This is a genomic window from Cupriavidus sp. SHE, assembly GCF_000812445.1.
Taxonomy (GTDB): Bacteria; Pseudomonadota; Gammaproteobacteria; order Burkholderiales; family Burkholderiaceae; genus Cupriavidus; species Cupriavidus metallidurans.
On record NZ_JWMB01000061.1, the window covers coordinates 1 to 56,189 of the forward strand.

Consider the following 56,189-nt stretch of genomic DNA (forward strand, 5'->3'; position numbering starts at 1 on the left):
GCCAAGAATGCAGGCTGTCAACAGCAATCTACGAAATCAAAATTGAAATGTAGATGCTGACCTACAACACCGAATCAACAGCCTTTTCCGAATACCCAGAAAAGGCCGCTTCCGAAGAAGCGGCCTTGTCATTCCTGGCGTGGTTCACGCCTGCTTGGCGTGATCGTGGCCGTAGCGGTTCAGGTAGCGGTACTTGCCGAAGTGGTAATGCGAGCGGTACCAGCGTCCTTCGATCTTGAGCCCATTGAACAGCACGCCCTTGATCTCGCCACCTGTCTGCTCCACCAGGCGGCGTGCGGCGGTAAGTTCGGCGGTCGTGGTCTTGTCAGCGCGAGCCACCATGAACACCGCGCCGGCCTTCGGGGCCAGGATGCCGGCATCGGATGCCGCCAGAACCGGAGGCGTGTCGATCAGCACGAGGTCATAGCGTGAACGCAGCTCCGCGAGCAGCGTGTCCATGCCGGGGCTCTGCAGCAGGTCCGCCGCAAGCGGCGGCTCCGCGCCGGTCGCGATGAAGTCCACACCGGGCGCCACGTCGTGCTGGATGACCTGGTCGAGCCGCGTGCCAGTCAGTGCCTCGGTCAGGCCGGGTTTGCGCGACACATTGAAGCGCTCGTTGAGCAGACCACGGCGCAGGTCGCTGTCGACCAGAATCACCTTGCGCCCGGCGGCGGCCGCGACCACAGCGAAGTTGACGCTGACAAACGACTTGCCGGCCTCGGGCGACGGGCCCGTGAAGACCACGACGTTGTTGCGCTGCGCGGAGAGCAGCGCGAACTGCAATGCCGTGCGGAACGCACGCAGGCTTTCGATGGCCGGATCGTCCGGCTGGTCGAGTGCCAGCACATCGCCGCCGCTCTCCTTGTTGCGTGCCAGGCGGGCCTGGTTCGGACTCATGGGAATCGTGGCGTAGACGGTCATGCCGCATTGCGTCTCGATCTCTTCGGCGTCGGTGATGCCGCCATCGAAGACGCGGCGCACCCCAACCGCGAGCAGTCCCATGACGACAGCCATCGCCACCGATACGCCCGTGACCAGCATCCGGTTTGGACGCACCGGCTTGATCGGCACGTCGGCGGCGTCGATCAGGCGTGCCGTGCCGACCTTGCTGGCCTTCAGCAGCCGCAGTTGCTGCACGTCATTGAGCAAGGACTGGTAAAGCTCCGTGTTGACCTTCACATCGCGCATCAGGCGCACCACATCCTGTTCCACGTCCGGCAGCTTCTGGATCTTGCCGGAGACGCCGTTGAGCTGCGCGGTCAGGCCTGCGATCTGGCTATCCAGGATTTCGATCGTGGGGTGATTCGCGGTGAAGCGCACGATCAGTTCCTGGCGCTTCTGACGCAGTTCCTGCAGCTTGCCCTGGATCTGCACCGACTGCGCCAGGATCAGCTTCGATTCCTCGCTGAGGTCGATCGTGCCGCGCTGGTTGCGCATCGCGTTGTAGCGTGCCTCGGAGGTTTCCATCTGCTGCTTGAGCTGCGGCAACTGGCTTTCGAGGAAGTTCACCGACTTCTCGGCTTCCGCGGCCTTGCGGCGCAGGTTCTGGTCCACGTACTCGGTGGCGATCTCGTTCAGGATGGCGGCGGCCGTGACGGCCGATGTGTCCTCCAGCGCCACGCCGATCACGCCGCTCTGCTTGCCGCGCTCGCCGATCATCAACTGGTCCTGCAGGTTGGCGATGGCGGTGGCGCGTGGCACGCGGCGCACGCGGAACTGGGTGCCGGCGCGCGCGTCCAGCTGGCTGATGTCGATCGAGACGGTGCCGCTGTCCGTGGCTACCGTCAGCGGCTGGCCGACCGTGCCTTCGGCGGATTTCTCGCTGCTGGCGAACTCGAGCCGGTACTTGCCGTCGCCCAACGCTGTCACCACCATGCGGCGGTCTTCCATCTGCTCCGGCACGTCGAGCCGGTCGACCACGATCGACTCGCTGCCCCAGGCGAACCCGCCAAAGCCGAATAGCCCCGGCTTCGACAGCTCCTTGTTGTAGCTGGCGATCGATGCGCCGATAAGCGGGAAATAGCGTGGCTTGGCGTCGATGTCGAGACGCAGCGTTTCCACTGCCTTGCCCACTACCGCACGTGAGCGCAGCAGTTCCATCTCGGCCGTGGCTGCCGGTTTCACGTCGAGCCCCGGCGAAATGCTGGCGATCAGCTTGCTCGCGTTATTGGTCGGGTTGGATTCCTCCACCTGGACCATGATGTCGGCGCGGTAGATCGGGCGGGCCATCAGCGCGTACAACAGGCCGACGCCGAGGATCGTCCCCGCGACGACGAGGAAGGTCCAGCGATAGCGAATCAGCACATCGACATAGGACGTCATGTCGACGGCGTTGTCGCTTTCCTCCCATGGCTCTGGCGAGGGCTCTCGGAAATGCCTTACGTTACTCATCATGCCCCTCCGTGGCGGTGTGCCGGTTCTGCCGCATGAATTCTTGCCGACCAGGATTCAACCCCCATCTTGATCAGCCCAAGCGCGATGACGAACATGCTCATCGATCCGCTGAACGGATCTGGCACGTCGGTCTGTTCCTGTTCGCACAGGCGATAGGTCTTGCCGCGCGCCTGGGGGTACATGTCCTCCAGCGCGTCGCGTTGCTCTTCATCCATGACCAGCACGAGGTCCGCGCCGGCGACGAGCGCCGCGCTCACGGCGCGCGCGCGGTGGTCGGTCAGATCGCTGCCCTCCACCGCCAGCAGGCGCACCGCGCGCGGATCGGCCGCGGCGCCTACCGGTGGTGCCAGGCCCGCTGACAGCACGCGGCACTGCGGCAGCGCGCGGCCAAGCAGTGCCGCCGCCATCGGGCTGCGGCAACGGTTCCCGATACACACCACGAGGATCGACCGGATGAATGCTGCTTCCTTTTCCTCTCTCATGACTTCCATGTCTTATGGCTTGACAATGGTGGCCGTGCCGACGACCGGCTGGATCAGCAGCGTCATCACACGGCTCCAGCGCACGAGGTCACGCGCATCCACGTAGACCACGTCCTTGGGTTCGAGCTCGAAGCTCTCGGCGATGGCCAGCGCCACCGGCGACGTGCCGTCGAGGTGGTACACCTTCGGCTTGCCGTCGGTGGCCCGGCGAATCACAAAGATCTGTTCGGCGTTGGCCGACGACGGATTCACACCACCGGCATCGCCCAGTGCTTCGTTCAGCGTCATGCGGCCGTTGCGCATCAGTAGCGACGACGGCTTGACCACCTCGCCTGTCACGAAAATCTTGCTGTCCTCGCGTTGCTCCACGCGAACGATGTCGCCCGATTGCAGCAGAATCCGTGCGGGGTCCGTACCCTTGGTCAGCAGTGCCGGAATGTTGACGTACCAGCTGCGTTCACCACGTGTGACACGGACGCGGCTGTTGTCGCCGGTCAGGTTAAGCACGCCGCCGGCGCGGTTCAGCGCCTCGACCAATGTCATTGGCGCATCGTCGATCGCCAGCATCCCCGGGGTCTTGACCTCCCCATCCACGTAGACGCGCTGGCTGCGGAATCCGAGCACGCGCACGGTCATCTGCGGGTCACGCACCACGCGCGACAGGATGCGCGCCATCTCGTCGCGCACTTCGTTGGCGGTCTTGCCTGCCACCCGCATCACCCCGGCGTAAGGAAACTGGATATCACCCGCGGGGCTCACCACGTAGCCAGGCATATTGGAGCCACCGCTCGACGTCGGAATCTCGAAGGCCGCGCCGATGCTGTACGTCTGCGTTGGGAACACCAGTTCGGGGTGGTCCCAGACCACGACCGAGATGATGTCGCCCGGGCCGATACGGTAAGGCGTTGGCGTGCCGTACAGTTCCTCCACGCCGGCATTGGTCGGCTTGGAGTGCGCCTGCTGTTCGTGCACGAGGTCGAGCGTGATGGGTGTGACATCGGGCATCGCGTTCGGGCTCACCGCATTGACCGGCGCACTGGAGCTGAACTGCATCCCCGGAGACACCGCGCACGCGCTCAGCAGCAGCGCCGCGCAGGCCATGGCAAGCGTGGCTCCCAGCGTATGAAACGATCCGGCATCCTGCCTGCAGGCGGCGTGGTCAGGGCATCTCTTCACGGCATCCTCTCCGCAGTCGTTGAAACGAGCGCGGACATCGCAGTCCCGCGCATTTACGTGCATCGTAGGAGCCTGCAATGTGCGCTATCGGTGCGTTTCACCACATTGACGTCCGAAGGACTGGCCTAATGGCCTTTGTCGCGCCGATGTGTTGCGCGGCGCACGGAAGGCCCCTTGACGTGCCGCGTATCGTTCGCACCACTGGCCGCGCATCCGGCCCGTCGGCGCATTCTTGCCGCACCAAAAACAAGGAGGGGGAAGCATGAAGGGCGTGATCATCAACGCCGACGATTTCGGCTATGACGACGATACGTTTCAGGCCACTGTTGCCTGCTTCGACGCTGGGCTGCTGACCAGCGCTACGATCCTGGCGGGCAGCCCGGCGACAGCACGCGCCTGCCAGTACGCGCGAGACAATCACAGCCGGTTCTCGTTCGGGCTGCACTTCAATATCGTGGAAGGGCGGCGCCCGCATGGCGCGTCTTCCACGCTGTGCCGCAAGGACGGCTCGCTGTTCCCGCCGAAGATCCAGCGCGCCCGCGCGATGGCGGGCCTGATCGACGCCGCCGATATCCGGCGCGAGTTCCGGCTCCAGCTCGACGAACTGCGCGATCACGGCGTGAACGTGTCGCACGTCGATGGGCATGGCCATCTGCACAAGTACCCCGCCGTCATGCGGGTGCTGCGCGACGAAATGCTGCGCGCCGGCATCGAGCGTGTCCGGCCGCCGCAGAACTGCTACTTCCTGAAGAACCACATGCGCGGCGCGATGAACGTGATGCTGCTGCGCCACTTCAACGGCCTGCGCAGCCCGGACTTCTACGTGGGCGCGGATACGCGTCAGCAGGGATGGGCGCTGCGGTTGCCGGCCATGCTGCCAGAAGGCGTGACCGAGATGTCGGTGCACCCGGGATTCGCCGAGCCATGGCGCCGGGAAGAAGGTGAGCCGCTGATGCATCCGACGCCCCTTGCCACGGCGTTCAGGCAGGCCGGGGTCGTGTTGATGCGCTATCACGACATTTGACCGATATCTGACCCGCCCTTGCCGCTGCCCCGGTCAGTCGGGGCAGTGGCTGATATCCGCCACCGCGCGCGCCAGAACGGCCTCGGCGCGTCCGCGTTGAGCCTGGAAGTCGGCGAGCAGCGCGGCACGCTGCCCTTCGGCCTGCGTGTGGGCCTGCGTGTCAGCGAGCATCATGTTCCGCAGGTAAGCGATGGCGGCTTCGGCAAAGTCCGCGTCGGCCGGCACCAGCACGCCATTGCGCTCGTCGATCATGGACCCGATACAGCCACGGTCATGCGCAACGACGGGCACACCATGGCTGTGCGCTTCAAGCACGATCAGCGGGGCCGCTTCGTTGTGATAGGTCGTCGGGAACATCAGCACGTCGATATCCTGGAAGAACGCCTCCTTCTCCGTGCCATGAATCGGACCGAGGTAGCGCGTGCAGGGCGTGCGGGCCAGTTCCGTATCGAACCTCGCGCGGATATCGCGTGCCACTGGCCCCGCGATCCGGGCGCAAACCGGGATGCCGATCTCCTGCGCCAGACGCACTACCTCCAGAAATGTGAAGATTCCCTTGGCGGCGGTGATGTTCGACAGGAAACCGACGTTGATCACTTCCGAATGCCGGCGGGCCGGCGCCTCTGCCGATGTCGATGTCGATGCAGGCAGGTCGATGAGGCTCAGGTTGGACAGTACCTGGACACGGTCCGGGGTCAGCCGGTAGAGGCGGGCCAGCTCCGCGCGCATCCGGTCGCACAGCGTCAGATGCCTGCCGCGCGGCGCGCAACGCAGGATCAGACGCGTGTACCACGTGGGCCGGTTGATGTACGCGAAGCTGTGATGATGGAAGTAGATGTCCATGCCGGACCAGTGCGCCAGTGCCACGAAAGGGGCGTCGAGCAGTTGGCCAAGACCGCCAGAGAGCCCCATGTACAGCGTATGCGGCCGGTTGCCGGGCTTGCGGTCCGTCACGAGCCGGACCATGCGCCAGAGTTGCCGTGCGCGATTGCCCAGCGCGTGTAAGCCGCCGAACCGGCCGGACGCCCGTGGCGCGACGTCCAGCACCACGACGGGCGCGTGCTGACGAATCTGGTCCACCATGCGCTGGTTCGACGCCGAGAAGCCGTGATGCGGCGGCGGAAGCGGCCCGAGGAACAGCACCGGCCGCGCAACTGCTGCCGGTGCGCCAGCTTGCGCGAGAGACTGCGCCGGCGATGGCGGGATGTCATCGTCGACTGGCTGCCGGGCGATGGGACCGAGGGTATTGGGTATCGTCATGTTCGGGCCCTCTTCAGTATCTTCTGGCAGCCTTTGATGATGGATCGGCCGGCGCGGGCAGGTGTGTACTTTCGCACCACCTCAACGCAGTTCCGCATGGTGGCCTGGACGTCGGCGAAGCTGCTGGTCGCCTTCAACAGCACGCGCGCCAGATCGTCGACGTCGCGCGTGACGAACGTATGGCCCGTGCGGCCTTCCTTGATCAGTTCGGGGATGCAACCGCAGCAATCGCTGACCACTGCCGGGCAGCCATAGTTGAGCGCTTCGTTCACGACCAGGCCCCAGGCTTCCGTGTGGCTCGGCAGTACCAGGCACGTCGAGCGCGAGTACTGCTGCGCCAGTTGATCGATATCCATGGCGCCCAGGAACTGCACGGCATCGCCAAGGCCCAGTGACCGCGCCAGTTCCGGCAACTGGTCGGCCTCGACGACAGGTCCTGCCAGTACCAGCGTGGCGGCCGGCAGTTGCCTGCGCACTTCCACGAACGCCCGGAGTAGGTCCTCGATGCCCTTGGCGCGGCATACCAGGCCCGCGAACAGGAAACGTGGCGCCTCCGCTGTCGGTGCGTTGGCGATCCGCATTCGGGTGGCTTCGGCCGCGTTGTACGAGTGCGGCAGCGCGGCGGCCTGGCAATGGCAGATGACTTTCGTGGGGTCGGCACCCATTGCGATCGCGTACTCGGCGGAGCGTCGGCCGTAGACGAACACGCCATCGCACCGGCTGAAGAAGAACCGCTTCAGCCGCCGCTTCATCGGATGGTCGACTTGGTCCTGGATGGTGGAATCGCAGAACACGGCACGACGCTTGCCACTCAACATGCACGCTACCAGCATTGCCCAGAACTCCACGCGATGGTAGCCAGGCATCAGGATCAGACGGTTCTTCGAACGCCAGACCTCGCGCATGAGCCGCAGCGACATCTTCCACGTCGGTATCGCCTCGTACGGTTCATCGAAAAGAATCTCGTACGGGTACCGGTGATAACTGGTGTCGACGCTGCTGTAGGCCGTGCGCCCGTATCCCGTGGACGAGATATGGAAGAAGCGCACCTTATGCCCGGCTTTGTGTGCGTGAGAGAAAGCTTCGCTGAATACGGCTCCCTTGTACCTAGGCCATAGGATGTTGTGATAGATGTCGATCATTGGCAGCCATGAGTTCCCTGTTTGGTTTCCGCATTCCCGTTATCTAGTTGACTTGAGCGGAATCTCGTTCTGATGGCGCGGCCGCCTGCGAATGCGGACGCGTCTGGTTCCGCGGGGCAGTGTCCAGGCGTGGCCGCAACGGCCGGCAAGGACTGCCCACACAGAGCATGCCGGCAGGCATGTCGGTGAATACCGCGCTGCGGGCGCCGATCACGGCGCCTTTGCCGATGCTGACGCCCGGCGCGATAAAGGTGTGGCTGGCCACCCACGCCTCGTCCGCGATGCGGATAGGGCGTCCCTGGATGGCGAAGTCGCTGCTGCGGTAGTCATGGTCGCCGCCGCACAGGTAGCTGAACTGGGATACCACCGCGTGATTGCCGATCTCGATTTCGGCCAGGCTGTATAGCTCGGCGCCGTCACCGATCCACGCGTAGTCGCCGATGCTGACTTTCCACGGATAGGTGATGCGGACGCTGGGCCGGATGACGACGTGATGGCCCACGCGCGCGCCAAAGCGGCGCAACAGCCAGCAGCGGAACCCGTTGGCGAAATGCGGAGAGTGATGAAAGAACAGGCTCTGGACGCACCACCACAGTTGCACGACAACGGCGGAGCGGCCACGGAAGCCGGGTGGCATGCGGAAAGTCGACAGGTCCTGAAACATACAGCAGGCTCCTAATGCCGGGCTGGAACCAGCCCGAGCCTTGTTCCCGGTCAGGCCGGTGACGATAGTTTCATCATGGCCGCGCGCTGGCGTGCGTACCGTACGCCAGACCACAAAGCGGTCACATGACGTGTGCCCGGCCTTATTTCCCGGCGATGTCGGCGGCGGCCTGATCGGCCACGCCACGTGGGGCACGCAATCGCAGCAACGTTCGCTCGAATTCCGCCAGCACGGCATCCCGGTCGAGATGCGCGGCTGCCCAGGCCTTTCCGGCCGAACCAAGAGCCTGACGGCGCGGCGGATCGTCGGCCAGCGCCGCGATGGCATCGGCCATTGCCACGCTGTTGCCGGGTTCGACCAGCGAGCCGAACTGAATGACCAGCTTGCCCAACTCGGTGTCCGGTGCAGCAGTGGCCACCACGGGTTTGCCGCTGGCGAGCATGTTCGTGAGCTTGGACGGCAGCACGAGGTCGGCGGCGTCGGCCCGCTGGGGCATCAGGTGGATGTCGGCACAATCGAGCAACGCCGGGAAGTCTTCGGCCGATTGCAGCGGGAGGAAATGCACGCGTGCCAGGCCTTCGCATTGCGCGCGCAATGCCGGCACGCCGGCGCCTGCGCCGCAGATGATGAAATGAAGGTCATCGCGCGAGCACAGGTGCCGCGCCGCGTCGGCCAGGATCTCGATGCCCTGCTTGGTGCCGATGGTGCCGGAATATAGCGCCACGACGGCGTTCGCCGGTATCCCAAGGCGTGCGCGGAAATCCGCCTCGCCACGGCGTGCCAGTGCCGCCAGGTCTACCCAGTTCGGCAGCATGGACACGCGCGTGGCGTCCACGCCTTTCTGGCGTGCCAGTGCCACCATCGTGTGCGAGATCGATGACACATGGTCATAGCGCCGCATGATGAAGCGCTCGAACGTACTCGCCATGCGTTGCGGCAGGCCGCCCTTGAGCAGCCCCAGCTTGAAGGCGGCATCGACCTCGTAGTCCTGGATATGCAGCCATGCCTTCGCGCCGGTGAGCCGGGCGAATAACAGCGTCGCGGGGCTGCAGAACAATGGCGGCTCGACCGTGAACACCACGTCGGGGCGCCATGCCACCTGGCGTGCCAGCCATCCAAGGCTGGTGACGGCGAACGACGCGAGATGCAGCAGTCGCTTCACGCCGGACGGATGCTCTGGCACCCACAGTGGCGCGCGCATGACGTCGACGGCGTGGCGCATCTCGCGCCGGTAGCGCAGGCCCCGGTATGCCCGGTCGATCTTCCAGGCAGGGTAGTAGGGCGGCGCCGTGATCACGCGCACCTGATGCCCGCGCGCGGCAAGCCATTCGGCCTGTTCTCCGGTGTACTTGCCGATACCAGTCAGTTCCGGCGCGTAGTTGAGGCAATAAAGCAGGATTTTCATCGGTCTACTTCAGTACTGCCGCCCCGGGCTGGTCAGGGCGGAGGTATCCATTCGGGACCTACCGTCGGTCAGTGCGACAAGGCGGGTCATTCACGTGCGAAGTGTAGGGAGAGTCGCCGGAAGGGAACGTTCGCCTCCGCACGCACGCGCCAGCGCCTGGCACGGTTGTGCGCGAGCGAACAGAAGCGGATGGGTCAGGGGACTACGCTCCAATGCCGGGCGGTCCTGCATCGTGCGTGTCCGCGCGTCCCTATTTGCCAAGCCGATGCCATGAACGGCATCGGCGAACATCAATCTGAAGCCTGGCCATCTGGAGGTATGTGTGACGACCATCAAGGGGGAGTTGCTGGAGGGTGAAACCGAAACCGGGATGGCGGCGGCCGCGCAAGGCGGGCAGTACGGCGCGGCCGCGGAGCGGGCCAGCGAGGCCAAGCGGGCGTTGCGCCTGGCCGTGGCAAGCTCGATGGTGTCGAAGGTTTGCAGCATCGGCTTGCAGGCCGTCAGCATTCCGCTCTTCGCCCGGGTGCTGGACACCGACGATTTCAGCGCGATGATGGTCTACTTCGGCGTGACGGCATGGCTGTCGCTGGTGGCGATCGGTATCTGGCCGACCGTCACTTCCATCGCTGCCGACGATCGGCGGCGCGGGCAACTGGCAGGTGTGCTGACGGTGTCGTGGGTGGGGCTGTCGGCGATCTTCGCGTCGCTGATCGTGCTGGTGCTGATCCTGCGGCCGGTACTCGAACAAAGTGGCATCAACCTGTTCTCCGCCAGACACTACAGTCTCTTCACCGCGGCGCTGGTCTGCTATGCGATGCTGACCGTTCTGTCCGTGGGCGAGGCGGTGAACCAGGGGCAGCATCGTCAGCATGTGAACAACCTGATTACCGCGGCGGGCAGCATTCTGAACGTCGTGTTCATCCTGCTGGTGACCTATTTCCGCCCGCCCGGCCAGGAACATGTCGATGTGACGTTGCTGTTCGTGGCCAGCCAGGCCGGTTTCATCCTGATCCGCGTGGTGAACATGATCGGCGTGGTGGTACGCGCCGGATGGCCTCATGCTTTTCCTGGCAAGGCGTTCGCGCGCGAGCTGGCACGCAATTCCTGGTCGCTCCTGCAGGCGCAACTGGCTGTGGTTTTCCTGCAGCAGGGCGCGGTGCTGCTGTGCTACGAAACCGACATGCCGCGCGATGCCGCGCTGCTCGCCTTGCTCTTTCGCGCCAACCTGCTGCTGCATAGCTTCGTCTACATGATCAACCAGCCGCTCTGGCCGATCATTCATCGCAACATGCTGGCGGGCGACTGGCAGTGGGTGATCAGGATTTATCGCAAGCTGGCCACGTGCTACGTGGCCTACGGGCTGCTAGCCATTGTCGGCGCGGCATGCGTTGGTGGCGCGGCGGTGTCGCTGTGGACGGCCGGTGAATACCCGATCTCCAACAAGCTCGCTACGCTGTGCGCCGTCTACTTCGCCTTGCTGGTAACGTCGGCGGCGAGCACGCCGGTGCTGATGGGCGCGAAGGCGTTCGTCAGCCTGGGCAACATCGGCATGGCCGAGTTTCTGGCTGCTGGCGTGCTCTGCACCATCCTTTACTTCGCCGATGCGGTCAGCTTCCCGCATGTGGTGGAGGCGCTGATCGCGGCCAATGCCATGACCGCTCTCTGGATGATGCCGACGCAGGCCATCGTGCGACTGAGCCGGGGCTCGCTGGATGCGCAGCACTGAGACGTTGGCTGACGCTCCGGCGGTGCCGGAACGTGGCATGGGCCATGCGAGGGGAGGGACACGCCTCCGTTCGCTTTGATCTCGCCGACGTAGATACTGGCGGGTCCAGCGAACGCAAGCGGAAGTGCAAGCGCAAGCGCAAACGTGGACGTGGACGAAGCGAATCGACTAGATGGCCGGACGGATTGGCGCGGGGCCTAGCGGGCGAACATTGCGGGAGCGCCGGGTATGGAGCCTGCGCTTGCCGGAAACGAACCAGCCGATGGTGAGAAAGGCCATCAAGGCGCCGCTGCCGTAGGCCACGGCGATCATCAGCGCGCCGCGCAGCGCGAAGATCAGGAAGATCGAGAAATAGATACCGGCGGGCAGCGCCATGATGCCGCCGCTACGGCAGAGCTTGTCCAGCAGCCGCACGATAAACGCCAGGGCAATTGCGTAGGCGATCACGCCAAATGCGAAGAAGTCGATGTAGGCCTCCGCGATCAGCGGCGCCGACAGGTTGTCGAAATCGAGCTTGTAGTACGCCATCAGGAACTGGCCGATCTCGATGCCCGTGGCGAGCGGCTTGGTTTCCCAAAGCGTGTGTGGCACGAAGAAAAGCAGACTGCCCGCCAGCTGGTGGCCATAGCTCAGGCCGTCGCGGTTCACCATCTCGATGACCGTGGCGATGTTGGCCCATGCGTCGTAGTGCAGATCAAGGAAGTGCGAGAAATACAGCCACGGATCGAGGATCTCCGACGGCTGCCATGCCGACAGGTCGGTGTGCGTGAAGATCGACAGCAACGGAAAGAAGACGCCGGTCAGAAGCACGAGCGTCGATACCAGGCGGCGAGGCGTGCGGGAGAACCACGGCATCAGCATCAGCAACAGGCTCAGGTAGATCGGCCCGATGGCGTTGCGCTTCTCGATCAGCGGATTCTGGGTGATCAGCACACAGGCCAGCACGAACAGCGTGACCAGCAGCCAGAACGGCTGGCGCAGCAGCTTGCGCCCCTTCACGTTGACCAGCATCAGTAGCATCGGCACGGGCATGAAGCAGAGGTATTTCTGCACCAGAAGGTACTGCGGCGTGGCTTCGATCACTTCAGACTGCGCGCGCAGGTCGATGGTCTGCCAGGACAGCATTGCGGCCACTGCCGCCACGCCCAGCAGCACGAACGTGCGCGGCGCATTCAGGCGCAACGTGCGCACGAACGTGGGCGGACGTGGCCGACGCGTGCGCGACCGATGCTGGTCGCGCCGTTGCATGTAGTACCGCGTGGCAACGTAGGTCATCACGAACAGCGTGCAGAGCAGGTTGGTGCTCACCGCCAGGCTTTCCTCGAGCGTGGCCGTGTTGACCATATGCCATTCGTAATAGGCGCGCTGCACGGAGGGGGCTACGACGAGAAACAGCGTCTCGAAGAGCAGCACGCTAGAGTTCGCCAGCGATGGGACGCGTTCCCGCACGTGCAGCAACCAGTGGATGATGACCATCGCGGTCAGCATCAGGGTCGACAGCAGCAACATCGGCGAGTCCATATGCGATATCGCATGGCAGTAGCCGACGATCAGCAACAGCGTGCCCGCCAGCAGGGTGTCCCATACGAAGTTGCGCTGCAAACGCATGTTGGTCTCCCGGGAGTCGCTTGGCTCGTTCGAACCGCTAGGTTGGCGTGGCCAGCGCTTCCGGCTCGACGCTGAGCCGTCCGCTCGAAAGCGCCTCCTGGTAGGTCGATCGCAGGCCGGATTCCAGCGACACCTGCGGCTGCCAGCCGGTTGCGTTGATAAGGCCGCAGTCGAGCATCTTGCGTGGCGTCCCGTCCGGGCGCGTCGGGTCGAAAGCGATGTGGCCGCGATAGCCGACCACGCGCGCGATCAGCAGCGCCAGCTGTCGAATCGAGACTTCCTCTCCGCTCCCGACGTTCAGGAACCCTGCACCCTCCGTATGCGCCCGGTACGATACCTGGGGCAGGTCCATCACATGCAGGCAGGCGCGGGCGAGGTCGTCGGCGTGAAGGAATTCGCGCATCGGCGCACCGGAGCCCCACACGGCGACCTCCGGCGCATCCGCCAGCCTGGCCTCGTGGATGCGTCGGATCAATGCCGGGATGACGTGGCTGTTCTCGGGATGGTAGTTGTCGCCCGGACCATAGAGGTTCGTGGGCATCACGCTCCGGTAGTCGACGCCATACTGGCGGTTGTAGCTGTCGCACATCATCATGCCGGCGATCTTGGCGATCGCGTATGGCGCGTTGGTGGGCTCCAGCGCGCCGGTCAGCAACGCCGATTCCTGGATGGGCTGCGGCGCGAATTTCGGATAGATGCAACTCGAACCCAGGAACAGCAACTGCTCGACACCGCCGCGCCAGGCTTCGTGAATCACGTTGGCCGCGATCGTCAGGTTCTGCTGGATGAACTCGGCGGGATAGACGTTATTGGCATGGATGCCGCCCACGCGCGCGGCCGCCAGGTAGACCTGGGAGATCCGTTCGGTGGCGAAGAAATGGCGCACGTCTTGCTGTTCGGTCAGATCCAGTTCACGGTGGGTGCGCAGGACCAGTTCCACGTCGCCACGCGCGGCCAGCGCGCGCACGATCGCGGAACCGACCATGCCGCGATGGCCGGCCACGAACACTCTCGGGCGGGCGTCACTCATGGTAGTCATAGGTCCTGAAGCCGGCCATCTTGACCAGCGCGTCACGCCGCGCGGCCACGAAGTCCGCTTCGATCATTTCGTGCACCAGTTCGTCGAACGTGATGCGTGGGGACCAGCCCAGTTGCTCGCGTGCCTGCGTTGGGTCGCCCAGCAGCGTCTCGACTTCGGTCGGGCGGAAGTAGCGCGGGTCCACGCGCACGATCACGTCGCCGACCTTGCAGCGTGAGGACAACTCGCGGCGTGAGCTGTCGATGTGGGAAATGATGCCGACCTCGTCGACGCCGCTGCCCTCGAAGGTGACCGTCAGCCCGAGCTTCTGTGCGGAGAGCGTGACGAACTCGCGCACGCTGTGTTGCTCGCCCGTGGCGATGACGAAATCACGCGGCGTTTCCTGCTGCAGCATCAGCCACTGCATCTCGACGTAGTCGCGTGCATGGCCCCAGTCGCGCAGCGCGGACAAATTGCCAAGATAGAGCACTTCCTGCAGGCCCAGCGCGATGCGCGCGATGGCGCGCGTGATCTTGCGGGTGACGAACGTCTCGCCACGCACGGGGCTTTCGTGATTGAACAGGATGCCGTTGCACGCGTACATGCCATAGGCTTCGCGGTAGTTCACGGTGATCCAGTAGGCGTAGAGCTTGGCCACGGCATACGGGCTGCGCGGATAGAACGGCGTGGTTTCCTTCTGCGGAATCTCCTGCACCAGCCCATACAGTTCGGACGTGGATGCCTGGTAGAAGCGCGTGCTTTGCTCCATGCCGAGAATCCGCATCGCCTCGAGCAGGCGCAGCGTGCCGACGGCGTCGGTGTTGGCGGTGTACTCGGGCTCCTCGAAGGACACCTGCACATGGCTCTGCGCCGCGAGGTTGTAAACCTCGTCTGGGCGGGCCTGCTGCACGACGCGCACGAGGCTTGCCGTATCGGTCATGTCGCCGTGATGGAGGATCAGCCTGCGGTCCGGCGCTTGCGGGTCCTCGTACAGATGATCGATACGCTCGGTATTGAACAGCGAACTGCGCCGCTTGATGCCGTGGACTTCGTATCCCTTGTCGAGCAGGTATTCGCACAGGTACGAACCGTCCTGGCCGGTGATGCCGGTAATCAGTGCCCGGCGCCGGCCATTGGCGCCGCGTGGCGTCGATGCATCGCCGGGCTTGTCGGCCGCGTCGAAGAGGTTATCCAGTTCGTTTACGCCCATGACAGTCACATTTTGGTTAGCAATACGCGGACTGTAGGGGGGGTGTCCTGAACCTACTGTCTGCTACCCCACACAGTGGCGGCACCCGGGCGTGACGTGCCCAATGTGCCGAGCCAAATGAAAAAGGCGCCTTCCGAGGAAGGCGCCCGCATGGCAGGGGTCCGGGAGATCCGGAGACTCAGACAGGCAAGCTGCTGTCGTACTGTGCGTCGGGACCGCGAGCGATCACGCGCCGCACACCGCCGTCGCGAGCCGAGTGTTCGTCGCCATGGACCCACTCGAGCGTTGCGCCGCGCTGCAATGCCGCATACACGGCTTCTCCCTTGTTGCGAACCTTGAGGCGCTGATAGAGCGTGCAGGCGTGGCTCTTCACGGTGGCCACCGAGATATTGAGCATCCGGCTGACGGTCTTGATCGGATACCCGCGTGCCAGCAGCACCAGCACTTCGTACTGGCGCGGCGTGATCTGCAGCATCTCTGCTTCGTCGTAGCCTGGCTCCTCCTCGACCATCGGCGACAACGGGGCAGCCGACGAACTGATCGGCTGGCCCGGGCGCAGACTCGTGAGGTCGCGCACGGCAACGGTGGTGCGCAGGACGCTGGCGCAAGCGCCGGGCGAAAGCGGCTCCTGCATGGCCGGTGGCAACGGCAATGGCGCAGCCGATGCCAGCGATTGCGTGGCATGCATGGCCGAGCGCGATGCCGATGGCGTCGCGCAGACCTCGCTTGCGAGCATCAGGCCCTGCACGCTAGAGATGGTCAGCCGGATGGCGGCCTCGATCACGGGCAGCGATGTGGACTTCGGCAGGCATCCGCAGATGCCGCGCGCGGCCTCCGCGTTGGGCACGTGCAGCGGCAAGGCGTCGGCCAGCACCAGGATGCGTTGCGGCGCCAGACGCTCGCGCGCCTGTTCGAGCTGCGCCCATCCGGAGGCTTGGTCGCCGGGCATGCCAAAGACCAGCAGTTCGGCATTTCGATGAGGTACTTCAGTTCGGGCAACGTCAGCTGGCGACAACGCAAGTACGTGACCGAATTCCTGAATGGTCTCGAGCATCTGCAACAGCCCGAGCCGGAGCAATGGATGCTCCTCGATAAGCAAGGCGTTCATTCTTCTTCACTCCCCGTTCATGGGCGAGCTGCGGGATGCTTTGCTTGCGGGAATCATTGCTGCGTCAGGACAGACAGCCGCCCCAATGGCGGTGCCGCGAAACTGCGCCAACCCCGTGCTTCCGTGTCAGTCTTTGTCCATTTGTCAGGATGGACTTGTCCGCGCGACCGGAAGTATGACCCGAACCCAAACCCGAAAGAAAATCTCGCTCCAAAATCGAACTTAAATTCATCTTATGGGCTGGTTGATCTGATTGCAAGCGGCTGGATTAGAGGCGGTGTCGGGATGGAATGAAGTCCGCCTCATAATCCGTCTCCAGATTCATTCATTTGGTGGCGTGCCTGCCCGCTAAGCCTTGCTGGACGTGCTGTCACAAGGGTTTCACGCTTGATACAGTGATTCCCGAGAATGTTTCACCGATGCAACCGATTTGAATGAAAGAGGTCTGACAATTATCAATTATTCACCCGGTTGGGGGGTGTGGCATTAACGAATATCGTGCTGGCTGACACACTGATGAAACCCATGAAAAAGGGCATTTATGCCATATATCCGGACATCGGGTTGACGCGGAATGGGAGTCGCACTAGTTCAAATGGATGAGGGATGTACCCCACTTCAGTAGGAGATAAAAGATTGCCTGTCGGCCGTCCGTCTCCCGGGTTCCCACCACCCTCGGCGAGACTGATCGGCTGGTAAACCTGGCGTTGTCGGGGTCACATGCCCATGCCCCAACCAACGCCAGGCTGCCGTTTTACCGATCGCGCCCACCTGGCGGAGCCATTCGTCCGTGCGGCTTATCGGCCCCAGTAGCCCGGGCGCTTGTACCACCCGTGCGGGCCACGCTCCCAGCGCTCGGGCACGTAGCGGTAGCCCGGGCGTGCCGATTGCCAGTAGCCGCCGCGCCAGGCGTAGTTGTCTCGAGCGTGGTCATAGTGGCCTGGTACCCAGACGTGGCCGGGCCGTGGCGCGGGGCGAACCTCGTGGCGCGGCGGCGGCGGTGGGCTTCGGTAGTAGTTGTCGTGCGCCTGGGCGCCCGGCGAAATCAGTCCGAAGACGCTGCCGGCGGCAAGCACGGCGGCGGCGAGCAGTAGCTGGCGTTTCATGATGTCTCCTTGGCTAGCGTTGAGTCGGAAACCGGTGTCGGCTGCATCCGGGCCCAGCGGGCTCAGTAGCGGCCGCCATAGCGGTCATAGTGGTCGTAGTGGTAATGCGGTCCGCGCGGTGGCACCACGATGCACGCGGAAAGCAGGGCACTGGTGGTGACAAGCAGCAAGGCCAGGGTGAGTGCGCGTTTCATTCGGGGCTCCATATCCGGTTCGCGTTGAACACGGCTTCACTCTAGCGACGGCCTCTTCTCTTGCGCGGTTGCACTTGTAAGACGGTCTCTCACGCCGCAACGCCCCGACCGCTTGTTTTCTGACCTGACAGATAACCCGCCAGCCCTTGACCGGCAAGGGTTTGGAGGAATGTGACGCGAACGCGCCGACATGCCCGCGCGATGGCGCGCCAAATAATGTGGCGTTACATCGGAAATGAATCTTGCAAAGATTTTCCGATGCGAGGGGCTCGGCTGCGGTATCGGAGGACCCCTGTCATCGCAGGAGACGTTCCCCACGTTGGACGCAGAAGCGGGTACGCTTTCGCTGGTTGAGCCGGAATCGGCGGGTGCCCGGACATGGTGCGCAATGCGTGTCCGTGGTGGCGGCCTGTGTCCGGATTGCCCCACGATGCGTCAAAAGCAGGGCGCGGATGCCGCTGGCCCGGTGGCATGAAGTTTGCGCCAATGAGTTCGCCGTAATCCCGAGGGAGGACGTCATGCCGGTCATGCTCATCGTGCTGGTCTTGCAGGCGCTTGAAGGTCTGAGCCCGCTTACCGTGCCGCAATTCGCCCGTGCCCACGGCGGCGTCGATGGCGCGGATGCCGTGGCGGTCATCGATCGCACCCAGGTGCCATAGCCATAGCCGTAGCCATAGGCGAGCAAGGGCAGGGGCGAGCACAGGCGCGCCGGTGTTCACGTCCTCTCCGCATTCATCCATGACGAACGGAGAGACCATGAATCGTACTGACGTGACCGACCTGATTATCGAAGCCAAGGTGCTGCGTGGCATTCGATGGGCCGATGTAGCCGAACGTGTCGGCAAGAGCAAGGAATGGACGACCGCAGCCTGCCTGGGCCAGATGGCCTTCGATGAAGCCGGTGCGCGCGCCGTAATGGAGATCTTCGGGCTGCCCGCCGAGGCCGAACCGTGGCTGCGTGCCGTGCCCTACAAGGGTTCGCTACCCACGCAGGTGCCCACGGACCCGCTGATATATCGCTTCTACGAACTGATCAGCGTCTATGGCACAACCTTCAAGGCATTGATTCACGAGGAATTCGGCGACGGGATCATGAGTGCCATCGACTTCCGCATGGACCTGCAGCGCGAACCCGATCCCAACGGCGATCGCGTTCGCATCGAGATGTCCGGCAAGTTCCTGCCGTACAAGACCTACTGACGGCGAAGGAAGGGGCTGCAGGCGCCAGATGCGCCTTCGCGGCGGCCGGTTGCATCCGGCCCGCCGCCATTTCCATATTCCCAAACTCAGCCGAAGAACTCCTGGTAATAGCGCGTGCACGTGCCGGTTTGCCGGAACGTGTACGGCAACTCGGCCATGGCGGCCGCGTCGAGCGAGCCGAAGGGGATGTCGAGGTCGGCCTCCGGTTGCTTGGCCTCGTCGTTGGTGCGGGAGATCTGTTGCGGATTCACGGTAACGCTCACTCATTCAGGGCGGGCCGCCTGGGCACCGCGTGTCAAGGAACCGGACGGGATTGCCGTCACGCAATGCATCCTACCCAAGCCTGGCGGAGGAATCAGCGGCATCCGCCCGAAAAGACTGTTCCAGTTCCACCATCAATCGCGGATATGCACCGCACATCAAGCGCTTTCATCACAACAACGGCCCTGCATATGTTGTGGGTTTGTCGTGTCGCAAAGACAGCGTGAACAAAGCGCCGCCGGGCTGTTCGGCCAGGACTATAGTGGCTGTGGAGCCGCGCCCGGCGCGGTTTCCATCCCATCTTTCCTGCCAGCCTGGGGGAGCCCGTCATGAGTCTTCCGCCATGTTTTGCCAACCGCCGCGAGGCGGGCCAGTACCTCGGTCGTCATCTGGCCGCGCTTGGCTATTTCCGGTCACATGATGGCGATCCGGCACTTGTGCTGGCCTTGCCACGCGGTGGTGTTCCCGTTGCCTACGAAGTCGCACGCGCGCTCGACGCGACACTAGACGTGCTGCTCGTGCGCAAGATCGGCGCGCCCGGCTATCCGGAACTGGCGCTTGGTGCCGTGGTCGAGGGCGATGCCGGTGGCAGCGGGCCGCATACGGTCGTCAACGACGACCCGTGGGCACGCCGCGCGCTGGAGTCTGGCGCGTTCGATGCGGAACGCGGCCGTCAGCTTGGCGAGATCTGCCGTCGACAGCAGCGGTATCGCCAGGGGCACCCCGTTACCGCGATGGCGGGCCGGCGCGTGATCGTTGTCGATGATGGCGTGGCTACCGGCGCGACGATGCGTGCGGCGCTCGATGCCGTGCGCATGGCGGGTGCCGCGGAGGTCGTGGCGGCGGTGCCGGTGGGATCCGTGGATGGCCTCGACACGCTCCGCGCCGTGGCGGATCGCGTGGTCTGCCTGAATATCCCCGAAAACTTTGGCGCGGTCGGCGCGTTCTATCTCGATTTCACGCAGACCTCGGATGACGAGGCGCTGTCGCTGTTGCGCGAGGCCGCTGCCGTCGCACCGCCCTTGGCCACGCATGGTGCCTGGTCGCGCAATGGTGGTGTGTCAGGAGGTGGTGAGTCAGGACACCTCAGCAACGGGCCGGCTGCCCACTGACACCAGGTCTCAGACTTTATTGAGGCGGGCTTTGAGGTGCGGCACCAGCCCGCCCGCGTGCAACAGTGCGCGCAGGAAATCGGGCACCGGCTCGCAGGATACGCGCCGGCCATCGCAGAGCCTGATCTCGGCCGCATCGAGGAAGAACGTGGCTCGCGCCCCGTCGGCCAATGCGGCCGTATCCGCGCACACCAGCACCGGCAGGCCAATGTTGATCGCGTTGCGATAAAACAGCCCGGCGAACGACGACGCCAGCACGGCCGACACACCAAGATGCTTCAATGCCTGGGCTGCCTGCTCACGCGAAGACCCCATGCCGAAGTTGCTGCCCGCCACGATGACGTCGCCGGGTTTGACCGCACCCGGAAACTCCGGCCGCAGGTTTTCCAGGCAGTGGCTTGCCAGCACATCGAGCCCGTCCTTCATGAATCGGCCCGGCGCCATCGCGTCGGTATCGACGTTTTCGCCGAAGCGCCAGATGCGGCCAGAGGGCGGGGGTTGGAAATCTGGAGCCGGGGTCATGCCAGTAGCGTGCGTGGGTCAGTGATGCAGCCGGTGGCGGCGCTGGCAGCCACGGTCATAGGCGATGCCAGCCATACGGCGCTACCTGCATCGCCCATGCGGCCGGGGAAGTTGCGCGCGGTCGAGGCGATGGCGCGGCTGCCAGCCGGAAAGCGTGTGGCGCCGTAGCCGGCGCACGCATTGCACGCGTTCGGCAGCAGTTCCGCGCCGGCATCCATCAGCACGCCGAGCGTCCCTTCGGTGGCCGCTTGTTGCTGGTCGCGCAGCGAGGCCGGCGCGACCTTCAACGACACGCCCGGTGCCACCTTGCGCCCGCGCAGCACGCGCGCGGCCATGCGCAGGTCTTCAAGCTTGGCGCCGGTGCAGGCGCCCAGATAGGCGATCTCGATCGGCGCGCCGGCGGCCTGGTCGACCGGGCCGCTGTTGGCCGGCGAATGCGGCGCGGCTACCTGCGGTACCAGCGTGCCGGCATCGAAGCGATGTGTGGCCAGTACCGGTGCGTCGGCATCGCTGCGCCACTGGCGCGGTTCGATCGCGGCGAGCGTGGCGGCATCGACGCCGGCATCGGCAAGCCATGCCATCGTCGTGGCATCCGGCGCGATCAGCGCCGTTTGCGCGCCGAGTTCGGTGCTCATGTTCGTGAGCGTCATACGCTCCTGCATCGACAGCGTCTTTACCGTGCTCCCGGTGTACTCGATCACTTCGTAGCGGCCACCCGCCATACCCAGCGTGGCGCACAGGAACAGCATGATGTCCTTGGCGCAAACGCCGTCCGACAGCGTCCCCTGCCACTCGACCCGGATCGTGTTCGGCACACGCAGCCAGATCTCCCCCGTGGCCAGCACGCCGGCCATTTCCGTGGCGCCGATGCCGAACATGTACGCGCCAAAAGCGCCGCCCGTGGGGCTGTGGCTGTCGCCGCCGACGATGAAGCGTCCGGGCAGGATATGGCCGCGCTCGGGCAGCACCACGTGGCAGATGCCTTCGTTGTCGATGAAGTTCTGAATGCCCGCTTCACGCACCCAGTCGCGCGTGAAGCGCAGGATCGATTCGGCTTCGGGGTCGGCCGCAGGCACGTAGTGGTCGGTGACCACCACGAAGCGGGACGGATCCCAGACCTTTGCGCCGAGTTCGCGCAGCAGCGGCGCCACACGGCGCGGTCCGCTCGAGTCGTGCGACATGGCCAGGTCGACCTTGCACATCACCACTGATCCCGGCGTGACATGCGACACACCTGCCGCACGAGCGACCAGTTTCTGGGCGAGTGTGGCGGGCAGTTGGCTGGGGTCGACCGCGGTCTTGCCGTGCGGCAGGGTCATTCGGGCTTGGCTCCTGAATACTTCACCACCGTGGCCCAGCGCTTGACGTCCTGCTTCACGAAATTCGCGAACGCCTCGGGTGGCATGGCACTGGGCTGCGCGCCATCGGTTTCCAGGCGCTTGCGCACTGCGGGCTGCTCGAGCCCGTGGCGTGCGGCCTGATACAGCGCCTGTGTGATCTCCGGCGGCAGATTGGCCGGGCCGAACAGGCCGAACCACGCGCTGGACTCGAAACCCTTCACCGTGGCGCCAATCGGCTGCGCGCCCGGAAACTGCGGCAGCGGCGTCGGGCTGGTCACGCCGAGCACCTTGAGCTTGCCGGCCTTGACGTGCTGCGCCACGTTGATCGTGCTGGCGAACATCAGGTCAACCTGGCCCGCGAGCAGATCCGTGATGGCGGGCGTGGTGCCCTTGTACGGGATGTTGACGATATACGTGCCCGTCATCATCTTGAACATGTCACCGGCCAGATGCACCGACGATCCCACCGCGCCGATGCCGAAGTTCAGCTTGCCCGGCTCGGACTTGGCCAGACGGATCAGTTCGGGGATGTTGTTGGCGGGCAGGTTGGGCCGTGCCACCAGCACGCTGGGCACGGTGGCCACGAGCGTGATCGGCGTGAAGTCCTGGATCGGATCGAACGGTAGCTTCTTGTACAGCGTCGCGTTGATCGTATGGCTGGTGAAGCTCATCAGCAGCGTGGTGCCGTCGGCCGGGCTCTTGGCCACCATGTCGGCAGCGATATTGCCGCCTGCGCCGGGGCGGTTCTCGACCACCACGGGCTGGTCCAGCGTCTGCGACATTTCTTGGGCGATCGTGCGTGCCAGCGTGTCGGTGGTGCCGCCCGCGGGCGCGCCTACCAGGATGCGGATCGGCTTGCCGCCAGCGATCGTAGCTTGCGCGGCCTGTGCGGAAGGCGCGATGCACCACGCGGCCAGCGCGAGCAGCGCGGCGCAGGATGCGCGCCGCCGGCTGCTTGCGGATTGCAGGGCAGACTTACAGGCAGGCTGATGCTCGCCCGGGCGAACGACTGGCATGACGAAAGCTCCTCGGTTGTGATGTGGAGTGCGCAGTATCGCCCGATTCCGATTCGTCGCGTGGCCGGTACGAGGAGTGGGTTCCGGCCTCGCCCGCAGGTCAGTCGCGCAGACCCGTGCGGGTTTCGTTCTCCACCCACACGTTGGCGCTGTCCCCGCCGCCCATTGGCGACAGTTCCATGCGGTATTCGTAGCGGTCGGGTCGATACTGGCCCATCAGCAGTTGCACCGGACGCCCGTTCTTGTCGAGCACCACGCGGCGCACGGCCAGCAGCGCGCCGCCAACGGGCACGTCGAGCAGCGGGGCCACGACCACGTCGGCCAGGCGGGCCGTCAGCACTTGCGACGCGCGGCCCAGCTCCACACCGGCGGCTTCCAGCAGGCGCAGCATCGGCGTGTTTTCCAGATCCTTGCGGGTCAGCGAGCGGCCCAGGTCGATCGGCAGGTAGACCGTGATGTGGGACAGAGGGCGGTTGCGGTAGTGACGCACGCGCACGATCTTGACCACGGGATCGCCCACCTGGATCTGCAGCGCTTCAGCGACTTCAGGGGTGGCGTGCACCTCGTCGATCGAGATGACCTTGACCGCAGTCTTCTCGCCCATGTCGATGATGGCGCCGAGCAGGCTCGTGGCGCGCTCTTCGGTGACCTGCGGCCTGACCGGATGCGGGTTCACGAAGGTCCCGAGTCCGCGATGGCGGCGGACCAGACCTTCCTGAACCAGACGGTCGAACACGCGCCGCATCGTCACGCGCGAAGCATGAAATTGCTTGGCAAGGTCGATTTCGCCTGGCAGCGGGCCCTGGCCGAAGCGGCCTTCCACGATCTGCTGGCGGAGCACCACGTAAATCTGGTGATACAGGGGAACGACGGCTTCACTCATGGTTTCCCTTGCGTAAGCGCTGACAAGTCCTAGACGCGTGTAATGTACTTTAAATCAGACATGGCGGCCAGCATCAAACGCACTCGCGGCGTGCGAAGCACAATCCGCGACCATATGTGTTGCGAGACGGCATCGAACGTCCGCCAGCCGCAAGAAAAGACGGGGGGCAGCGGCGATTCCTGCGCACCGGGGCGTAGTCATATGTCCGTGCGGCCCGGTTTCACGCGCTTGCAGCATGACGAAGCCGACACTGACTGGTCAGGCTTGCCAGCACCTTTGGGGGGGATGGTTGGGGGGCGGTGGCATCGCTGTTTCACCGCCGTTACGCGGGTTGCCGTCTTCAGCGTGTCGCTCGTGCGGTCATAACACATTGAATTTCTGGCATTTTTTTCGGACGTACCGGGCCGGTTCGCCTGACGGCCAAAATCGGTGTCACACCGCTGTGACATGTCTACTCCCATGCACAGGTTCCGGGTGAATGTGCGGCGCACAACAAACGAAAAAAGTTCCCGGAGAAACCCGCGCCAGCCTTTGTAATTCAACGGGATGCGCCACGCGCCATGCGTGCTGGCACTGAATATGCGCAGGGGAAGGCTGGTCCAGCAACCGTGCGGGACCTGAACCTCCAGCCGGCGTTCTGGCTGTATGAGCGGTGGCCGGAGGCTGAGCCGCAATGTGAAATTCTCCTGGGAGCAACGTATGAACAAGACATTACTTGCGTCGGCGATTGCGCTGGCTTTTGGCATAGGTGGCCAGGCGCTGGCAAACCCGACGAACAACAACGAAAAGACCGGCACCACCAATACCCAGAATGCGACGGCAACATCCACGCAGAGCGGTGCTGGTGCATCTGCGAATGAAAATTCGACGGCTCTCCAGGCTAATGGAAACTCTTCCTCGTCGACCACCAACAAGACGAAGAACACTACCAACACTACAACCAACACCAACTCCAAGAATCACACCGATCAGGACATGAGCGGCTATGGCAATGCCGCAGCGGCCAATGGCAGTACGGCTACCGCCAACTTCACCAACTCGTTCAACTCCAGCAAGGCCCTGGCCATCAGCAAGCTTGAAGGCTATGTGACCGGCAACTACATCCACAACATCGGTAACGTTGCCACCAACAATGGCACCGCCAACGGTGGAGCGGGTGGCAAGGGTGGCGCGGGCTATGGCGGCGACGGCAAGGGCGGCTCGGGTGGTTCGGGTGGCGCTAGCGGCGCTGGCGGCGGCGGCGGCAGCGGCGGCTCGGCAACCAACGGCAGCGCCAAGGCGGGTTATGCCGTCAATGGCAGCGCAACGGCTGGCGATGGCGCGGCAGGCGGCAAGGCCGTTGGCTGGGCTGGCGATGGCGGCAACGCCAAGAGCAACGGTGGCGGCGCGCTCACGGCGAGCCTTGGCGTAGGCGGCTTCGGCGGCTCGGGCAAGGGCAGTGGCGGCAACTCGGGCGCTGGCGCCCTGGGTGGCTTCGGTGGCGACGGCGGAAACGCCAAGGGTAGTGGCGGTGATGCGCTTGGCGCGAGCGGTGGACTTGGCGGCAGCAGCGGCGCAGGCGCCGCGCTCGGCAAGGTCCATGGCAATGCTGGTAACAGCACGGCGACAGCTGGTGCTGGTGGCGCTGGTACTGGCGGTACTGCCTCGGGTACTGGTGGCGGAGCTAGCGGCACGGGTGGTGCTGGCGGTGCGGGCGGTGCAGCGACTGCTGGCTCCGCAGGCGGCGCAGGCACTGGCACCGGTGGTGCTGGCGGCGCCAACACCTCGACTGCCGGCGCGGCAACTGGTGGCGCCGCGACTTCGACCGGCGGCGCCGGTGGTGCGCAGAACAGTGTTGCCGGCAACGGTGGCGCTGGCGGTGCGGCCACTAACGGCAGCGCAAGCAGCATGGCGTCGAATGGCAGCGCAACGGCAGGCAATGGCGCGGTTGGCGCTTCGTCTGGCGCTGGCGGTGCTGGTGGCGTGGGCATGGGCGGCACGGGTGGTACCGGCAACGGTGCGGTTGGCGGCGCTGGCGGCAACGGCGGCACCAACTATGTCGATGCAGGCACCTTCAACATGTCGAACATGATGTCCAGCGTCGGCCAGTCCGCAGCCGGCATCATGATGGCCAACCAGAACAGCGGCATGTCGTCGCTGGTGCAACAAAGCGTCAACGTCCAGGCGAACCTGGCAGTCGGCAAGTAAGTCCTTCGAGCGTCTGTACCGTTCCGCACGGAACGGTACAGCACCCGCAGGGTTGAATCGGATGGGGCAGTGCGTGCCGACGGCATCGTTTGTCGGCCGCTCTGCCGCATCAGACGCCTGTAGGTCCGAAATCGCTTCCGACGCTGGCGGCCCGGATGGGGGGCCGTGCCTCGGGGCATGAGGAGACGCACCATGCGATTGCATCGCCGAGCTGTCCTGGCAATGTCGACAGCCATCCTGGCCTGGCCGTTTGCGCAGGCTATTGCGGGGCCACCCGTCGCCGAGGCATCCGCCACGGCCGTCGCGGCGGCAAGCAGTGATACTGGCGCAGCCACTGTTGTGGCGGGCGCGGCGGCAAGCGTGACGGCGGTAACGCCGGATGCTGCCCCCAAGTTAAATATTTTCGGCACGACAGCCAATGCGGTCGCGAGCAGCAAGCTCGACGACGTGCGCGGTGGCGCTGAACTGGTCGTCAACGACATGCGCCTGAACGGCACCGTGGGCGGCAACGCCGCCATCAACACGCTGTCGGGCAGCAACTATGTCTCGGACGGTTCGTTCGCCAATGCCGCGGGTTTGCCGACCGTGATCCAGAATTCGGGCAACAACGTACTGATCCAGAACGCGACCATCCTCAACGTCCAGTTCAAATGATCATGCGCAGCCTGCTGTTGGCAGCCGCCACGCTGGCGGTGGTGCTGGGTGGCATCGCCGAAGCCCGCGCCGATACCATTCGCATTCCGGGCGATCAGGGCAACTCTTACACGGTGCCCGTGACCAGCCTGCGCGAAGCGCGCTTCCGCACGACCATCCGACAGCAATACGACTTCAGCTGCGGCTCGGCCGCCGTGGCCACGCTACTGACCTTTCAGTACGGATTCCCCGTCAATGAAGAGACGGTCTTCGCCAACATGTATGTCAATGGCGACCAAGCCAAGATTCGCTCGGAAGGATTCTCCCTGCTCGACATGAAGCGGTTCCTCGAGTCGCGCGGGTTCCTGGCCGACGGCTACGAGTTGCCGCTATCAAAGCTCGAGGAAGCGCAGATTCCGGCGATCGTGCTGATCGTCGAGAACGGTTATCACCACTTCGTCGTGATCAAGGGGATCAAGGGCGACCGCGTGCTGATCGGTGACCCCGCGCGCGGCACCCGCTCCATCGAGCGCGATCACTTCGAAAAGATCTGGGACAGCCAGTTGCTGTTCGTTATCCACAATCGCACGGACCGCGCGCGATTCAACCTGGCAGCCGACTGGCGCGTGGCGCCGTCGGGCCCTTACTGGATGGGAGTTCCGCGAGACAGTCTGTTCTTCACCGTCATGCCAAAGCATGGCCCCGCCGATTTCTGAGCTGAGGAACATCATGGTCCAGACAACCATTTCATCCGCATCAAGATGCACGGCCAGGTCGACAACCGCGGCCGTGCTGCTTGGCGCGGGGCTGGCCTGCGCGGGCAATGCCCACGCCGGTGTCGAGACCCTGGCACCCGAGTCAGCCGATACCGCGGGCGTCGCGACTCCGGTCGCCATCGACCTGCCTGCAATGCCGACGCCGACACAGCTGTCGGCGCTATCCGAAGATCCAAATACTGTGGCGGCGCGTGCCGCAGACCCCATCGTTGCGGACATCGTCGCGGAGAACGTGTCTGGGAGAGCTGTCGAGTCGATCGCCGAAGCGCCTGCGCGGGGAGTAGAACCGGTGGACAAGGCGTCCGTTGCGCGGCATCACCCCACCGGGGACACACTCGTGGCTGCCATGACAATGGCCACGCGGGAACCCGGTGTGCAGGTGGCCGAGGCACGCGACGGCATGGCCAAGTGGAAGCCGGTCGCGCAGGCGCGGCTTGAAGAATCGCGTGGCGGTTTCGATGTCGCCGGGTTGCAGGTTGGCTTCGGCATTGATCGCGCCGTCTTCGTCAATGGCGCGCTGGCCGTGGCCACGAGCATCACGATTCCCAACATCAGCAGCATCACCTCGGCCCAGGCCGCGCAACTCGCGCAGGCCCTGGCGCCGGTGACTGTTGCCATAACCGGCGCCAACAGCATTGCGAGCGCGGCGATTGCTGCCGCGCAGGCTGCAACGGGCCAGGCCGGTCAGGCGGGACAATCCGCGACCACGGCAGCGAATGGCGCGGCAGCCAGTGCGCAAGGTGCTGCCGGTGTCGCGGCGTCCACTTCTACTGCAGCCGCAAGCGGCGGGATCGCCCAGGCAACGGGCGCCGCCGGCGTAGCGCAACAACAGGCCGCGACCGCCGTCGCGGCGGCGGGCACGGTCGTCACCAACGGCCTGCTCACGGTGATACAGAACGGCGCGGCCAACACCGCGAACGTAGGTTCGGTAGCGAACATGCCGGCCACGGTTATCCAGAATACCCTCAACAACCAGAATATCCAGAGCCTGATGACGATCAACGCCAGCGTGAACACACTGGCGGCATTCCGCGCGCAAATGGCAAACACCGCGCTGAACAGCGTCATTCCAACAATGGCCGGCATGAAATAACAGCAACAAGGCAGTCGCAGCAAACTTTGGTCGTGGAAAGGAAGACATCGACGAACTGGTAGCGGGCCTTAGCGTTTTTGCCCGCCGTCCTCGGGGGAGGTAGACGTCATGAAGAAGCGCTCGCTGCAGGGCATTGGTCTTGCCAGTTGCTCTACGATGTGCCTGCTTGGCGGCATGGCTCACGCGCAGACCCCGCCTGACGATGGGCCGCCGGCGGCCGCCAAGCTCGAAACGCTGCAGAAGGAACTGACCGAACAGGCGAAGCAGCTGGAGGCGATGAAGCGGGCGCTGGCCGAACAGGAGGCCACGATCCGCGAACTGCGCAGCACGGTGGATAGCGAATCGCTGGCGCGCAAACGTGGTGGCCAGGCCGGGGTAGGCACCGGCGTGACGCCGAGCAACATGGCGACCAATGCCGCCGCGGCCGCCGCGGGCGCCAGCGCCACACAGATCAACAGCACGGCCCAGCAAGGCGTGCAGGCCCAGCAGGCGCCTTCCGACGCGCCGCCGCAGGCCGTGGCGCCACAGAACATGCAGCAGGGCCAGGCCGCGCAGGGCGACCAGCAAGGCGAGTCCGCCGCGGGTCCCGAACAACCGGTGGGCAGGCCGCCGGAGCGCGATACGCGTCCACCAGAGATCGCGCCAATTTTCGACCAGCCTGGCGTACTCACGCCGCAGGGCAAGATCGTGATCGAACCGAGCTTCCAGTACGGCTACTCGTCGAGTGACCGCGCGGTACTGGTCGGCTACACGGTGATTCCCGCACTGCTGATCGGCCTGATCGACGTGCGCGAGATCAAGACGTCGACGTACATCACGTCCATGGCCTTCCGCTACGGCATTACCAAGCGTCTCGAGATCGAAGCCAAGGTGCCGTACGTGCATTCGAGCAGCGATACCGTCAGCCGCGAGATCTTCACCGGCACCGCCGTCGACAACGCCTTCAACTCAAGCGGCAGCGGCCTGGGCGACGTCGAGGCGACGTTGCGCTACCAGCTCAACTACGGCAACGAGAAGATGCCGTACTTCATCGGCTGGTTGCGCTACAAGTCCAACACCGGCAAGGATCCGTTCGAGGTGGTGACCGATTGCGTGACCCGCTGTGTCAGCAACACCACCGGCACCGGGTTGCCGCTGGGCATGCCGACCGGCACCGGCTTCCAGGCAATTCAGCCGGGCGTCACGTGGCTGTTGCCGACCGATCCGGCGGTGTTCTTTGGCACCTTCAGCTACCTGCACAACTTCGCGCGTGACAACATCTATCGCACCGTGCTGAACGGCCAGCAGGAATTCCTCGGCAAGATCGCACCGGGAGACATCTTCGAGTTCAACTTCGGCATGGGCCTGTCGCTCAACGAGCACGCGTCGTTCAGTATCGGCTACGACCAAAGCATCATCTGGCCGACCAAGCAGAACGGGCAGACCGTCCCAGGCTCCGTGCGCATCACGCAGGGCACGCTGCTCGTGGGCTACTCCTATCGCTTCAACAACCGGTACACGCTGAACCTCTCGGTGGGTGCGGGCCTGACGCGAGACACACCAGATCTGACGGTGACGGTGCGTCTACCGATCACATTCTGATGGCGTTCGCACAGGCGAAGTGACGCGCGAAATTCTCCGTTTGGCACCCCACTTCCCGTCATCCATTCGGTACCTTGCGCAGGCTTCGTGGAGAGAGTAGAACAGCTACTAACCCGTCCCGAAGACGGATCATCAGAGTACGGGGCGGCCTGACAGAGGAGACTAGTCATGCGCAAACGGATCTTCTGGTTGTTGCCCGACCTGGCGAGCGCGCGCCGTACCATGGACGACCTGCTGCTGGCTCGCATCGAGAATAGCCACATCCATTTCGTGGGACGCGATGGCGCCGACATGACGGGTCTGCACGAGGCAAACCTGTTCCAGACTTCGGACATCGTTCACGCTGCGGAAATGGGTCTGATGGTTGGCGGTGGTGTCGGTATCGTGGCCGGTGTGGTGGTAGCGATGTTCCCGATCGTCAGCGACTCTCCGCAATGGGGCCTGGTCGGCGTGCTCGCCGTGCTGGGCGCCGTGTTTGGCGCGTGGGCCGCGAGCATGATCGGCAGCTCGGCGCCGAACAGTCGACTACGGTCGTTCGAGAAGGACATCGAGGCAGGCAAGCTGCTGCTGATGGTGGATGTGCCGCGCGGCCGTGTCGAAGAAGTCGAGGCGCTGCTGCAGAAGGCACACCCCGAAGCGTCCTTCGCCGGCCTGGATCCTGCAGTACCGGCCTTCCCCTGATCGAAGCGGGGCCAGGCCTTTCCCTTCGCGCGCCCGTCGTGGCGCGCCCCGGCGTGTGTCCCATCACGCGCCATGCTGCGGCCACACCTGAAACCGGTACCGGAGTCTTCAGGTTTCCGGTGTGATGCCGCAGCAACACTTCACCACTCTTTCTGCGCCAAATTCCGCCTTATCCGCCGCTTTGTTTGCTCATTGCCACCCATTGGGTTACCGTCCCCATGCCGCCGCAGTTGCGCGGCGCGCTTAAAAATCAAACACACCAGCGCTACTGGAGGGGTCAACAATGAACGCAAGGCAGTTCGCGTGCGGCATATTCGCCGCCACGCTCGGGTTTGTCGCGCCCATCGCGGCACACGCGGAACCCGGCATCACCAAGAACACCATCCGCATCGGCCAGTCGGCCGGCGTCACCGGCCCGGTGGCGGGCTCGGTCAAGGAGCAGATCGCCGGTGCCCAGGTCTATCTCAATGCGGTCAATGCCAGCGGCGGCGTCGCGGGCCGGCGCATCGAACTGCTGACCTATGACGACGGCTTCGACGCCAAACGCACGCCCGGCAATGTGCGCAAGCTGATTGCCGACGACAAGGTCTTCGCGCTGTTCATGGTGCGTGGCACGCCCCAGAACGAGAGCATCCTGCCGATCATCGGCGCGGAGAAGGTGCCGCTGGTGGCGCCGCTGACCGGGGCCATCACGCTGCACCGACCGGTCAATCGCTACGTGTTCAACGTGCGTGCGAAGTACCAGGATGAAGTGGCCCGCGCGATCAATCATCTGGCCACATCCGGCATGAACCGGATCGCGATCTTCTATGCCAACGACGGCTTCGGGCAGGACGTCTTCGAGGGGTTCAACACGGCCTTGCAGGCACGTGGCGTGCAGCCTGCTGGCGCGGCGTCGTTCAATCGCCCGATGGGGGATATCAGCCAGGGTGTGGCCAGCGTCAACAAGGCTGATCCGCAGGCCGTGATGGTGATCGGTTCGGGCTCGGAGGCTGCAAGAATCATCCACGAGATGAAGAAGGCCGGTAGCCAGGCGCAGTTCGTCACGCTGTCCAACAACGCCGCCGACTCGTTCATCAAGGAGTTGGGCGACGATGCCCGGGGCCTGATCATCACGCAGGTGGTGCCGGGCATGAACTCGAGCCAGATGAGCGTTGCCAGCGAATATCGCGGCCTGGCCAAGGCGCAGAAGGTGGAGCCGAGCAATGCGGGCATGGAGGGCTTCATGTCGGCAAAGGTGCTGGTCGAGGGGTTGCGCCGCGCGGGACCGGAGCCCACACGCGAGAAGCTCGTGGCGGCGCTTGAAGGCCTGCGCGACTACGATCTCGGCGGCATCCTGATCAGCTACAGCCCGACGCGCCACACCGGTTCCTCGTTCGTGGAAATGTCGATCGTTTCGTCGACCGGCAAGCTGATCCGCTGAAGACCGGAGGGCTGCGGTATATTTCCCCGCATGGAAAATGCATCCTCAGCCCATCCCTTTTCGCTCGCCGGCCGCGTGGCACTGGTCACGGGCGGCGCGCAGGGCCTTGGCCAGGCGATTGCCGCCGGCCTGGCCGCCGCTGGCGCGCACGTCCTGATCTGCGCGCGCAACGCCGCGCGCGTGGAGGAAGCCGTCGCGCAACTGCGGGCCAACGGCCTAGGCGCCGAGGCGCTCGTTCTCGACATCACCGATGAAGCCGCCGTGGCCGCGGCGTTCGACGACATCGTCGCCCGTCACGGGCGGCTCGACATCCTCGTCAACAATGCCGGCGCGCGCAATCGCAATTCGATGGCCCACCTCGATGCGGCCGACTTGCGCCAGATGCTGGAAACCAACCTCGTCGCGCCCTATGCGTTGTGCCGTCATGCGGCGCAATGGATGCAGCGTGGCGGGTATGGACGGATCGTCAATGTCACGTCGATCGCCGGCCAGGTGGCGCGCGCCAATGACGTGCTCTATCCCGCCACCAAGGGCGGACTCGATGCGCTGACGCGTGCGATGGCCGCCGATCTGGGCCGCCAGGGCATCACCGTCAATGCCATTGCACCGGGATACTTCGCCACCGAGCCGAATCAGGCGATGGTGGCCGACAAGACCGTGGCAGAGTGGCTGCGCAACCGGACGTCACTGGGCCGCTGGGGCCAGCCGGAAGAGGTGGCGGGCGCGGTGGTGTTCCTGGCTTCGCCGGCGGCATCGTACGTGACAGGGCAAGTGCTGGCCGTCGATGGTGGCTACCTTGGCCACTTCTGAGCCCAATCCCTAGCTCTAGCGCCTGCCGCTCCGGTAATGCGCGCGCAGGCAATCCAGCATCGCGGTTGCCGCCGCCGAATCGCCCCGATCCTTGAGCCGTACCACGCAGATGTCGCGCACCAGCGTGGGCATCTGCATGGGCCGGATGGCCAGCCCCTCGCGCCGGAACTGGAATAGCGCCAGCGCCGGCACGACCGACACGCCCAGACCCGCCTCGACGAGCGCCGCCACGGTAGCCAGGTGCTCGACTTCCATGACCCCGTTCAGCTTGAGCGGATGCAGTGCTGCATCCAGGTGCTGCCTCACGCTGCTGGTGCGCGACAGCTGGATGAATGGCAGTCCGGCCAGGGCTTGCGGCGTAACGCGGCGCTTCCCGGCCAGCGGGTGATCGGCCGGGCAGACCAGATGGAAACTATCGCGCACCAGCGCTTCGACGCGCAGGTCGGCGTCCTGGGCTGGCGCGGGCGCCAGCGCGAAGTCGGCCTGCCCACGTCGCACCAACTCGATGCAGCCGTCGGCGAGCTGATCGTGCAGTTCCAGCGCGATACCGGGATATTGCTGGTGGAAGTTGGCCAGCAGCGGCGGCAGGTCGCCGCCCGCGAGCGACGGTAGCGCCGCGATCGCCACGCGACCCTTGCGGCGCTCGGCATGATCGCGCAGGTCATCGAAGGCCGCTTCGAAATCGCCCAGCAGCCGACGCGCCATCTCCTCGAATCGGCGCCCGTCGGTGCTCAGGTCCACATGTCGCGTGGTGCGTTCGAAAAGCCGGCAGCCCGCCTGTTCCTCGAGCGTCTGGATCAACGCGCTGAATGCCGATTGGGACAGGTGGCACGCCTGCGCCGCGCGCGTGAAATTGCGATGGGTGGCCAGCGCAACGAAAGCGCGCAGGTGCTTGACCGACAGGTTCGACAGCATGGTTCGGGTAGTGGAGATTTATCGGCAATGTCGATAGATTAATCCAAATCATCCGTTTGTTAGTGAGAGCCTGCGAGACCTAGAATGGGTTCGCCGTCCTTTTCTTCGAGTTTCGGAAACGCCATGACTGTCCCCTTGCTGATCGGCTCCGGCGCCGGATTTTCCGGTGACCGCACCGACGCCGCCCTGCCAGTGGTGCGCACGCTGATTGCCGCGGGCGGACCTGCCGCGCTGATCTTCGAAACGCTGGCCGAACGCACGTTGGCACTTGCGCAACTGGCACGTCGCGACGATCCCGAGCATGGCTACGAACCGCTGCTGGACCAGCTCCTGACGCCGGTCCTCGGCTTGTGCCTGGTCAACGACATTCCGATCGTCGGCAACTTCGGCGCGGCCAATCCGCGTGCGGCGGCCCGCCGTATCGGCGAGCTGGCGGTGGAGTTGGGTCTGCCGGCGCCGCGTGTGGCCGTTGTGGAGGGTGATGACCTGTCGCACGACGAAGGTCGCGCGCTGCTGCGCGGAATCGTCGGCGACACTTTCCCGGAGGCGCGTTTCGTCTGCGCCAACGCCTACATCGGCGCGCAGGGCATTGCCGATGCGCTGCGTGACGGCGCGCAGGTGGTGGTGTGCGGCCGCGTGGCCGATCCCGCGCTGGCCGTGGGTCCGGCGATGGCGCACTTCGGCTGGGCCTGGGATGACTGGAATCGCCTGGCTGCTGCGACGATGGCCGGCCATCTGCTCGAATGCGGCGCGCAGGTCAGCGGCGGCTATTTTGCCGATCCGGGCATGAAGGACGTGCCCGATGTACACGCCGTGGGATTTCCGATCGCGCGGCTCGATGCCGATGGTGGCATCGAGATCTTCAAGGCGGCTGGCACCGGCGGCTGCGTGGATCTGCGCACCGTGAAGGAACAACTTCTGTACGAGGTGCACGACCCCTGCGCCTACCTGACCCCCGACGTGGTCGCCGATATCGGCGAGGTGACCGTCGCGCAGGTCGGTCCGGATCGCGTAGCTGTCCGCAATATCCGAGGCCATGCGCGTCCGGACACGCTCAAGGTCAACCTGTTCTATCAGGGCGGGTGGATTGCCGAGGGCGAGATCTCATATGCAGGCCCCAATGCGGCGGCGCGTGCGCGGCTGGCTGCCGACATCCTTGGCAAACGCATGAAGGGGCTTGGTTTCGACGTGCCGATCCGCTTCGACCTGATCGGCGTCCTGAGCGTGTTTGCCGATGACGCCGGCGAGATGCTGGCGCGGCCGCAGCCGCATGAGGCCGAGGCGCGCGATGTGCGCCTGCGCGCGGCGCTGGCGCACGAGGACAAGGCCGTGGCCCAGGCGCTGCTGCGCGAGGTCAATGCGCTCTACACCTGCGGCCCAGCGGGCGGTGGTGGCGTGCGCACGGCATTGCGTGCGCGCCTCAACGCGATGTCGTGCCTGGCGCCACGCTCCGCCGTGGCCCCGCGCCATACTCTGTTGTCCTGACCGGAGTCAGCCATGACCGTAACCACACAGCTCTACCGGTTTGCTCACGGCCGCACCGGCGACAAGGGCGACCGCTCCAACATCAGCGTGATTGCTTACGATGCCCGCGATTTCGATCACCTCGTCGCGCACGTGACCGAGGATGCGGTGCGCGCGTTGTTTGCGCATCGGCACCCAGGGGCCGTGAAACGCTATCTGGTGCCGTCGATCCACGCGATGAACTTCGTCATCGACGGCGCGCTCGATGGCGGCGTCAACGATGCGCTCAATCTCGATACACACGGCAAGGCGCTGGCGTTTCTGCTGCTGGACATGCCGATTCCCTTGCCGCCGCGGTTCGCCGGCGGCGCCTCATGATTGCCAAGCTGTTCCATCACAAAACAACTGGAGGAGACACAGATGTCCGCGTTTCGCAGGCCGCAGGCCCCCGCAGCCCTACTCGCTTTCGCTACGTTCACGTGCCTGGCCTTGCCGGCCGGCAGTGCGTGGGCCGAATTTCCCGACAAGCCGATCCGCTTTGTCGTGCCCTTCGCGGCCGGTAGCGCGACGGACCAGCTCGCGCGCGCCGTGGGCCAGGCCGTGACGCAGGAAGCGAAGGTGACCGTGGTGGTCGACAACAAGCCGGGCGCGAACGGCTTCATCGCCGCCGGCGACGTGGCGAAGGCCGCCCCCGATGGCTATACGGTGCTGATCACCACCAACACGACGCACGCAGCCAATGAGCATCTGTTCAAGAAGCTGCCGTACGACCCGGTCAAGGACTATGCGCCGCTGACGGCGCTGGGCCGTGGCGGCCAGATCATGGTGGTCAATCCGCAGGTACCGGCCAAGACCGTGGGCGAGTTCATCGCGCTGGCAAAGAAGGAGCCGGGCAAGCTCAGCTTCGGCAGCGGCAGTTCGTCGTCGCGTATTGCCGGCGAGCTGTTCCAGCAGATGGCGCACGTGGAACTGCTGCACGTGCCGTACAAGAGCAACCCGCTGGCGATCACCGACCTGCTCGGCAACCAGATCCAGATGATGATCACCGACACGGCGACGGGGCTGCCGCAGGTGAAGAGCGGCAAGCTGCGCGCGCTGGGTGTCTCTGGCAAGGCGCGCTCGCCGCTGGCGCCTGACGTGCCGACGATCGACGAGGCTGGCGTGAAGGGCTACGAGATGAGCTACTGGTTCGCGGCCTATGCGCCGGCCGGCACGCCGCCCGCAGTGGTTGGCAAGCTGAACCAGATGCTGGTCAAGGCCGCCAGGAGCGAGACCGCCGCCACCTTCTACCAGTCGACCGGTACCGAAGTGTTCACAAGTTCGCCGGCCGAACTGGCGAAGTTCCAGGCGCAGGAATCGGCGAAATGGGGCCGCATCATCAAGGCGGCAAACATCCAGCCCGAGTAAGTTCGCTTCACGCAGAAACGGGTACGCTTTGCGCTGGCAGGGCGTTCCCGTGACAACTTGCGCCGCCACGTGCCGTGATTTCGCCTAGAGTGTCTGGATCGGAACGACTGGAGCGTGTCATGAGCCAGACAGGCAAGGGGTTTCGGAGTGAGCGGCGCGGTTTCCTGATCGGGGTGGCGTCCGCGGCGTTGGGCGCCGTGGCGTTGCCGGCGTCGGCACAGTCACTACGCGGCAAGCCGAGATCGAAGATCGGCGTAATCGGTGCCGGCCACATCGGCGGCACGATCGGGGGTATCTGGGTGGGTGTGGGGCATCCGGTGATGTTCTCGTCGCGCCATCCCGAAGAACTCAAGCCGTTGGTCGAGAAACTGGGATCGCTGGCACAGGCCGGGACCGTGGACCAGGCCCTCGAGTTTTCCAATGTCGTCCTGCTTGCCGTGCCTTACGGTGCGTTGCCCGAACTGGGCAGCCAGCATGACTGGAAGGGCAAGATCGTGCTCGACGCCACCAACGCTGTGGCGCCGCGCGATGGGGCGATCGTTGAGGAGGTCAAAGCCAATGGCATCGGAGTGACCACCGCCAAATACCTGCCGGGCGCGCGAGTCGTGCGTGTCTTCAATTTCACGAGCGCGGGGTCCTTCGCGCGTGAGAGCAATCGCAAGGGGCCGTTGATGGCGGTGCCGATGGCGGGGAACGATGCCGGCGCGCTGATCATTGCCGGCAGGCTGGTACGCGATGCGGGCTTTCAGCCCGTGGTGGTGGGAGGCCTGTCCAGCGCCGACCGCTTCGCGCCGGGAGGCAAGTTGTTCCACATGGAGGGCACGGAAGCGGAGTTCCGTCGTGCCATGGCGCAAAATTCCGCGCCGTGATGCCTGAGCCCGTGATGCCTGCTGTGAGACCTGATGAGTGAGACCTGGTGGCGGGCTTGCTCAGCGGCGCCGCCACTCCATCGCCACCATCGACGGCGTGAACCCGAGCTGGCCGAAGAATGCGGCTTCCGACGAGCGCGCCGCGCGTAGAACCCAGGTGATATCCGGATCGTTGCCCATGACATGCCGCAGCAGTGCGCGGCCGACACCGCGGCGGCGATGCTGTGGCGCTACGGCAACCATCGAGATATAGCCGTTCGCGATGTCGTCGCAGAGTGCGCGCGCGAAGCCGATGACCTCGCCGCCCTCCACCGCCACTGCGACGCGTTGCGAGTTGGCGATGAGCTGCGCGAACCGTTCGGGATTGCTGACCTGTTGTTCCCAACCATTGGCGGCAAGCAGACGCCGGGCTGCCTCGATATCTGCGGGCAACGGGTTGCGGATTTCCATTGACGATTCCTCCAGCCTGGTACTTGGGCACGCACGCCTTACTCCCACGAAAGTGGGGGTACGCCAGTGCCTTCCGCCACGGGCGCGCGTATGGTTCGCGCGTTTTGGCGACAGAGTGTAGCTAAGCGAACACGGCTGCGTCAAACAACTTTGTCCGTTAAGCCCCCGCGTTCGGTGCCGCACGAGGGCCCGCGCGGGGCTCTGTCGTGTCCCTTGGGCTAGCGGTATGATGCCTGCCATGAATGCCACGATCTTCTCCTCCGCCCACCCGGCAGATCAGCTTGCCGAGTTCAACGACGCCGATAGCGCGCTGGCGCGTATCCGCGAGATCTATGACAGCTCAGTGGCGGCCGTGCGCGCGCGATTTGACGCGTTTGCCCAGGGCAAGCCGCTGCCGTCAGCCGCGCACGCGTGCTATCCATACTTGGGCATCTCAGTCAATCTGGAGACGATGGTCACCGATAGCCGGCCTTCCTGGGGCACGGTGGCCTATCCCGGGGTCTATGGGACCACGGTGACGCGGCCGGACCTGCTGTGCGACTACTACCGCGACCAGATCGAGCGCCTGATGCGCTATCACCGCGTGCCGGTGGTGGTGGGGCTTTCGCGCCGACCGATCCCGCTGCCGTTCGTGATCGAAGCATCGACCACCGATATCAGCTACACGCAGGCGCGTGAACTTGAAGCGTCATTCGTGCTGCCGGAACTGAGCCGCATCGACGACTCGATCGCCAATGGCACCTATGAGCCCACTCCGGGCGAAGCTTGGCCGCTGTCGCTGTTTTCGGCGGAGCGCGTGGATCTGGCGCTGCAGCGGCTTTATCACTACACAGGTACCGCGCCGCAGCATTTCCAGCGTTTCGTGCTGTTCACAAACTATCAACGTTACGTCGATGAGTTCGTGACACTGGGCCGTTCGCTGATGGCCGGTGACGGTGGCGATGGCTATGTGGGCTTCGTCGAGCCCGGCGACGTGATCCAGCAACTCGGCGAGCAGGAGCCGGATGACGCGACACGTCCACGCGCATTGCCGCAGATGCCGGCCTACCACCTCGTGCGCGAGGATGGACTGGGTGTCACGCTGGTCAACATCGGCGTGGGGCCTTCCAACGCGAAGACGATGACGGACCACCTCGCCGTGCTGCGCCCGCATTGCTGGCTGATGGTGGGCCACTGCGGCGGGCTGCGCCGCTCGCAGCAGCTTGGCGATTACGTGCTGGCGCATGCGTATGTGCGCGACGACCACGTGCTCGACCACGACCTGCCGCCGTGGGTGCCGGTGCCGCCGATCGCCGAAATCCAGGTGGCATTGCAGGAAGCAGTGGCGCGTGTGACGGGATTGTCTGGTACCGAGATGAAGACACGGATGCGCACTGGCACGGTGGTGTCTACCGACGATCGCAACTGGGAACTGAAATCGAAGTCGCTTTACGCGCGCTTCAACCAGTCACGCGCGATCGCCATCGACATGGAGAGCGCCGCGGTGGCCGCCAATGGCTTCCGGCTGCGTGTGCCCTACGGCACGCTCCTGTGCGTATCGGACAAGCCGCTACACGGCGAACTCAAGCTGCGCGGCATGGCGAATGCGTTCTATCGGCAGCGTGTGAGCCAGCACATGACCATCGGGCTGGAGGCGATCCGCATACTGCGAGAGAACGGCGTCGAACAACTGCACTCGCGAAAGCTGCGCAGCTTCGACGAGCCTGCATTCAGATAAGACACCCAAGACACCTTCCTCCTTGTCTTCCTGAACGAAAAAAAGCGCGCGGTATCACCGCGCGCCTAGAATCGGAGTGAGCCGTCGCGAGCTCAGCCGTTTGACAAGGAGGAGAAAAATTGCCGCTTAGAAGCGATAGCCGACACCGGCGCTGAACAGCCACGGATTGAGCTGCACGTTCGATACCTTCTGGCCTGTTCCATTTGCGTAGACGTTGCTCGAGATCCAGATCTTCTTGACGTCGACGTTGAGGAACCAGTTCTTGGTTACCTTGTAGTCCATGCCGACCTGCAGGGCCGGGCCCACGCTCCAGCGGTCCAGACCGAGGGAGTTGCCGGCGATGTCCGCGTTCCAGATGCGCGTCACGTTCACACCAGCGCCAACATACGGACGGAAGGTGCCATTCGGAATGAAGTGGTACTGCAGCAGCAGGCTCGGCGGCAGGTGGCTGAACGTGCCGATCTTCGCGCCATCCAGACGGACATCCTGCTTTTGCGGGATCGTCAGCACCAGTTCAGCGGCAATGTTCGGCACGATGAAGTAGGTAACGTCCAGTTCCGGAATCCACTTGTTGTTGACGCTGATCCGGTCAGATGCGCCCACACCGCCAACCGGGTCGGACTTGTTGTCCATGTTCAGGAATGTGCCGCGCAGGCGGATCATCCAGTTGCTCTGCTGTTCGTCGGCGGCCACGGCCGGTGCCGAGAGCGCGCCGATCGTGGCGGCGGTCAGCGCCATGCAGATGGAGGAAACAAGGGTCTTGCGGCGGGGAGAGAGGGTAGTGGTCATGGTCGGAAAGCATTGGACATTGAAAATGTGCGCCCAGTGTGTCCCGTGGTTCCCTTGCAGACCTTGACATAGCACAAGCAAGAATCACCCTGTTATTGAAAGGGGGATTGACCGTCGCCTGTGCGCGACAGATCGCTACAGATTTGTGCAAACCGCGATCAAGCTTGTGCGGACAGGGCTTCTAACCACATGCGGAATGATTCGTGGCGCCCACGCGGCTGCCCCCGTACGCTGTGCGCACGTGGTTGTGCACCGCGCATGTCGTGGGCGTCCGAGAGGACGTCTTTCGCGGTGTGCCCTCTGGGGGGAGGGCACACCGGTTTTCTCGGATGCAGGGCATCCGTCAGTCATCAGGCCGCCCTGGCCTGCATGGCTTCCGACATGTCGCGGGTCTGCAGATGGCGATTGATACCGGAGACCACGGCCTTCAGTGACGCCGTGACGATGCTGGGATCGACGCCCGCGCCGAAGCCCGTGGCCGAGTCCGCGACGCGCACTTCGACATAGCAGGCCGCGTTGGCATCGGCGCCGGTGGTCATGGCGTGCTCGTGATAGTCCATCACACGCACCGCCACGCCCAGCCCGCGCGTGAACGCATCCACTGCCGCGTCGATCGGCCCATTGCCCGTGCCACGCATGCGCATCGGGCGACCATCGCGCACGATATCGATCTCCACTTCCGCGGCGGTGTCGCTGGCCGATACCATGCGATGCGATACGTAGCGCAGTGGCGCCTCGACGTCGAGATACTCGCGGCGGAACAGTGCGTAGAGATCCGCGGCACTGGCCTCGAGCCCGGTTTCGTCGGTCATGGCTTGCACCGCGCGACTGAACTCGATCTGCAGGCGGCGCGGCATGTAGATGCCGTGCATCTGTTCGAGCAGATAGGCCATGCCGCCCTTGCCGGACTGGCTGTTCACACGGATCACCGCGTCATAGCTGCGTCCGAGGTCGACTGGATCGATCGGCAGGTAAGGCACTTCCCAGATCGCGTCGTCCTTCTGCTGGGCGAATCCCTTGCGGATCGCGTCCTGATGCGAGCCCGAGAATGCCGTGAAGACCAGGTCGCCCACGTACGGATGACGCGGGTGCACAGGCAACTGATTGCAGTGCTCGACGCACTGGCGCACTTCGTCGATATCGGAGAAGTCCAGTTGCGGGTCCACGCCCTGCGTGTACAGGTTCAGCGCCAGCGTGACCAGATCCACATTGCCGGTGCGCTCGCCGTTGCCGAACAGGCAGCCTTCCACGCGATCGGCACCGGCCATCACGGCCAGTTCCGCCGCGGCCACGGCAGTGCCACGATCGTTGTGCGGATGCACCGACAGCACGATGTGCTCGCGCCGCGCCAGACGGCGATGCATCCATTCGACCTGGTCCGCGAACACATTGGGGGTGCTGCATTCCACCGTGGTCGGAAGATTCAGAACCATCGGTCGGTTAGCGTCGGGCTCCCACACGGCGGACACCGCGTCCGATACTTCGAGCGAGAAGTCGAGTTCGGCCAGGCTGAAGGTTTCGGGCGAGTACTCGTAGGTCCATGCGGTGTCCGGCATGGCATCGGTCAGTTCACGGATCAGGCGCGTGCCGGAGACGGCCACTTCCTTGATCTCCTCACGCGACGCATTGAACACGATGCGGCGCCATGCGGGCGCGATCGGATTGTAGAGATGCACCGTCGCGCGCCTGGCGCCGCGCACGGACTCCACCGTGCGGCGGATCAGGTCATCGCGCGCCTGGGTCAGCACGACGATGTTGACGTCCTCGGGGATGCGATCTTCCTCGATCAGCATCCGCACGAAATCGAAATCGGTCTGCGATGCGGAGGGAAATGCCACCTCGATTTCCTTGAGCCCGATCTTGACGAGTTGCTCGAAGAATCGCAGCTTGCGCGCGCTGTTCATCGGCTCGATCAGTGCCTGGTTGCCGTCGCGCAGATCGGTGCTCATCCAGCGCGGCGCGCGGGTGATCTGGCGCGACGGCCAGGTTCGGTCAGGCAAGTCGACCGTGGTGGCGGGGCGATATTTGGTGGATGGATCCTGCAACATGGGCATGGGAAATCTCCTTCCTCGCTAAGGGAAGATGCGACGAATGCGTCAAAAACGGAAAACGGACGGAAAAACGGTGGCGAAAGGCTGCCGAACTGCCACAGGGCTCTAGGCCCGGCAACCGATCGGTAGGCTTAGCAGTAGCGAGGAAGCGCCCAGGGCGCGGCACGACAGCAGGCCCGCGACGCACGCGCGCACGGCGGCATCGATGCGCGAGGCATCGGCGGCGTGGCGGAGGTTGAGTGCGGTAGCGGTCATCGTGCTGGGAAATGTGTCGCAGCGGTTGTGCGACTCAAGGAGCGTAGTGCAGAACACGGGCTGGCGTCAACCTGGAGTCGGGCGCGGATCCGCGTGGATGTGCCCTGCATTGGTGCGATTTGGAGCCGTCATGGCCGTTGCGTCTTACGACAAAGGGATGAAACGCGCCCCTTGTGTTGGTTCGCACTCAATCCTCTGGCCGGTATTGCATCCGCCGCATCGCGCCTAGTCTGATTCTGGGAACGGGCCCAAAACTACAAGAGGGGATCATCATGCGGACACGTACGTGGACCACATGGCTCGCCTGTGCGGCGATCGCCATGCTGATGGTGGCATGCGGCGGCGGAGGCGGTAGTTCGGGCTCGGGATCGGCGCCATCCGGCGGCGCGGGCAGTGGCAGTGGCGGTAGCGCCGGCAGCGGCGGCTCCGGCGCGGTGGCGACGTCCTATACGCTGGTGTTGAACCAGACCTCCGGCAAGGTCGCGGTAGGCGACACGATGCCGCTGACTGCGTCAGTCGTTGACAATCTTGGCAATGACGTTACCGGTTCGACCACATTTGCCTGGTCGACCATCAACTCCTCCATCGCAGTCGTGGCGAACGCATCGGTACCGGGCGGCGCGGTGGTGACCGGTGTGGGTCTGGGTATCGCCAACATCAGCGTGGTGGCGACCGTGACCGGCGCCAATAATGCGACGACCGTGCTGCCACAGGCATCGACGACGATTACGGTGGTTGCGCCGGGCAGCAGGACATACAGCCTTGCGCTGCCGTACCCATCGCTTTCGATGACGGACGGACAGACCCTGCGCGTGACGGCATCACTGATCGACAGCGACGGCGCGGATCGCTCCGCCAGCGCCACCGGATGGACCTGGCGCAGCACCACGTCGGCGGTGCAGGCCGCAGGCGTGGCCAATGTCGGCGTGCTGCTTGGCGTCAATGGGGGGAGCACCGTCGCGCTGTCGGTGGTCAGCGTCCAGGTCACGGCGCCGGATGGCAGCACCCTGACCGGCGCTTTCCCGGTGTCGGTGTTCCCGACCGGGGTATCGAGCTACCGGCTCGTGCTGTCGCAAAACGGCTCGCAGATCAATGCGCTGAACGTGCTCAACGGCTTCCCGCAGACGTACCTCTCGCAGGTGGTGCGTAGCGATGGAAACGACTCGACCCCGGATTTCACCGGCCTGTGGACCTTTACGACCACATCGCCATCGTTGCTCGTGTTGCCGGATTCCTCGACGCGTCTCACCACGGTCAGCACCGGTCGGCCGAACGGCGCGTCGCCGCTGCAGAGCATTCTTTCGGAGATGGCCAGCAGCTTGACGCTGAGCGCAAAGCCGCGCGCCACGCTGTTTGTCACGGAGCAACCAACGTGGGCGCTGGTCTACAACGGTCCACAGCCATTGGTGGTGAACCGCCTGGCTGGCGCGACTATCGCGGTGCAACTGATGCATCGTGGTGTGGATGAGGGCATCACCGGTTGCGGGACGAGCTGGGCGTGGTCGACAACGAGCAGCAACATCGTGGTCGCGCAGTCGGTGCTCGCGCCCAACTCGGCGTCGATCCTGCCGACGGCGGCTGGCCCCTTCTCGGTCACGGCGACGTGCACGGCTGGGGTGGAGGCCATGCCGCTGTCGATCACGATTCCGGGCACGGCACAGTAACGCACTCCCGTGAGGTGCGTACCCGTTTCTGCGTACGCTTGCCTCCCTGGTTTGCCCCCTTTCCCGCTTGCGGGAGAGGGGCCGGGTGAGAGGGAATAGCGGCTCAAATTGCGACAAGGCGGCAGGCAGAGCCTGCACGCCCACTCCCCCAACCCCTCGCCTGCGTCGTGGGAGAGGGGTGCGCGCGGACCAAAGCGTACCCATTTCTGCGAGCGTGACTCGCGTCCCCGCAAATGAAAACGGCGACCTTTTCAGGTCGCCGTCGTCAGGCATCATCCGTCGATCCCGTCGTCAGGATTTGCGTACGAAGCGGACGATTTGCTCGTTGCTGGCGCCGCCCGACTCCGTCGACTTGGTCGAGGTATTGGATCCGCAGGTGCTGCATCCACTGTTCGTATCGCACCCCGTGGCGCAACCGGCGGCCTCGCGCGGCGCGAGTCGTCGCGCGATCCAGCCACGCCAGCCGCTGGCCGATGCTCCGCCCAGCCCCGCCGCCAGGCTCGCTTTCACGCGCTCGCGCGTGCGCGGCATGTAGCGGCCCACCACGTGCACGGCGCAGGCCAGCACGATCAGCGGAACCACCAGCGTTTCAAAGGCTTGATAGAGCGTCATGGTCTTTGTGCCCGTTCAACTGAACATCAACGCCACACGGTACGTGATGAACGACGCGAGGTAGGCCAGCCCGCCCAGGTAGGCGACGGAGGCGGCCATCACCTTCCAGGAGTTGGTTTCGCGACGGATCACGGCGAGCGTGGAGATGCACTGCGGCGCGAAGACGTACCACGCCAGCAGCGACAGCGCGGTGGCCAGCGGCCACTGCGCGGCAATCATCGGTGCGAGCTGCGTGGCCACGGCGTCGTCGCTGCCGGACAGCGCGTAGACCGTACCCAGCGCGCCCACGGCCACTTCGCGGGCAGCCATGCCCGGCACCAGGGCGATACAGATCTGCCAGTTAAAGCCGATCGGGGCGAAGACATGTTCGAGCGCGCGCCCGATCATCCCCGCGAAGCTATATTCGATTGCCGGCATGGTGGCGCCGTCGGGCGGCGACGGGAACGTCGCCAGGAACCACAGCAGCACCGTCATCGTCAGGATCACGCGGCCGACGCGTGACAGGAAGATGCGGGCGCGTTCCCACAGGCCAATGGCGATGTCGCGCGGATTCGGCACGCGATACGCCGGCAATTCCATCAGCAGCGGATGCTCGGTGTGGTCGCGGCGGAACCACTTGAGCACGTATGCCACCAGCAGCGCGCTGACGATGCCGGCCACATAGAGCACGAAGAGCACCAAGCCCTGCAGGTTGAACAATCCGGCCACCGTGCGTTCCGGAATGAATGCGGCGATCAGCAGCGCGTAGACAGGCAGGCGTGCCGAGCAGGTCATCAGCGGCGCCACGAGAATGGTCGTCAGCCGGTCGCGCGGGTCCTGGATCGTGCGCGTGGCCATGATCCCCGGAATCGCGCAGGCGAAGCTGGATAGCAGGGGAATGAACGAGCGGCCGGACAGGCCCGCGCTCATCATCAGGCGGTCAAGCAGGAACGCCGCGCGTGGCAGGTAGCCCGATTCCTCGAGCGTCAGGATAAACAGGAACAGGAACAGGATCTGCGGCAGGAACACGATCACGCTGCCAACGCCCGCGATGATGCCGTCCACGACCAGGCTCTTGAGCATCCCGTCGGGCATTGTCGTGCCGACCAGTTCGCCGAACCAGTGCACGCCGGCCTCGATGCCGTCCATCAACGGCGTGGCCCACGAGAACACGGCCTGGAACATGAAGAACAGCAGCACCGCCAGAATGGCCAGGCCGAAAACCGGGTGCAGCACCACGCCGTCGAGCTTGTCCTCGAACTGCGCGGTGCGCGTGGGCATCGTGACGGCGACGTCGAGCAGCCGCTTGACCTCGGCGTGCGTATCGAGCTCCGACACGCTATCGAGCGGCTGGGCCGGCGGCGCCGGTGGCAGCGTGTCGTCGAACAGCTTGATCAGCGATGCGGCGCCATCGTGCTTGACCGCGACGGTTTGCACCACTGGCACGCCAAGTTCACGCGACAGCGCTTCGCGATCGATCTTGATGCCGCGCCGTTCGGCGGCATCGCTCATGTTCAGCACCACCACCATCGGCACCCCAAGGCGGCGCAGTTCCAGCACGAAGCGCAGGTGCAGGCGCAGATTGGTGGCGGCCACCACGGACACGATCAGGTCCGGGCGTGTCTCGCCCGGGCGCTGGCCCAGGCAGACCTCGCGCGTGATGGCTTCATCCAGGCTGGCGGAGTCCAGGCTGTAGGCGCCCGGCAGGTCGAGGATGCGAACCGTGCGACCGCCCGGCGACACGAACTGGCCTTCCTTGCGTTCGACGGTGACGCCCGCGTAGTTGGCCACCTTCTGGCGGCTGCCGGTGAGACGATTGAACAGTGCGGTCTTGCCGCAGTTGGGATTGCCTACCAGCGCAATGCGCAGGGCGGCGTTGGGATTCTGTGCGACTGACATATGAGTGCGAAGGGGCAGGCCGGTTACGCGGTGCGCTGCGATGGCGGCGCTTCGGTTTCGCCGGCTGGCGCGATGCTGGTCACGGTGGCGCTGACCACTTCCACGGTGATGCGGGCGGCTTCCGAGCGGCGCAACGCGAATCGCGAGTCGCCAACCTGGGCAACGAGCGGATCCTGGCCGAACGGTCCGAACGCGATGATCTGCACGGTCTCGCCGGGCACGAAGCCCAGGTCGCGCAGACGGCGCGCAATGGGATCATGCGTGAATTCGTCATCCACGGATTTCACGACGGCGGCAGTGCGCCGGGGCAGTTCAGACAACCGCATATGCTTCCAGTCCAGGGGCGCGATCAGCGCCGCACGGCAGGCTCGGAACCCGCCGGGTACGTAAATAGAAATCGTTCTCGATTGTATAGCATTCGTAGCCGTTTGGCGCTTTGACGGTGGTTTACCGCGCATCGCATATTGGGAAATCGACGACGATTTGCCCCCGGTAAACCCCCCTTATGTTTCGAATAACACAATTGCGGTATTGGTTGCGAAGTCGCCTCGGGGCTAAGCTGCAAGCACGCTGAACACCCCGTTCCACGCGTACTTCTCAAGCCACTGGCTTCGGCCAGTGGCTTCTTCTTTTGGCGCATTCCTGGCGCGGTCTTGCCGAGTGACTAGATGTCTGCCTCGCTGGCGGCCAGCCTGACCATCTCGACGAAATGGTCGCGTGCCGGGTGATCTGGCGCCTGCTTCCATACGCAATACACCTCCGAAGGCACGGTCGCATCCGCAAGTGGCCGAAACGCGGCGCCTGCCATGCCGGAGCGAGCCATCGCAGCTGGCACCACGGCAATCCCCATCCCCTGTGACACCAACGACACCACGGACAGCCAGTGCCGCACCTCATGGCGAATCTGGGGATAGAAGCCGTGCGCGGCGCACATGTCGAAGATGCGGCTGTAGTAGTCGGGCGACGCCTTGCGGGAGAACAGGACGAATGGCTCGCCGCGTAAGTCAGTGAGCGCTACCATATCCTGTTGGCCAAGCGGATGCTTGGCTGGCATGCAGCAGACGAACGGTTCGCGGTGCGCCAGCGTAGTAGCCAGCTCATCCGGCACGCGGCTGGTATGGACAAAGCCCGCATCGAGTTCACCGTGTAAAAGTGCGTCAATCTGCTCTTGCGAGTTCAGCTCGGTCAGGGCCACGTGGATACCGGGATAGCGCGCCTGGAATTCCTTCAGGCGCTGGGGCAGGCCACGATAGAGCATCGACCCCACGAAGCCGACCCGCAGCCGTCCCACCGCGCCGGCCTCGATCTCCCGCGCCAGCAGGCGGGCTTCCTCGGCCTGCGCCAGTAGCGCCATGGCCGATTCCCGAAACGCGCGTCCGGCCGCGGTCAGGCGCACGCCACGGCTGTCACGCTCGAACAGCCGGGCGCCGACCGAGGCTTCGAGTTGCTGGATATTGAGCGATAGCGGCGGCTGCGAAATCGACAGTCGCCGTGCGGCGCGCCCGAAATGAAGTTCCTCGGCGAGCACAAGGAAGTAGCGCAGATGTCGGAATTCCATGGCGATACAAAATTTGTATTGATCGAGCCAATTTTAGAATTAGACACGAATCGTTGGGGTTTGAATAATGGACGCAAACCATCCCGCCCGACCGCCGCCCGACAGGCATCGTGTTCAGGACGGGGACTTCCAGGAGACGATTCATGCCGACCAGCGCCGCGCGCCCAGCCGCGTCCACCACCGTGTACCCCGAAGTTGCCGCGCATCCGGTGCCAGATCGCCATGGCGCGAGTCTGTTCACGGCCGATCCGGACCTGCGTGCGCTGCTGCCGCTTTACCTGCCGGCTGACCTGTTCAACCACCTGCTACCGCACCTCGAGCGCATGGGCGCGCTGGCCGGCGGCGTGCTCGACGAACTGGCCAACGAGGCCGATCACGCGCCGCCCACGCTGTCGCACCGCACCCGCACCGGCCTTGATGCCCAGCGCATCCACAAGCATCCGTCCTACGTCGAACTGGAGCGCGTGGCGTTTTCGGAATTCGGGCTGGCTGCCGCGTCGCATCGCGGCGGCGTGCTCGGCTGGGACAAGCCGATGCCCCCTGCCGCGAAGTACGCACTGACCTACCTGTTCGTGCAGGCGGAATTCGGCCTGTGTTGCCCGTTGTCGATGACCGATTCGCTGACGCGCACGTTGCGCAAGTTCGGCGATCCGGCGCTGGTCGACCGCTTCCTGCCGAACCTGACCACGCAGGTGTTCGACGACCTTTATCAGGGCGCGATGTTCATGACCGAACAGGGGGCCGGCTCTGACGTCGCCGCCACGACCACCCGCGCGATTCGCGATGGCAACGCCGAGGGTGGCTGGCGTCTGGTGGGCGACAAGTGGTTCTGCTCGAATCCCGATGCCGCGCTGGCGATGGTGCTGGCGCGGGTGGAGGAAGCTGACGGCTCGGCCGTTGCCGGTATCAAGGGCGTCTCGCTGTTCCTGTTGCCGCGCACGCTGGCGGATGGCAGCGCCAACCACTTCCGCATCATCCGTCTCAAGGACAAGCTCGGCACACGCTCGATGGCTAGCGGCGAGATCCGGCTGGAGGGCGCGCACGCCTACCTGGTTGGCGAACTGGGCCGTGGTTTCGTGCAGATGGCCGACATGATCAACAATTCGCGCCTGTCCAACGGCGTGCGCGCGGCCGGCCTGATGCGCCGGGCGTTGACCGAGGGCCAGTTCATCGCCCGCGAGCGCCGCGCGTTCGGCAAGCGCCTGGCGGACATGCCGCTGATGCGTCGCCAGTTGCTGAAGCTGACGCTGCCCACGGAGCAGGCGCGCACGATGGTGTTCCAGACTGCCGAAGCCCTGCGCCGTGCCGATGCGGGCGATGCCGACGCCTATCCGCTGATGCGCATCCTGACACCGCTGATCAAGTTCCGCGCCTGCCGCGATGCACGCAAGGTCACGGGGGATGCGATGGAGATCCGCGGCGGCTGCGGCTACATCGAGGAATGGAGCGACCCGCGCCTCGTGCGCGACGCGCATCTCGGTTCGATCTGGGAAGGCACGAGCAATATCGTCGCACTCGACGTGCTGCGCGCAATTCGCCGCGAGGGCTCGCTGCCCGTGTTGCAGGCACACCTGCAGGCGCTGCTTGGCGATACGCCGATGCACGCCACTGCGCGCGCCACGTTCGACCTGGCCCTGGCCAACGCCGTCGCGCTGGCGACCCGTGCGGCAGATGCCGGGGCCGATGGCGACGTGCTGGCGCGTCAGGTGGCTTCCGCGCTGTATCACGTGACTAGTGCCGTCGCCATGGCATGGGAAGCCGGCCAGATCGGTTCGGTTCGCCGGATGCGGCTGGCGCAACTGGTGCTGGTGCATCGCGTGCTGCCGCAGGATCCGCTCGGCGGCGGCGTCGAGCCCGAGTGGCTGGCCGAAACCGTGGAGCCGCCCGCCGATGGCGTGGTGCGCGCGGCGGGGCCCGTGGACCAGATCAACGTGTTCTGACGGCTCACCCAGAGAACACCCAGGCAGTACGGTGCGCCCGCAACGGCGCACCTCGCGCGCCCGCGGCGCGCATTCCAAACATAAAAAGCTTTACCGGAGACAACCCATCATGCCCCAATGGCACCGCCGCGCGGCCCTTGCCGCGCTGACCTCGTTGGTCGCCTGCACGCTCACGCTTACCACCATGCCGGCCTTCGCGCAGAAGGAATTCCCGAGCAAGCCGATCATGCTGGTGGTGACCTATCCGCCCGGCGGACCCACCGACGCGATGGCCCGCACGCTGGCCGCTGCGTTGAAAAACAGCCTTGGCCAGCCAGTGGTCGTGGAGAACCGCGCGGGCGCGGGCGGCAACATCGGCGCGGAAGTCGTCGCGCGCGCCGAGCCCGATGGCTACACGCTGATGTTCGGCACGTCGGCGCCGCTGGCCATTAACGTCAGCCTGTATCGCAAGATCAACTACGACCCGGTCAAGAGCTTCGCGCCGGTGATCCAGATCGGCCAACTGCCCAATGTGCTGGTGGTAAATCCGAGCGTGCCCGCGAAGAACGTGCAAGAGCTGATCGCGTACAGCAAGGCGCATCCGGGCAAGCTGTCCTATGCGTCGTCGGGCAATGGCGCATCGTCGCACCTGGCCGGCGTGCTGTTCAACAACCTGGCCGGCACCGACTTTCAGCATGTGCCATACAAGGGCACCGGCCCGGCGCTCAATGATCTGCTGGGTGGGCAGGTCAGCATGACGTTCACCGATGTGCTGACCGCGCTGCCGTTCATCAAGAGCGGCAAGGTGCGTGCGCTCGGGGTGACCACGAAAGGGCGTTCGCAGGCATTGCCCGATGTGCCCACCGTGGCGGAACAGGGTGTTGCCGGCTTCGATGTTTCGGTATTCTTCGGAGTGGTAGCACCTGCCGGTACGCCGCCGGAAGTCATCCGCAAGCTCAATCACGCATTTGCCGATGCGTTGGCGCAGCCAGACGTGCGCAAGACGCTGCTGGCACAGGGGCTGGAGTTCGCGCCGGCCACCACGCCAGAGCAGCTTGGTGGTTTCGTGAAGTCGGAAGTCGGCAAATGGCGTTCCGTGGTGCAGAAGTCGGGCGCGCAGCTCGACTGATCATGACAAGAACAGGAGGAGACATGACGCCATTCACACCCGGCGCGCTGGCAGGCATTCGCGTAGTCGATCTGTCGCGCATTCTGGGCGGCCCGCTTTGCGGCCAGATTCTCGGCGATCACGGCGCGGACGTACTCAAGATCGAGCCGCCGCAGGGCGATGACACACGCACCTGGGGGCCGCCGTTCCGCGATGGCGTGGCGTCGTACTACTTCGGCCTCAATCGCAACAAGCGCATCATGACGCTGGACCTGACAGCCGATACCGACCGCGAAGTCCTGCTGACGCTGCTGGCCGATGCCGACGTGCTGATCGAGAACTTCAAGACCGGCACGCTCGAGAAATGGGGCCTTGGTTTCGATGTGCTGTCGCAGCGCTTCCCCCGGCTCGTGCATTGCCGCGTGTCGGGCTTCGGCGCCGATGGTCCGTTGGGTGGACTGCCGGGTTATGACGCGGCGATCCAGGCGATGGCCGGCATCATGAGCATCAACGGCGAGGCCGACCGGGAACCGCTGCGCGTTGGTTTGCCCGTGGTGGACATGGTCACTGGTCTGAACGCGGCGCTGGGCGTGCTGCTGGCATTGCAGGAGCGCGAACGCAGCGGGCGTGGGCAGTTCGTGGAATCGGCGCTATATGACTCGGGCCTGTCGCTGCTGCATCCCCATGCAGCCAACTGGTTCATGAGCGGCAAGACGCCCGGGCGCACCGGTAACGCGCATCCGAACATCTACCCGTACGACACGGTGGCCACCGCGACCGATCCGATCTTCCTTGCCGTCGGCAACGACCGGCAATTCCGCATCCTGTGCGAGTACCTCGGCGTGGCGGAGTTGGCCGACGACGAACGCTTTGCAACGGCAGGCGCGCGCTCGGTCAACCGGGCGCAATTGAAGGGCACGCTGGAATCGAAGCTGGCCACGTGGGACGGCAAGGCGCTGGCCGACGAACTGTCTGCGGCCGGTGTACCGTGCGCACCGGTGTTGTCGGTGCCCGATGCACTGACGCATCCGCATACCGCCCATCGCGAGATGGTGGTGGAGATGCCCGGCGGTTACAAGGGCCTGGGCGCCCCGGTCAAACTGAGCCGCACGCCGGCGACGTACCGGTATGCACCGCTGACCGAAGGCAACCAGTTCCTGCCGCGCGAGGCGGCGAACGATTGAGTTGGGTGCCAACCGTTGGTATGCGCACCCCTCTCCCGCGCGGGAGAGGGGTGTAAAAACAACCTCACCGCTTCTTATCCCGGAATCATCCCCGTCAGCCAGTACGCCTGGATCATCGTGATCACACCCACGATGGCTGCGAACAGCAGGCTGTGCTTCACGGTGAAGCGGAACAGTTCCGACTCCTTGCCGACCAGACCCGTCGCCGCGCAAGCCACTGCGATCGACTGCGGCGAGATCATCTTGCCGGTCACGCCGCCCGTGGTGTTGGCGGCCACCAGCAGCGTGTCCGATACGCCGATCTGATGCGCGGTCGTATGTTGCAGCGAGCAGAACAGCGCGTTCGACGACGTATCCGAGCCGGTCAGGAACACCCCCAGCCAGCCCAGCAGCGGCGAGAAGAACGGGAACGCCGCGCCGGTTCCGGCCAGCAGCAGCGCCAGCGTCGATGACATACCGGAGTAGTTGGCAACGAACGCGAACGCCAGTACCAGACCGATCGAAGCGATCGGGCGGCGCAGTTCCAGCAGCGTTTCCTTGAAGGTGGTGATGGCATCGCTCGGCTTCATGCGCAGCAGCACTGCCGAGATGATGGCGGTCAGCAGGATCGCGGTACCGACGGCCGACAGCAGGTCGAGCTTCAGCACGGCCTCATAGGGCTTGGGCGATGCCACGATCGGGGCGCTCTTGATCACGAGCTGGTCGAGCATCGGCACCTTGAACTTCAGTACCGTTCCCGCCAGCGCGCCGTTGCCGGCGAACAGTGCCTTGAACGGTGCCAGGCTCCAGACCGTGACGATGGCGGTCAGGATGCCGAACGGCGCCCATGCGCGCACGGTCTGGCCGAACGTGTAGGGCGATGCTTTGCGGCTCGCGGGCGCACCCATACCGCCACCGAACCCGGCCATCGCCACAGTGCCGCCGGCCGCAACCGTGCCACCAGCCGCTTGCGATGCCGAGCGCGGTTGCCACACACGCAGGAACGCGGCGAGCGAGATCAGACTGACCAGTGCCGACGTGATGTCCGGCAACTCGGGCCCGATGTGGTTCGACGTGAAGTACTGCGTGACGGCGAAGCTGCCACCGACGACCAGCGCGGCTGGCCAGGTCTCGCGCACGCCCTTGGCGCCATCCATCATGAACACCAGCCAGAACGGCACGGCCAGCGACAGCAGCGGCAATTGGCGGCCCGCCATCGCGCCGATATGCATCGGGTCGATGCCCGTGACCTGTCCGGCCACGATGATCGGAATGCCCATCGCGCCAAACGCCACCGGCGCGGTGTTCGCGATCAGGCAGAGCCCGGCCGCATAGAGTGGGTTGAACCCGAGCCCGACCAGCAGCGCCGCGGTAATCGCCACGGGTGCGCCGAAGCCCGCCGCGCCTTCCAGGAACGCCCCGAAGGCAAAGCCGATCAGCAGCATCTGCAGGCGCTGGTCATCGGTGATCGACAGCACCGACGCGCGGATGACGTCGAACTGCCCGGTCTTGACCACGATCTTGTAGAGGAACACCGCGGTGACGATGATCCACGCGATTGGCCACAGGCCATAGGCAAAGCCGAATCCCGCCGCGGCAAAGGCCTGCTGCGCGGGCATCCCGTACGCGAAGATCGCCACGGCCAGCGCCAGTGCCAGCGTGACGGCCGCCGCCACATGACCCTTCATGCGCAGTACCGCGAGCGCGACGAAAAAGAACAGGATGGGTATCGCCGCCGCGAGCGCGGACAGCCCGAGGCTGCCCAGCGGCGTATAGATCTGGGTCCAGGGTTGCATCTGGAAGTCTCCTTGGTGGTTTGTCTGAATTCTTTTGGTGGGATGCCACTCGATGCCGCTACTCGGGCTGGTTGCGTGCGTCGAGCAGGTCGGAAAGGCTCTTTGGCGCCGGCGTCAGTGGCTTGCGATGCTGCGTCCAGCCCATCTGCCGCGAAGGCGTCAGCGCCCGCAGCCGCGTGGCGGCCCAGCGGAACAGGCGGTATGTGGTGGGGTGGGCGAACGCGCCGCTCCAGAAGCGCCAGACCAGGTGTTCGCGGCGACTGAACTTCGCGCCCTGGCCCTTGAGCGGGTGTGGCACGGCCTCGTCGGGGTTGCGGTTCGCCTCAGTGCGCAGTCGCACCAGCAGCTGCGGAATCGGAATGCGCACGGGACAGACCTCGCCGCACGCGCCACACAGGCTCGATGCCGTTGCCAGGTCGGCCGTGGCGTCGAGGCCGAGCAGGTGGGGCGAGATGATCTTGCCGATCGGGCCCGGATACGTCGTGCCGTAGGCATGACCGCCGATGCGCGTGTAGACCGGGCAGTGGTTCATGCACGCGCCGCAGCGAATGCACTGCAGCGTGGCGCGTAGCTGCTCGTCGGCGTATGCCTGGCTGCGGCCGTTGTCGAGCAGCACCAAATGGACTTCGCGCGGACCGTCCTGCTCATGCGGCTTGCGTGGGCTCGAGATCAGGTTGAAGTAGGTGGTGATGGGCTGCCCGGTCGCGGAACGCGTCAGCAGGCTGGAGAGCGGCACGATGTGCGACAGCTTCGCCACCACCTTCTCCATCCCCATGACGGCGATATGCACGTCGGGCACCGTGGTGGAAAGACGGCCATTGCCCTCGTTCTCTACCAGCCACAGCGTGCCGGTGTCCGCCGCCGCGAAGTTGACGCCGGACAGGCCGATATCGGCCTCGACGAACGCCTGGCGCAGCGCGCGGCGGCCGGTCTGGATCAGCGCATCCACGTCTTCCGTGTACGGCGTATCGGGGATGTGTTGCTCGAACAGCGTCGCGATATCGGCCTTGGTCTTGTGGATCGCCGGCATCACGATGTGCGATGGCTTCTCGCCGGCCAGCTGGACGATGTACTCGCCCATGTCCGATTCGATGCAGTCGATGCCGCGCTCGGCGAGGTAATGGTTGAGTTCCATCTCCTCGCTGGCCATCGACTTGCCCTTGATCACGCGCCGGGCGGCGTGGCCCTGGGCGATCCGCAGGATGATCGCGTTGGCTTCATCGGCGGTCTCGGCCCAGTGGACCTGCACGCCGGCTGCGGTCAGATTGCCTTCGAGTTCGACCAGCAGGTCTGGCAGATTGGCCAGCGCGTGCTGGCGGATGGCTTCGCCAAGGTCACGCAGGTGCTCGAGTTCGTCACCGTCGGGGAACTGCACGGCCCGCTTCTGCTGGAGGAAGTCCATCGCGCCGCGAAAGCTCTTGCGCAGCTTGGGATCGTCGAGCGCGGCGCGCGCGCGGGCGCGAAAGTCCTCGGTGGGAATGAAATGCAGGGGTTGCTGGCTCATCGCGCGGTTTCTCCGTCGGTCACGATCACGACCCA

At 64.8% G+C, this 56,189-nt stretch carries 52 protein-coding genes (1 of these 52 running past the window's edge); 22 read left to right on the forward strand and 30 right to left on the reverse strand.

The annotated features are described in order from the left end of the window. Window positions 1-144: 144 nt before the first annotated feature. From RN01_RS27565 to RN01_RS27575, 3 genes are read right to left on the reverse strand one after another with little or no spacing between them, the layout of a single operon-like run. The gene (locus RN01_RS27565; RefSeq protein WP_024570607.1) at window positions 145-2,391 is read right to left on the reverse strand and encodes a polysaccharide biosynthesis tyrosine autokinase; all 2,247 of its coding nucleotides are present in this window, start codon (window positions 2,389-2,391) and stop codon (window positions 145-147) included. Further along, the gene (locus RN01_RS27570) at window positions 2,391-2,885 is read right to left on the reverse strand and encodes a low molecular weight protein-tyrosine-phosphatase (RefSeq protein ID WP_017510949.1); all 495 of its coding nucleotides are present in this window, start codon (window positions 2,883-2,885) and stop codon (window positions 2,391-2,393) included. Before RN01_RS27570 ends, RN01_RS27565 begins: the two co-directional genes overlap by 1 nt. A 3-nt stretch (window positions 2,886-2,888) precedes the next feature. Continuing rightward, the gene (locus tag RN01_RS27575) at window positions 2,889-3,977 is read right to left on the reverse strand and encodes a polysaccharide biosynthesis/export family protein (RefSeq protein WP_017510948.1); all 1,089 of its coding nucleotides are present in this window, start codon (window positions 3,975-3,977) and stop codon (window positions 2,889-2,891) included. A 337-nt stretch (window positions 3,978-4,314) separates the two neighbouring features. Between RN01_RS27575 and RN01_RS27580 the strand changes: the two genes are divergently transcribed. Further along, window positions 4,315-5,076, forward strand: a complete 762-nt coding sequence (locus RN01_RS27580; RefSeq protein WP_017510947.1) for a ChbG/HpnK family deacetylase — start codon at window positions 4,315-4,317, stop codon at window positions 5,074-5,076. Window positions 5,077-5,109: 33 nt separating this feature from the next. Here the strand turns inward: RN01_RS27580 and RN01_RS27585 are convergent, their stop codons facing one another. From RN01_RS27585 to RN01_RS27600, 4 genes are all read right to left on the reverse strand, one after another. Continuing rightward, entirely contained in the window at window positions 5,110-6,336 is a 1,227-nt protein-coding gene (locus RN01_RS27585) for a glycosyltransferase family 4 protein (RefSeq protein WP_017510946.1), read from the reverse strand. Beyond that, entirely contained in the window at window positions 6,333-7,478 is a 1,146-nt protein-coding gene (locus RN01_RS27590) for a glycosyltransferase family 4 protein (protein ID WP_017510945.1), read from the reverse strand. Before RN01_RS27590 ends, RN01_RS27585 begins: the two co-directional genes overlap by 4 nt. Window positions 7,479-7,521: 43 nt before the next feature. Beyond that, entirely contained in the window at window positions 7,522-8,142 is a 621-nt protein-coding gene (locus tag RN01_RS27595) for a putative colanic acid biosynthesis acetyltransferase (protein ID WP_017510944.1), read from the reverse strand. A gap of 142 nt (window positions 8,143-8,284) precedes the next feature. Beyond that, on the reverse strand, window positions 8,285-9,547 hold the full coding sequence (locus RN01_RS27600) for a glycosyltransferase WbuB (RefSeq protein ID WP_017510943.1): 1,263 nt from the start codon (window positions 9,545-9,547) through the stop codon (window positions 8,285-8,287). 322 nt (window positions 9,548-9,869) lie between these two features. Between RN01_RS27600 and RN01_RS27605 the strand changes: the two genes are divergently transcribed. Beyond that, complete coding sequence (locus RN01_RS27605; protein WP_017510942.1) at window positions 9,870-11,273, forward strand: lipopolysaccharide biosynthesis protein; 1,404 nt, start codon at window positions 9,870-9,872, stop codon at window positions 11,271-11,273. A 168-nt stretch (window positions 11,274-11,441) separates the two neighbouring features. On the opposite strand, the gene RN01_RS27610 is transcribed toward RN01_RS27605, so the two are convergent. The 6 genes from RN01_RS27610 to RN01_RS34955 form a co-directional block, all read right to left on the reverse strand. Continuing rightward, window positions 11,442-12,881, reverse strand: coding sequence for a hypothetical protein (locus tag RN01_RS27610; RefSeq protein ID WP_017510941.1), 1,440 nt, complete (start codon window positions 12,879-12,881; stop codon window positions 11,442-11,444). 37 nt (window positions 12,882-12,918) lie between these two features. After that, window positions 12,919-13,920, reverse strand: a complete 1,002-nt coding sequence (locus RN01_RS27615) for a GDP-L-fucose synthase (protein WP_024570605.1) — start codon at window positions 13,918-13,920, stop codon at window positions 12,919-12,921. Then, complete coding sequence (gene gmd / locus RN01_RS27620; RefSeq protein ID WP_017510939.1) at window positions 13,904-15,109, reverse strand: GDP-mannose 4,6-dehydratase; 1,206 nt, start codon at window positions 15,107-15,109, stop codon at window positions 13,904-13,906. The genes RN01_RS27615 and gmd overlap by 17 nt, the downstream gene beginning before the upstream one ends. 178 nt (window positions 15,110-15,287) lie before the next feature. Further along, window positions 15,288-16,217 carry a LuxR C-terminal-related transcriptional regulator gene (locus tag RN01_RS27625; RefSeq protein WP_017510938.1) on the reverse strand — a complete coding sequence of 310 codons (930 nt, stop codon included), beginning with the start codon at window positions 16,215-16,217 and terminating at the stop codon, window positions 15,288-15,290. 797 nt (window positions 16,218-17,014) lie between these two features. After that, window positions 17,015-17,323 carry a YXWGXW repeat-containing protein gene (locus RN01_RS27630; protein WP_008647801.1) on the reverse strand — a complete coding sequence of 103 codons (309 nt, stop codon included), beginning with the start codon at window positions 17,321-17,323 and terminating at the stop codon, window positions 17,015-17,017. 62 nt (window positions 17,324-17,385) lie between these two features. Next, window positions 17,386-17,517 (reverse strand): hypothetical protein, encoded by a 132-nt coding sequence (locus RN01_RS34955; protein ID WP_008647799.1) that lies wholly within the window; start codon window positions 17,515-17,517, stop codon window positions 17,386-17,388. Window positions 17,518-18,035: 518 nt separating this feature from the next. Here RN01_RS34955 and RN01_RS34120 point away from each other — a divergent pair. Next, on the forward strand, window positions 18,036-18,176 hold the full coding sequence (locus RN01_RS34120; RefSeq protein ID WP_017510937.1) for a hypothetical protein: 141 nt from the start codon (window positions 18,036-18,038) through the stop codon (window positions 18,174-18,176). Window positions 18,177-18,273: 97 nt separating this feature from the next. Continuing rightward, window positions 18,274-18,717, forward strand: a complete 444-nt coding sequence (gene cynS, locus RN01_RS27645; RefSeq protein ID WP_017510936.1) for a cyanase — start codon at window positions 18,274-18,276, stop codon at window positions 18,715-18,717. 86 nt (window positions 18,718-18,803) lie between these two features. Here cynS and RN01_RS34390 read toward each other — a convergent pair whose 3' ends face one another. Next, complete coding sequence (locus tag RN01_RS34390) at window positions 18,804-18,968, reverse strand: hypothetical protein (protein ID WP_011518074.1); 165 nt, start codon at window positions 18,966-18,968, stop codon at window positions 18,804-18,806. Window positions 18,969-19,307: 339 nt separating this feature from the next. Here RN01_RS34390 and RN01_RS27650 point away from each other — a divergent pair, with 339 nt between their 5' ends. Then, complete coding sequence (locus tag RN01_RS27650) at window positions 19,308-20,090, forward strand: phosphoribosyltransferase (RefSeq protein ID WP_017510935.1); 783 nt, start codon at window positions 19,308-19,310, stop codon at window positions 20,088-20,090. Between the two features lie 9 nt (window positions 20,091-20,099). Here RN01_RS27650 and RN01_RS27655 read toward each other — a convergent pair whose 3' ends face one another. The 4 genes from RN01_RS27655 to RN01_RS27670 form a co-directional block, all read right to left on the reverse strand. Continuing rightward, complete coding sequence (locus tag RN01_RS27655) at window positions 20,100-20,612, reverse strand: 3-isopropylmalate dehydratase (RefSeq protein WP_024570603.1); 513 nt, start codon at window positions 20,610-20,612, stop codon at window positions 20,100-20,102. Continuing rightward, on the reverse strand, window positions 20,609-21,931 hold the full coding sequence (locus RN01_RS27660) for a 3-isopropylmalate dehydratase large subunit (protein WP_011518077.1): 1,323 nt from the start codon (window positions 21,929-21,931) through the stop codon (window positions 20,609-20,611). Before RN01_RS27660 ends, RN01_RS27655 begins: the two co-directional genes overlap by 4 nt. Then, window positions 21,928-22,968 (reverse strand): tripartite tricarboxylate transporter substrate binding protein, encoded by a 1,041-nt coding sequence (locus RN01_RS27665; protein WP_024570602.1) that lies wholly within the window; start codon window positions 22,966-22,968, stop codon window positions 21,928-21,930. Before RN01_RS27665 ends, RN01_RS27660 begins: the two co-directional genes overlap by 4 nt. Before the next feature lie 100 nt (window positions 22,969-23,068). Next, the gene (locus RN01_RS27670; protein WP_011518079.1) at window positions 23,069-23,851 is read right to left on the reverse strand and encodes a GntR family transcriptional regulator; all 783 of its coding nucleotides are present in this window, start codon (window positions 23,849-23,851) and stop codon (window positions 23,069-23,071) included. Window positions 23,852-24,550: 699 nt separating this feature from the next. On the opposite strand from RN01_RS27670, the gene RN01_RS27675 reads away from it, so the two are divergent. The 8 genes from RN01_RS27675 (at window position 24,551) to RN01_RS27710 (ending at window position 33,035) form a co-directional block, all read left to right on the forward strand. Beyond that, entirely contained in the window at window positions 24,551-26,038 is a 1,488-nt protein-coding gene (locus tag RN01_RS27675; RefSeq protein ID WP_017511549.1) for a hypothetical protein, read from the forward strand. A gap of 192 nt (window positions 26,039-26,230) precedes the next feature. Beyond that, a complete protein-coding gene (locus tag RN01_RS27680) occupies window positions 26,231-26,692 on the forward strand; it encodes a hypothetical protein (protein ID WP_017511548.1) in 462 nt (153 codons plus the stop codon). After that, complete coding sequence (locus RN01_RS27685) at window positions 26,689-27,387, forward strand: C39 family peptidase (RefSeq protein ID WP_017511547.1); 699 nt, start codon at window positions 26,689-26,691, stop codon at window positions 27,385-27,387. The genes RN01_RS27680 and RN01_RS27685 overlap by 4 nt, the downstream gene beginning before the upstream one ends. A gap of 13 nt (window positions 27,388-27,400) precedes the next feature. Then, complete coding sequence (locus tag RN01_RS27690; RefSeq protein WP_024570601.1) at window positions 27,401-28,540, forward strand: hypothetical protein; 1,140 nt, start codon at window positions 27,401-27,403, stop codon at window positions 28,538-28,540. A gap of 108 nt (window positions 28,541-28,648) precedes the next feature. Further along, window positions 28,649-30,121 carry an acetate kinase gene (locus RN01_RS27695; RefSeq protein WP_017511545.1) on the forward strand — a complete coding sequence of 491 codons (1,473 nt, stop codon included), beginning with the start codon at window positions 28,649-28,651 and terminating at the stop codon, window positions 30,119-30,121. A gap of 168 nt (window positions 30,122-30,289) precedes the next feature. Further along, on the forward strand, window positions 30,290-30,802 hold the full coding sequence (locus tag RN01_RS27700; RefSeq protein ID WP_008643456.1) for a hypothetical protein: 513 nt from the start codon (window positions 30,290-30,292) through the stop codon (window positions 30,800-30,802). A gap of 283 nt (window positions 30,803-31,085) precedes the next feature. Further along, a complete protein-coding gene (locus RN01_RS27705) occupies window positions 31,086-32,225 on the forward strand; it encodes an ABC transporter substrate-binding protein (protein WP_008643458.1) in 1,140 nt (379 codons plus the stop codon). 30 nt (window positions 32,226-32,255) lie between these two features. Next, window positions 32,256-33,035, forward strand: a complete 780-nt coding sequence (locus RN01_RS27710; RefSeq protein WP_017511544.1) for an SDR family oxidoreductase — start codon at window positions 32,256-32,258, stop codon at window positions 33,033-33,035. A 15-nt stretch (window positions 33,036-33,050) separates the two neighbouring features. On the opposite strand, the gene RN01_RS27715 is transcribed toward RN01_RS27710, so the two are convergent. Next, window positions 33,051-33,950, reverse strand: a complete 900-nt coding sequence (locus tag RN01_RS27715; RefSeq protein WP_017511543.1) for a LysR family transcriptional regulator — start codon at window positions 33,948-33,950, stop codon at window positions 33,051-33,053. Between the two features lie 123 nt (window positions 33,951-34,073). Between RN01_RS27715 and RN01_RS27720 the strand changes: the two genes are divergently transcribed. The 4 genes from RN01_RS27720 to RN01_RS27735 all read left to right on the forward strand — a co-directional run bounded on the left by RN01_RS27720 (window position 34,074) and on the right by RN01_RS27735 (window position 37,690). Continuing rightward, window positions 34,074-35,435: an acyclic terpene utilization AtuA family protein gene (locus RN01_RS27720; protein ID WP_017511542.1), complete on the forward strand. Its 1,362-nt coding sequence runs from the start codon at window positions 34,074-34,076 to the stop codon at window positions 35,433-35,435. Window positions 35,436-35,447: 12 nt separating this feature from the next. Next, window positions 35,448-35,792, forward strand: a complete 345-nt coding sequence (locus RN01_RS27725; protein WP_017511541.1) for a hypothetical protein — start codon at window positions 35,448-35,450, stop codon at window positions 35,790-35,792. Window positions 35,793-35,834: 42 nt separating this feature from the next. Beyond that, window positions 35,835-36,821: a tripartite tricarboxylate transporter substrate binding protein gene (locus RN01_RS27730; RefSeq protein WP_017511540.1), complete on the forward strand. Its 987-nt coding sequence runs from the start codon at window positions 35,835-35,837 to the stop codon at window positions 36,819-36,821. Between the two features lie 119 nt (window positions 36,822-36,940). Next, the gene (locus RN01_RS27735; RefSeq protein ID WP_017511539.1) at window positions 36,941-37,690 is read left to right on the forward strand and encodes an NADPH-dependent F420 reductase; all 750 of its coding nucleotides are present in this window, start codon (window positions 36,941-36,943) and stop codon (window positions 37,688-37,690) included. 60 nt (window positions 37,691-37,750) lie between these two features. Here the strand turns inward: RN01_RS27735 and RN01_RS27740 are convergent, their stop codons facing one another. Beyond that, window positions 37,751-38,140: a GNAT family N-acetyltransferase gene (locus RN01_RS27740; RefSeq protein ID WP_008646522.1), complete on the reverse strand. Its 390-nt coding sequence runs from the start codon at window positions 38,138-38,140 to the stop codon at window positions 37,751-37,753. Window positions 38,141-38,366: 226 nt separating this feature from the next. Here RN01_RS27740 and RN01_RS27745 point away from each other — a divergent pair, with 226 nt between their 5' ends. Next, window positions 38,367-39,857: an AMP nucleosidase gene (locus RN01_RS27745; RefSeq protein WP_017511538.1), complete on the forward strand. Its 1,491-nt coding sequence runs from the start codon at window positions 38,367-38,369 to the stop codon at window positions 39,855-39,857. Window positions 39,858-39,983: 126 nt separating this feature from the next. On the opposite strand, the gene RN01_RS27750 is transcribed toward RN01_RS27745, so the two are convergent. From RN01_RS27750 to RN01_RS34395, 3 genes are all read right to left on the reverse strand, one after another. After that, window positions 39,984-40,646, reverse strand: coding sequence for an OmpW family protein (locus RN01_RS27750; protein WP_369799899.1), 663 nt, complete (start codon window positions 40,644-40,646; stop codon window positions 39,984-39,986). Between the two features lie 350 nt (window positions 40,647-40,996). Next, window positions 40,997-42,694: a 2-isopropylmalate synthase gene (gene leuA, locus RN01_RS27755; protein ID WP_024570599.1), complete on the reverse strand. Its 1,698-nt coding sequence runs from the start codon at window positions 42,692-42,694 to the stop codon at window positions 40,997-40,999. A gap of 108 nt (window positions 42,695-42,802) precedes the next feature. Further along, complete coding sequence (locus tag RN01_RS34395; protein WP_011518094.1) at window positions 42,803-42,952, reverse strand: hypothetical protein; 150 nt, start codon at window positions 42,950-42,952, stop codon at window positions 42,803-42,805. A 272-nt stretch (window positions 42,953-43,224) separates the two neighbouring features. On the opposite strand from RN01_RS34395, the gene RN01_RS27760 reads away from it, so the two are divergent. Next, window positions 43,225-44,616 carry a hypothetical protein gene (locus RN01_RS27760; RefSeq protein ID WP_063828798.1) on the forward strand — a complete coding sequence of 464 codons (1,392 nt, stop codon included), beginning with the start codon at window positions 43,225-43,227 and terminating at the stop codon, window positions 44,614-44,616. A gap of 291 nt (window positions 44,617-44,907) precedes the next feature. Here the strand turns inward: RN01_RS27760 and RN01_RS27765 are convergent, their stop codons facing one another. From RN01_RS27765 to RN01_RS27780, 4 genes are all read right to left on the reverse strand, one after another. Beyond that, window positions 44,908-45,228 carry a DUF6587 family protein gene (locus RN01_RS27765; protein WP_017511160.1) on the reverse strand — a complete coding sequence of 107 codons (321 nt, stop codon included), beginning with the start codon at window positions 45,226-45,228 and terminating at the stop codon, window positions 44,908-44,910. A 15-nt stretch (window positions 45,229-45,243) separates the two neighbouring features. Further along, window positions 45,244-47,106, reverse strand: a complete 1,863-nt coding sequence (gene feoB, locus RN01_RS27770; protein ID WP_017511159.1) for a ferrous iron transport protein B — start codon at window positions 47,104-47,106, stop codon at window positions 45,244-45,246. A 23-nt stretch (window positions 47,107-47,129) separates the two neighbouring features. Beyond that, window positions 47,130-47,432, reverse strand: a complete 303-nt coding sequence (locus tag RN01_RS27775) for a FeoA family protein (protein WP_017511158.1) — start codon at window positions 47,430-47,432, stop codon at window positions 47,130-47,132. Window positions 47,433-47,770: 338 nt separating this feature from the next. Beyond that, window positions 47,771-48,664, reverse strand: coding sequence for a LysR substrate-binding domain-containing protein (locus tag RN01_RS27780; RefSeq protein WP_017511157.1), 894 nt, complete (start codon window positions 48,662-48,664; stop codon window positions 47,771-47,773). A gap of 143 nt (window positions 48,665-48,807) precedes the next feature. Between RN01_RS27780 and RN01_RS27785 the strand changes: the two genes are divergently transcribed. The 3 genes from RN01_RS27785 (at window position 48,808) to RN01_RS27795 (ending at window position 52,875) form a co-directional block, all read left to right on the forward strand. Next, window positions 48,808-50,604 carry an acyl-CoA dehydrogenase family protein gene (locus RN01_RS27785; protein ID WP_017511156.1) on the forward strand — a complete coding sequence of 599 codons (1,797 nt, stop codon included), beginning with the start codon at window positions 48,808-48,810 and terminating at the stop codon, window positions 50,602-50,604. A gap of 109 nt (window positions 50,605-50,713) precedes the next feature. Continuing rightward, window positions 50,714-51,712 (forward strand): tripartite tricarboxylate transporter substrate binding protein, encoded by a 999-nt coding sequence (locus tag RN01_RS27790; RefSeq protein WP_017511155.1) that lies wholly within the window; start codon window positions 50,714-50,716, stop codon window positions 51,710-51,712. A gap of 23 nt (window positions 51,713-51,735) precedes the next feature. Next, on the forward strand, window positions 51,736-52,875 hold the full coding sequence (locus RN01_RS27795; RefSeq protein ID WP_017511154.1) for a CaiB/BaiF CoA-transferase family protein: 1,140 nt from the start codon (window positions 51,736-51,738) through the stop codon (window positions 52,873-52,875). Between the two features lie 74 nt (window positions 52,876-52,949). Here RN01_RS27795 and RN01_RS27800 read toward each other — a convergent pair whose 3' ends face one another. The 3 genes in view from RN01_RS27800 to RN01_RS27810 are tightly spaced (at most 58 nt apart) and all read right to left on the reverse strand, a layout consistent with a single transcriptional unit that may run on beyond the window. Continuing rightward, complete coding sequence (locus tag RN01_RS27800; RefSeq protein WP_017511153.1) at window positions 52,950-54,650, reverse strand: lactate permease LctP family transporter; 1,701 nt, start codon at window positions 54,648-54,650, stop codon at window positions 52,950-52,952. A 58-nt stretch (window positions 54,651-54,708) separates the two neighbouring features. Next, a complete protein-coding gene (locus RN01_RS27805) occupies window positions 54,709-56,154 on the reverse strand; it encodes a LutB/LldF family L-lactate oxidation iron-sulfur protein (RefSeq protein ID WP_017511152.1) in 1,446 nt (481 codons plus the stop codon). Continuing rightward, a protein-coding gene (locus RN01_RS27810; protein WP_017511151.1) for a lactate utilization protein C crosses the window boundary here: on the reverse strand, window positions 56,151-56,189 show its 3' portion. 672 nt of this gene lie beyond the right edge of the window; 39 of the gene's 711 nt are visible here — the last part of the coding sequence; its start codon lies off the right edge, out of view — the gene reads right to left on this strand; its stop codon occupies window positions 56,151-56,153. The genes RN01_RS27805 and RN01_RS27810 overlap by 4 nt, the downstream gene beginning before the upstream one ends.

What these genes read in the sequence shown, in the direction of transcription:
- RN01_RS27565 (WP_024570607.1), bottom strand. Translation starts at nt 2,391, where the DNA reads ATGAGTAACGTAAGGCATTTCCGAGAGCCCTCGCCAGAGCCATGGGAG.
- RN01_RS27570 (WP_017510949.1), bottom strand. Translation starts at nt 2,885, where the DNA reads ATGGAAGTCATGAGAGAGGAAAAGGAAGCAGCATTCATCCGGTCGATC.
- RN01_RS27575 (WP_017510948.1), bottom strand. Translation starts at nt 3,977, where the DNA reads ATGGCCTGCGCGGCGCTGCTGCTGAGCGCGTGCGCGGTGTCTCCGGGG.
- RN01_RS27580 (WP_017510947.1), top strand. Translation starts at nt 4,315, where the DNA reads ATGAAGGGCGTGATCATCAACGCCGACGATTTCGGCTATGACGACGAT.
- RN01_RS27585 (WP_017510946.1), bottom strand. Translation starts at nt 6,336, where the DNA reads ATGACGATACCCAATACCCTCGGTCCCATCGCCCGGCAGCCAGTCGAC.
- RN01_RS27590 (WP_017510945.1), bottom strand. Translation starts at nt 7,478, where the DNA reads ATGATCGACATCTATCACAACATCCTATGGCCTAGGTACAAGGGAGCC.
- RN01_RS27595 (WP_017510944.1), bottom strand. Translation starts at nt 8,142, where the DNA reads ATGTTTCAGGACCTGTCGACTTTCCGCATGCCACCCGGCTTCCGTGGC.
- RN01_RS27600 (WP_017510943.1), bottom strand. Translation starts at nt 9,547, where the DNA reads ATGAAAATCCTGCTTTATTGCCTCAACTACGCGCCGGAACTGACTGGT.
- RN01_RS27610 (WP_017510941.1), bottom strand. Translation starts at nt 12,881, where the DNA reads ATGCGTTTGCAGCGCAACTTCGTATGGGACACCCTGCTGGCGGGCACG.
- RN01_RS27615 (WP_024570605.1), bottom strand. Translation starts at nt 13,920, where the DNA reads ATGACTACCATGAGTGACGCCCGCCCGAGAGTGTTCGTGGCCGGCCAT.
- gmd (WP_017510939.1), bottom strand. Translation starts at nt 15,109, where the DNA reads ATGGGCGTAAACGAACTGGATAACCTCTTCGACGCGGCCGACAAGCCC.
- RN01_RS27625 (WP_017510938.1), bottom strand. Translation starts at nt 16,217, where the DNA reads ATGAACGCCTTGCTTATCGAGGAGCATCCATTGCTCCGGCTCGGGCTG.
- RN01_RS27630 (WP_008647801.1), bottom strand. Translation starts at nt 17,323, where the DNA reads ATGAAACGCCAGCTACTGCTCGCCGCCGCCGTGCTTGCCGCCGGCAGC.
- RN01_RS34955 (WP_008647799.1), bottom strand. Translation starts at nt 17,517, where the DNA reads ATGAAACGCGCACTCACCCTGGCCTTGCTGCTTGTCACCACCAGTGCC.
- RN01_RS34120 (WP_017510937.1), top strand. Translation starts at nt 18,036, where the DNA reads ATGCCGGTCATGCTCATCGTGCTGGTCTTGCAGGCGCTTGAAGGTCTG.
- cynS (WP_017510936.1), top strand. Translation starts at nt 18,274, where the DNA reads ATGAATCGTACTGACGTGACCGACCTGATTATCGAAGCCAAGGTGCTG.
- RN01_RS27650 (WP_017510935.1), top strand. Translation starts at nt 19,308, where the DNA reads ATGAGTCTTCCGCCATGTTTTGCCAACCGCCGCGAGGCGGGCCAGTAC.
- RN01_RS27655 (WP_024570603.1), bottom strand. Translation starts at nt 20,612, where the DNA reads ATGACCCCGGCTCCAGATTTCCAACCCCCGCCCTCTGGCCGCATCTGG.
- RN01_RS27660 (WP_011518077.1), bottom strand. Translation starts at nt 21,931, where the DNA reads ATGACCCTGCCGCACGGCAAGACCGCGGTCGACCCCAGCCAACTGCCC.
- RN01_RS27665 (WP_024570602.1), bottom strand. Translation starts at nt 22,968, where the DNA reads ATGCCAGTCGTTCGCCCGGGCGAGCATCAGCCTGCCTGTAAGTCTGCC.
- RN01_RS27670 (WP_011518079.1), bottom strand. Translation starts at nt 23,851, where the DNA reads ATGAGTGAAGCCGTCGTTCCCCTGTATCACCAGATTTACGTGGTGCTC.
- RN01_RS27675 (WP_017511549.1), top strand. Translation starts at nt 24,551, where the DNA reads ATGAACAAGACATTACTTGCGTCGGCGATTGCGCTGGCTTTTGGCATA.
- RN01_RS27680 (WP_017511548.1), top strand. Translation starts at nt 26,231, where the DNA reads ATGCGATTGCATCGCCGAGCTGTCCTGGCAATGTCGACAGCCATCCTG.
- RN01_RS27685 (WP_017511547.1), top strand. Translation starts at nt 26,689, where the DNA reads ATGATCATGCGCAGCCTGCTGTTGGCAGCCGCCACGCTGGCGGTGGTG.
- RN01_RS27690 (WP_024570601.1), top strand. Translation starts at nt 27,401, where the DNA reads ATGGTCCAGACAACCATTTCATCCGCATCAAGATGCACGGCCAGGTCG.
- RN01_RS27695 (WP_017511545.1), top strand. Translation starts at nt 28,649, where the DNA reads ATGAAGAAGCGCTCGCTGCAGGGCATTGGTCTTGCCAGTTGCTCTACG.
- RN01_RS27700 (WP_008643456.1), top strand. Translation starts at nt 30,290, where the DNA reads ATGCGCAAACGGATCTTCTGGTTGTTGCCCGACCTGGCGAGCGCGCGC.
- RN01_RS27705 (WP_008643458.1), top strand. Translation starts at nt 31,086, where the DNA reads ATGAACGCAAGGCAGTTCGCGTGCGGCATATTCGCCGCCACGCTCGGG.
- RN01_RS27710 (WP_017511544.1), top strand. Translation starts at nt 32,256, where the DNA reads ATGGAAAATGCATCCTCAGCCCATCCCTTTTCGCTCGCCGGCCGCGTG.
- RN01_RS27715 (WP_017511543.1), bottom strand. Translation starts at nt 33,950, where the DNA reads ATGCTGTCGAACCTGTCGGTCAAGCACCTGCGCGCTTTCGTTGCGCTG.
- RN01_RS27720 (WP_017511542.1), top strand. Translation starts at nt 34,074, where the DNA reads ATGACTGTCCCCTTGCTGATCGGCTCCGGCGCCGGATTTTCCGGTGAC.
- RN01_RS27725 (WP_017511541.1), top strand. Translation starts at nt 35,448, where the DNA reads ATGACCGTAACCACACAGCTCTACCGGTTTGCTCACGGCCGCACCGGC.
- RN01_RS27730 (WP_017511540.1), top strand. Translation starts at nt 35,835, where the DNA reads ATGTCCGCGTTTCGCAGGCCGCAGGCCCCCGCAGCCCTACTCGCTTTC.
- RN01_RS27735 (WP_017511539.1), top strand. Translation starts at nt 36,941, where the DNA reads ATGAGCCAGACAGGCAAGGGGTTTCGGAGTGAGCGGCGCGGTTTCCTG.
- RN01_RS27740 (WP_008646522.1), bottom strand. Translation starts at nt 38,140, where the DNA reads ATGGAAATCCGCAACCCGTTGCCCGCAGATATCGAGGCAGCCCGGCGT.
- RN01_RS27745 (WP_017511538.1), top strand. Translation starts at nt 38,367, where the DNA reads ATGATGCCTGCCATGAATGCCACGATCTTCTCCTCCGCCCACCCGGCA.
- RN01_RS27750 (WP_369799899.1), bottom strand. Translation starts at nt 40,646, where the DNA reads ATGACCACTACCCTCTCTCCCCGCCGCAAGACCCTTGTTTCCTCCATC.
- leuA (WP_024570599.1), bottom strand. Translation starts at nt 42,694, where the DNA reads ATGTTGCAGGATCCATCCACCAAATATCGCCCCGCCACCACGGTCGAC.
- RN01_RS34395 (WP_011518094.1), bottom strand. Translation starts at nt 42,952, where the DNA reads ATGACCGCTACCGCACTCAACCTCCGCCACGCCGCCGATGCCTCGCGC.
- RN01_RS27760 (WP_063828798.1), top strand. Translation starts at nt 43,225, where the DNA reads ATGCGGACACGTACGTGGACCACATGGCTCGCCTGTGCGGCGATCGCC.
- RN01_RS27765 (WP_017511160.1), bottom strand. Translation starts at nt 45,228, where the DNA reads ATGACGCTCTATCAAGCCTTTGAAACGCTGGTGGTTCCGCTGATCGTG.
- feoB (WP_017511159.1), bottom strand. Translation starts at nt 47,106, where the DNA reads ATGTCAGTCGCACAGAATCCCAACGCCGCCCTGCGCATTGCGCTGGTA.
- RN01_RS27775 (WP_017511158.1), bottom strand. Translation starts at nt 47,432, where the DNA reads ATGCGGTTGTCTGAACTGCCCCGGCGCACTGCCGCCGTCGTGAAATCC.
- RN01_RS27780 (WP_017511157.1), bottom strand. Translation starts at nt 48,664, where the DNA reads ATGGAATTCCGACATCTGCGCTACTTCCTTGTGCTCGCCGAGGAACTT.
- RN01_RS27785 (WP_017511156.1), top strand. Translation starts at nt 48,808, where the DNA reads ATGCCGACCAGCGCCGCGCGCCCAGCCGCGTCCACCACCGTGTACCCC.
- RN01_RS27790 (WP_017511155.1), top strand. Translation starts at nt 50,714, where the DNA reads ATGCCCCAATGGCACCGCCGCGCGGCCCTTGCCGCGCTGACCTCGTTG.
- RN01_RS27795 (WP_017511154.1), top strand. Translation starts at nt 51,736, where the DNA reads ATGACGCCATTCACACCCGGCGCGCTGGCAGGCATTCGCGTAGTCGAT.
- RN01_RS27800 (WP_017511153.1), bottom strand. Translation starts at nt 54,650, where the DNA reads ATGCAACCCTGGACCCAGATCTATACGCCGCTGGGCAGCCTCGGGCTG.
- RN01_RS27805 (WP_017511152.1), bottom strand. Translation starts at nt 56,154, where the DNA reads ATGAGCCAGCAACCCCTGCATTTCATTCCCACCGAGGACTTTCGCGCC.